The organism is Clostridium cibarium (genome assembly GCF_014836335.1).
Classification (GTDB): domain Bacteria; phylum Bacillota; class Clostridia; order Clostridiales; family Clostridiaceae; genus Clostridium; species Clostridium cibarium.
The window spans coordinates 1-57,671 of the sequence record NZ_JACSRA010000017.1 but is presented as its reverse complement, the minus strand read 5'-3'; the positions used below and the strand labels follow the sequence as shown (position 1 = coordinate 57,671).

The window sequence follows — 57,671 nt, the reverse complement described above, 5'->3', positions numbered from 1 at the left end:
ATAAATATGATATTTAAGCGAGGTGAATTATGAGTTTATATTTTCCAGAACCATATCATGATGAAATATTATATAGTATAATTTCTAGGTATCATTTTTACATGGGAAATACAAATTCTAAGAATACCTTGAAAGAACTTTTTGGAACGGAAAATATTATTCCAACAGTTGAATTACCATGCAATTTAAGTAAGGTTTGCAAATTTATAAATAATAATATATATAATGAAAGTTATTTTATAAAAAATCATACATGTCTCCCTTTTTACTTTCCTTTTTTAAATTCTAATAATCAAATATCTTTACCTGAAGCAATGGCAAAAAAAAACGGGCGAAGTATATATGCTAAAATAGGTATTACTGCTGGAGGGATTTGCACAAAAAAAGATTTTTATTACTGCCCTGAATGTGTGAAAGAAGATTTGGATAAACTTGGAGAAGCTTATTTTCACAGAGTACATCAAGTACCAGGAGTATTGGTTTGCCCAATTCATTCATGTTTAATTAATAGGTACATAATTACAAAGAATGATGTGGGTAGAATAAACTTAATAAGAATTAATTTGAAATATATAGATTTTACTACGAAATATGATACAAATAGTAATTTAATAAAGATTGCTAAAAGTGCAAGTTATATTTTGAATAGTGATTTATATGAGTTTAATCAAAGTATAATAACTGAAAAGTATAAGTATATGTTAGATAACTTAGGGTTACTTACACCAAAAAAGAGAGTTAGGCAAAATAGGCTTAAGGAAATGTTTAAAAGCCGTTATAGTGAAGAGTTTTTAGAAATGCTAGACTCCAAAATTGATGATAGAGAAAGTAATTGGTTAAGGGGAATAGTGAGAAAACCTGAAAAAATGGTACATCCTATAAGACATATTCTATTCATTTTATTCCTTTGTAATGATGTTGAAGAGTTTTTCAAAAGAAATAAATGTGAAAGATATAATTTCGAAAATACAGTTTGGGCTTGTTTGAATCCAGTAGCAAGTCATTATAAAAAGCTAGTTATTAATAAATGTATAATAACTAGTGATTATAAAACGAGACAACCTGTCGGAACATTTAAATGTGAAATATGTGGGTTCACATATTCACGAAAGCTTAATTATAAAGATAACATTTATAAAATTGGCAGAATAAAAGCCTATGGGAATGTGTGGGAAGCGAGGCTTTTAGAATTACTAGATAATGAAAAACATAGTCTTACTGGACTTGCTAAAACTATGAAATGTGATCCTAAAACTATTGTAAAATATGCTAGAAAACTTGGAAAAGGAGATATAATAAATTCTAAAATTAAAATTCCATCAAATAAACCTTTGAATAAAGTAGAAAACTATAGAGATATTTATGCTAAAGATATATTGAAATTAATTAATAGATATCCAGATTATACACGTAGTGAAATAAGAAAAGAATTAAAGAAACAATATGCATGGTTTTATAGAAATGATAGACAATGGCTCGATAAAAATTTACCAGCAAAGTTAATGCAAGTAGGTAAATGTTTTATAACAAATTCAAGAGTTGATTGGGCTAAAAGAGATTATCAAACCTATGTAAAAATAAAAAGTATATATATAACAATACTCAGGAAATCTAATAAAGTTAGGATTACAAAATCTGTTATTGGAAATAGGTGCGGTATTTCAGCATTGTTAGAATACCACTTAGATAAGTTACCAATAACAAAAGCATATTTAAGTAAAATTGTAGAGACAATTCAGGAATTCCAAATTAGGAGAATTAAAAAAGCATGTAGAGCATTAATAAAGAAAAATATTGAGATAAGAAAATGGAAAGTGATGAGGTTAGCAGGATTGAAACCAACTTGCTCGGAAAATATAATTAGAACTATACAGTTTTATGAACAGTTTTAAATAAATTCTTAATTATTACACATATTAATAATAACTTTATTAAATTGGAGTTGTTGTTAATATGTTGTATTTTTTTACAGATCCTTATGAAGATGAAGTTTTTTTTAATATTATTGCTAGATATAATATATATAGTGGGAATCTAAGTGAAAGAAAAACTAATGATGACCTTTTTGGAACAAGAACTAAAAATAATAACAATAATCTACCTTGTTTTTTGCAATATTTTTGCAATCAATTTAATAATCAAAGTATTTATACTCCAGAACATATTATAATGAATCATACAATTTTTCCGTTATATTTACCATTCGTAGTAGAGGAAAGAATTACACAATTAATTAATGATATGAAAGGTAGTAATTCAAGAGAAATTCAAATAAGAATCGGAGAAATGGCTGGAGGTATATGTAAGGGGTTTGGAATAAGAGTTTGTTTAAAATGTATCGATGAAGACAATAAGAAATATGGAGAAAGTTATATACATAGGGAACATCAAATTCCAGGGAATCAGATTTGTTATAAACATTCTGAGGTGTTAAGAAAAATTGTATTACCAAAGTATTTAGGTAGATGTAAGATTGTTGACTTTAATACGTGCAGCGTTGAACCAAGTAACAATATAGTAAATGAGTCGAATATTATTTATTTTAAAAATTTATGTAGTGACATAAATTCGATTCTTACAATCAAGAATAAAGATATAAGATTTCAAGAATTAATAAAAAAATATAAAGTAATGTTAGCGAAAAAAGGATTTGCTAGTATTGGTGGCATTATAAATTGGAGTAAGGTTGATAGTGAGTTTTTCGAGTTTTATCCTAGTAATTTTCTAAGCGTATTAGAATCAAGTATAAAAGAAGATGATAAAACCAATTGGACTAGGATGTTGATGAATAGAAAAATTATGGTACATCCGATTAGGCATTTACTATTTATTCGTTATCTCTTTGGAAGTGTAAGTAATTTAATAATGTTCAATGAGTTGGAGTATAGACCATTTGGCACGGGTCCTTGGCCATGTCTAAATCCAGTAGCTTCACACTATAAAGAAGATGTTATAACAGAAATGGAACTTTCAAAAAGAAGCACTACAATAAAACCATTAGGAATTTTTAAATGTGAGTGTGGATATTCATATACTAGATTAGGACCAGATAAGGATATAAGTGATAGGTATAATAAAAGAACTGTAAAATCATTTGGACAAGTGTGGATTAAAGGCTTAAAAGATAATATTGAGAAAAGAATATATAATATTTCAGATTTAATGAGAATAATGGAATGTGATAGCAAGACAATAGGAAGATATGCTAAAGATTTAGGTGTTTTTCACTTATTGAATTCGAGAATGAAAACTTACACAGTCAAAAAGGAAAAGGCACGTAGATATGATGAAAAATTAGAACCATTTTATAAAGCTGACATAGTTAGATATATAAAAGAAAATCCAAATGCAATTAGGGCAAACGTTGAAAAAAAACTTTCAAAACAATGTGCATGGATGCATAGGTACAGAAAAGAATGGTTGGATTCAGTAATGCCAAAGCAAGTTAATAGACATATAGACTGTAGAAAAGTAAATCAATATGTAGATTGGAGTGATAGAGATAATGATATAAGTGAAAAGGTTTTAAGCATTATTGATGAAATTAGAAAAAAAGATATGAATATTAAAATTACAGTGAGTCTTATTTCAAGAGAATTAAAATTACCAATTATGAAATATGTCTACAAGTTACCTAAAACAGAATTAGTGTTAAAGGACCATGGACTTATCTAATTTATAAATACAATTAAATTAGATTGTATTTATTATTAGTTATATATTAAGAAGAAAATTTATTAGGCAACTCTTCTATAACATTAGATGATTTATTAAAGAATTATTCCATAAAGGCTATAAGAATATAATAAGTAGGAAATCTTGCAATTTCAACGTTATGTAAATATGGAAGAAGAGATTAGTATAAACTTAATTCTCTTCTTTTTCAATTGTATAGTAATTAACTTTGCCAAGCTATTTATAAGATTTTAAGTCTTAAATTTTGATTTAACTTCATTATATTATAGATTATACAGTGTGTTATAATATGGTTTATAATGAAATTTATACATTTAATCTTAGGTATAGGGGGAGTATAAGTGTTAAGTATATTTAAGCAATATATTATAAAAATCTTTGAAAATAAAAAAAATAGAGTAAAGACGTACATAGAACTAAAGTTGAGTTATCTTAAAGCTTATGTTGAGGAGCATGATTTTAATAATTTACAATATGAAGATCTCGCACCAAAAGATGACGTTGATAAAAAAGGACATTATACACAAGCGTTGGATTGGTCTATTGATAATGAAAACATATACAATATAGCAATGACTGGTTCATATGGTTCTGGTAAAAGTAGTTTATTAAGAACATATCAGAAAAAGAGGCTTAATAACCACTACTTAAATATATCATTAGCTTCATTTTATGAACAAATAGAAACGGATGAAGATGATTCAAAAGTTGTTCAATTTACTGATAATGAAATAGAGAAAGGTATTTTACAACAATTATTTTATAAAATAGATGCAAGCCGTATTCCGTTCACAAGGTTTAGGAAAATTAAAAATATAAAAACGGTAAATATACTCATTACAATAGTAATCTTTTTTATAACATTAGCGTTAGGTAATATTATTGTATTTCCTAGTATTCTAGATGAATTAGAAGATAGGTCAATTGAATTGTATAGTTATTTTAATTCTGATTTGTTAGTAGCATTATTGTACATTTCTTTTGCAGTTGTAGCAATTTACAATGTGGTTAAATTAATAAAGTATTGTAATGGCAAATTAAAGCTAAGTAAACTCTCCTTTGAAAACACTAAAATAGAATTAGATAAAGAAAACAATGAATCAATATTTAATAAATATCTTGATGAGATATTATATTTTTTTGAGGTAACTAAGTATAATGTAGTTATAATTGAGGACTTAGATAGATTTGATAATACTAAGATATTTATAAAGTTGAGGGAATTAAATTCTTTAATTAATAATTATGAGAAAATTAAGAGAAAAATTGTGTTCGTATATGCTATAAAAGATGATATGTTTAAAAACAAGGAACGCACAAAATTTTTTGAATTTATTATACCAGTTATACCGGTTATAAGTTCAGTTAACTCAGGTGATAAGCTATTAAAAAAAATAGTGGATAGTAAATTAGATAACGTTATTAGTAGTGAATTTATTAATGGAGTATCTGTATATATTGATGATATGCGTATTTTAAATAATATTTTTAATGAGTTTATATTATATAAAAATCTTCTTACAGATATAACACTAAAAGTAGAGAAGGTATTGTCTTTAATAATATATAAGAATTTATATCCAAGTGATTTTGAAAAGCTCCAACATAATGCAGGACTTATTTATAATGTATTTAAAAATAAAAAAGATTTTATTCAAGAAAAGATAGCGCAAGTAAAGAAGGAAGGACAAGATATAGTAGACAAAATAGAAAAAGCTAACAATGAATGTATATCTAGTACTAAAGAGCTAAAGATATTATTATTGTATTGCTTATGTGGACATAATTATGATGTTTTTAGAATTGATGCAAAAGGGGTACAATACGAAATTGATACTTTCTTGAAAGATGATTTTAATTTATCTGTTTTAGAAGATGGAGGGCTGGACATTTATTACCAATCTAGATACGGTACTTCATATTTAAGCAGCAATATGAAAAATGCAAATGCAAATTTGGATTCAAATAGGACATTTGTTCAAAGATTTGAGGACATAAGATTAAAAAGTAGAGAAACACAAGAAAATTTAAAAGAGCAGATTGAAGAGTTAAAAGAGAAGGAAAGATCCTTAAAATCATGGAAACTAGAAAAATTAATTAAAAAGTTTGGTGCAGAATCTTTGTTATGTAGAGAAGTGTTTAATGAAAAACCTATTGTCTATCTTCTTAGACATGGTTATATAGATGAAACGTATATAAATTACTTAACCTATTTTTATGAAAATAATATTACAGTACAGGACATGAATTTTATTCTTTCGGTTAGAAATTATGAAGCAAAAGACTTTAATTATGAACTATTGAAAATAGAACAAATTATTTCAAAATTAAATATTTATGAATTTGAACAGAAGGAAATATTGAACTTTAATCTTTTGGATTATATTCTAGGTAATAAAAAGGAATATAATGCTCATTTAGCTCTTGTGATAAAGAAGTTATCGGATTATTCATTAGAATCAATAACATTCATAGATCAATTTAAGGACTGTACTAAATATAGAGAAGATTTTTGGAATTTGATTTGTAGCAAGTGTAATAATATGTGGAGTTATATAGTAGAAAAAACAGATTATTCTAAAAATAAAAAAGATACGTATTTAATGGATTTAATTAGATACTTAGATATAAACATCATAGAAGAAATTAATATTGATAATGTATTAGTAGAGTATATTGAGAATAGTAAAGAATTTCTTTGTATGGTGTACATCGTAGAAATAGACAAAATAAAAGAAATATTTTTAATGTTTAATTTAAAACTTAATTTTATAGGAATGGAGGGTGTAAGTGAAAAACTATTAGATTTTGTTTGGGATGGTAACTATTATAGAATAACCACTGAAATAATAGAAGATATTTTGATTAACAAATGTTCAGGAAAAATAGATGATATTAGAAAAGCAAATTATACTACAATATGTAAATCAGGATATAAGTCATTATGCCAGTATGTAGATCAAAATATTAAAGATTATATCATGAATGTGTATCTAAAACTTGAAGGGAATATGGAAGAAGATATTAATAATATAATAAAGTTATTAAATTGGGATAATAATATGCTACCTACTAATATTAAAGAAAGAATAATAGCAAAAGGCAATTTTGTTATATCAGATGTTTTGAAAGTTCATAGTGAAGTATGGGCTGAGTTATTTAATAATATTAGAGTAGAAATTAATTGGGCTAATTTAGTTGAATACTATAAGTACGTAGAAGAATTTGATGAAGTTTTAACTATCTTTTTAAATAAAGAAGAAGTATATAGGGTTTTATCTTCAAATAAGTATCAAATTGAAGGCCAAGAATTACTTATTGAGTTTACTATAAATTTAGTAAGTATGAAAATTTCAAATAGTTCATTTAAGGTATTAGTAAAATCTATTCCAATAAAATTTAGTAAATTAGATATTGGTGGACTTGATACAGAACGTGTTGATACATTAATTGATTATGGTATTCTTATGTTTAATGTAGGTGCTTATGATGATGTAAGGAGAAGCTGTGAAAATAACTTGCATATAAAATTTATTGAGAGAAACTTAAAAGATTATTTAGAAGATATATCTTCATATGAAGTTGATGAAGAAGATTTATGTAAAATCTTAAAATTACAAAAAATCACAACAGAAAATATACAAGAAATTATTAATCACATAAAAGTAGATTTGATTAATAGAGAGCTATCAAAAGTAATAGCAGAAGTGATTTTAAGTAATAATAAGAACATAATATTAGAAGATAATATTTACAAAAAAGTATTTGACCAAATTAACCCAGAAGATAAAATATCTCTTATAATTAAGAATTCAGGAATTATGGAAAAGGGAATTATAAAAGAATCACTTGATAATTTGGGATACCCATTTAATGAAATCAATTTATCTAAAAAAAGAGTGAAAATTGATTATGATGAAAAAATATTAAATTTAGCAATAGCATTAAAAGAAAGTAATTATATTTCTAGTTATACATTAAATGGAGATGATAACAAAAAGGTAGTGCAATTCAATACTAAAATGAAGGATTAAAATATCTATATCGATTTATTTGTATAAATATAGTATAACTAAAGTAAACTTATTAAAAGTGATTTGGACATACTTTATTGTATGAAAATATAGTATTTAGTTAAGTTGTACGCAATTTTGACCAAACTTTATTGCAATATTTTAAAAATCAAATATACTAAATTCAACGTTTGTTAAAAATATTTTGGACGTACTTTATTGTATATCACAATTATTGTAAATTTGAAACAAAGTTTGATCGTTTGAAAGAAAGATTGATCATTTGAAACAAAGTTTGATTTTTTGAAACAAAGTTGAATCAAAATTGTAAAGAGAGTAAATACTATAATTATGATGTTATAGTATTATCTAGTAAGTAAATAATTAGTCAGATAAGGCTAGACATTTTAAGTAAATTTTAAAATGTCTAGCCTTTTATTTTTTACAAAACAGTGATTTTTATTTATTAAACACATTATTATTTTGAATTTGTGGGCTTAAAATACAAGTCTTCTACTTTTTGATCCTCATAGATCTAATTGAGGATTTCTATAGAAGAAATATATAATTTTTAAAACTTCATCTCTATTCGTTTGAGCTAAAAGATTTTTTGAAGGTTGGTAAATTAGACAAAGCTATCCTTTTCTATTAAGATAGCTTTGTTAAATAAATATTATCTATTTTCTTGAACAAAATAATTTGTTGTCATATTAATTGTATCATCTAGCAATTTTCCACTATTACCATGTCCGCCGCCTCTTATAATATTTAAAGTGGCATGTGGGCAAACTTTTGTGTATTTTTGTGCATAGCTTAAAGGAACAACGTAATCATTATCTCCGTGAAGAATAAGAATATCTTTATTACATTTAGCTGCTCTTCCATAAAGATCAAATCCTATTGCATCTTTAAAGAATGCTTTACCATACATAACTCTTCCACCCAATACAGGTATTCTATCTGGAATGTTGTGTATATCTACTTTTGCGTCAAATAATATTCCTTTTTCGCAATTATCTACAAGTACTGCAGCTGGAGCCCAAAGACAGACTGATTTAATTTCCCTAGAACGATCACCAGCTACAACACTTGTTACAGCTCCGCCCATACTAAATCCAAATAGATTAATTTTACTTGAATCAACAAAACTTAAAGTTTTAACATAGTTTATTACAGCACTTAAATCATCCATTTCTGTTTTAATAGAATTATCGATTAAACTTCCACCGCTTCTTCCATTTCCATCGAAATCAAATCTTACTGTAGCAAATCCTCTGCTATTTAAACTTGAAGCAAGTTTTACAAAATCACCGCCAGAATCACGGTTTCCGAAGATTCCATGAGACATAATAACTACAGGAACTTTTTTGTTACCTATTCCTTGTGGCAATTCAACAGTACCTCTTATTGGTACTGATCTAGAGTTCCTACATTCAAATTCAAATTTACTAAATTGAGATTGGTTGGAACCTTGAACATTTTGATATGCTGTAGAATTAGTTCCTGAATTCATAGTTTTTGCGGAAACACTGAAGCTTGAAAATATCATAATTCCTAAAGCTGCACATAAAATTTTTGCTTTTTTCATTTAAATTCCCCCTTATATAGTATTTAATCATTATTTTACATATGTAGATAGAATTAGAACAGTTATTTCTCGTAAACTGCTGTTCTTAAGTCGTAATCTAAAGAACAATGCTCATATAAAGAAGAAATATATATTATGTGTTTCAAATCACAGATTAAAAGATTGCTATAGATATAATTAAGTTATAAAGAAAAAACAGTTGGGAGAGAAGTATATGGCAAATATAAAGAATTTAGAAAGACAACATTTAGAGATAAAGAAATTATTTTCAGAAATAAATGAGAAAATCAATTCAAAGGACGTAGCAGGAAATATAGATGATTTAGTAAAAGATATTAATATCCTTGCAGGTAAATTGAATATTCATATGAGTTCTGAAGATAAATTTTTATATCCAACATTGATTGAAAGTGATAATAAAGAATTAAGAGAAATTGCTAAAGAATATAGCTCAGAGATGGGAGATATTTTTGCTAAATTTAATGATTATAAAAGCAAGTTTAATACAAAAAATAAAATCTTAGGGGATGTATATGGATTTATAAAAGAAAGTAAACAAATAGTAGGCTTATTAGAGAGTAGAATTTCTAAAGAAGATAAGCATCTATATCCTAGAATTGCAGCTTTATAGGGAGGGATTATAATGATGGATAATTTTAAAAGCTCAGATAAAATAGGAGATATTGTTACAGTTTTTCCAGGAGCAAGTAATTTATTTCTTGAGTATAAAGTAGATTTTTGCTGTGGAGGAAATAGACCTTTAATAGAAGCTATAGAAGAACAAAATATAGATGAAAGTGAAATAATAACTATCCTAAATGAAAGGTATAGAGAATTTATGGATAGTAATGAGAAATTCACTGATTGGGCTAAGGAAAGTCCAAGCAAACTTGTTGACTATGTGGTGGGAAAACATCATTTCTATCTCAATAAGGAATTACCAATAATAAGTGAACTTACATTAAAGATATTAAAAGTGCATGGTGACAAACACACTGAACTTTTTGAAGTTCACAGGTTGTTTAATAATTTAAGAACAGAACTTGAAGGTCACTTAGTAAAAGAAGAAAAATTTATATTCCCAATGATAAAAGAATATGAAGAGAATAAAATTAATTCTGATAAGGAAAAACTATTAAATGATTTAAGAGAGCTAGAAGATGAGCATACAGGTGCTGGGGATATCATTAAAGAATTACGAAAAGTGACAGATCATTATAATACCCCAAAAGATACTTGTAGAACTTATGAATTAACTTATAGAAAGTTAAGAGAAATGGAAGAAGATATATTTCAGCACATTCATCTAGAAAATAATATATTATTTAAAAATTTATATAGGGAAGAAGAATAAAGCAGATGTTTTTAAATACATCTGCTTTATTGTTATATATTCAGATCTTTTTTATTATAAAAAGCGTAAGTGATGATTCCACATACTATAATTATAAAAATTGATAAGGTTATAAATATTATATCAAATTGCCCTCCATACATTAAATTCTTAGCTTCGAAATATTTAAATGGGGTTAGGTACTTTAGAAAATCAAGATTACTATCTATATCGATGACTACAGATAATATGAACATAATTAGGAGTATCCCAGTAGAGATTGATATTGATGTTCTTGGTTTTTTATTTATAGCAGATATTGCTGTACCAATAAATAAGAATAATAATTGTAAAATGAATAGTCCAATCATCAAATTCAAAATTCCTTCATTTAAATTTTCGCCATTATTAAAATAATTAACTATTAATATAGATGAAACAGAAATAAATATATTAAGGATAAGTATAATTATAAATGCTGCAATTAATTTTTCGGTGATAATTTTACTTCTTGAAACAGGTTTTACAAATATAAATTCTGCAGTTTTATCTCTTTCTTCTTTTGAAATAATATTTGCACCTATCATAGCTGAATGAATAGCAACCATTAAGACTAGATAAAAAAATAATACACTGTAGTATCCACTTGCTTTAGACAAATCAAAGGAGCCAATTCCCATAATGCTTAGCAAGGACTTAGGCATCTTTGATATAAGTTCATTCATAGACTCATTTGAAACTGATGTACCACTAAATTTGGCCATACCAGAGACAATTAAGAAAAATGAGGCAATGCACCATAAAATAAGAGATTTTATAAGAACTTTCATTTCTCTAATAAATATATTCATAACACATTCCTCCTTATACAGCATGAATATCTTTCTTAGAATAAATATAATAACTTATAGTTAAAGAAGTTATTATAAATATAATTTCAATAATTATAAAAGGCGATTCATATGAAGCATTTCTTGTTACATAGGATAAATCAAAATATTTAAATGGTGTTAGATACTTTAAGACATCGCTGTCTATAACTGAATCAAGCATACTAATTATAAAAAGGCCAAAAACAGTACTTAAAGAAACAGCTATTACTGATTTGATCTTAGAAACAATAGTAGAAATAAGAATTCCTAAGGTTAAAAATATAAGCTGTATAAAAAACATAGTTATAGAAATCATTATAAATATTTTAATATCAAAGGATGTATTTGAAACAAAATAAGCTATTATAATAGAAAATGATATAAAAATTATATTTGTAATAATAATAGACGTTAAAATGGCAAGTAATTTAGCTGTCATAATTTCTCTTCGAGTAACTGGTTTTGTTAAAAGAAAATCAGCTGTTTTATCACTTGTTTCTTTTGAAATAACAGAAAGCCCCAAATTCATTGCCTGGATACCACCACAAAGTGATATATATATAAATAAATATGAATAAAATCCTAAAATTGTTGAAAAGGACTCTAATGTTATTCCAAATGCTTTTCTTACTTGCTCAGGATAACTTTCAAGTAAGTTTTTTAATCCGTCTACATCTTTTGAGAATCCTGGGTACATAGATAAAAATACTATAACAATTGATAGCAAGGATAAAGTCCATATAATTGTAGATTTTCTATAGAATTTTAATTCGTGAAGAAACATATTCATAGACTTAGTCCTCCTTTTCGTAGTAATGCATAAATATTTCCTCGAGGTCTGGTTCCTCAATCCAAATATTTGACATATCTATTTGAGATAACCTTTGAATGATTAGGTTAATATTACCCTTGAATAAAAAGTTTGCCATAGTGTCATTAATTTTAAGATTACTTATACCATCTATATTAAGAAAATTATTATCTATAATAGAATTTGATTGGATTTTTATTTTTTTATAGTTATTTTCTTGTAATGTACTGATTTTTTCAACTTTAATTATTTCACCTTCTTTAATTATTGCAACTCTATTACACATTTTTTGAACTTCGCTAAGGATATGCGAAGAAAATAATATAGTTGTACCTTTTCGGTTCTCTTCTTCTAGAAGTTTGAAAAATTTTTGTTGCATAAGGGGATCAAGGCCACTTGTTGGTTCATCTAAAATAATTAGTTTAGGTTCATGAAGCAAGCCTTGAACAATTCCCACTTTCTTTTTATTCCCAAAGGATAGATCATCTATTTTTCTATTAAGATCAAGACTTAAGATTTCGGATAGTTCTTTGATTCTTTTACTACAATCTTTCTTGTAAAAACTTGCTGAATATTTCAAAAGGTCTATAACTTTCATGTTGTTGTAGTAAAAAACTTCAGAAGGTAAATAGCCTATTTCCTTTGCAATATCTGGAGCAGATTTAATACAATCTTTACCGAATATAGTGGCATTTCCGCTAGTTGGATGTATTAGTCCAAGGAGTGTTCTGATAGTGGTGGATTTACCAGCTCCATTAGGTCCAATAAATCCGAAAATTTCTCCTTCTTCAACGCAGAAGTTTACATTAGATATACCTCTTTGATTACCATATTTTTTTGTAAGGTTGTTAATTTCAATAATATTCATAATATACCTCCTAAGTATAGTAATAAATAACTTAATCAGATTAAAGTATATTTTTTATGTAAGCCATTCTTTATAAAAGTTATGTTTAAACATAAGATTTTATATTGTAATCACTAGGAAGATGGCTGGTATCATTTAGAGATACAATTTTAGGTGTCAAACTATCATCGAAGGATAACTTACATATGGAAGTATTACCGAGAATAATTTGATGGTACATAGTCATTTTCCAGTCAAAAAGGCCTATTAATCCTGCTTTAATGATTCCTCCATGTGCCACAATCATAATTTTTTTACCTTTATGTTTATTTACTATTTTTAAAATAGTTTCTTTAGCACGAATAGATGCCATTTTTATACTTAGGTCTCCACCACAAATTGGACCTGTAGATTCATCAGTTCTCCATATATTAAAGTTTTCAGGATAAAGTTCTTTTATCTCTTTTAAAGTAAGGGCTTCCCAGTCTCCAAAGTTAATTTCTCTTATTGCTGGTTCTATTTCTGGCTTTATATGTACATTTGAACAAATAATATTAGCAGTATCATTAGCACGTCTTAATGGGCTGCAATAAATAAAATCAAAAGAGTTTTCTACTCGATCTCGAAGTAGTTTAGCTTGATAAACACCTTCGTCAGATAGATCTATATCTGTGCATCCTTGAAATTTACCTAAGGCATTCCATTTAGTTTCACCATGTCTAACTAAAAATAATGTAGTTTTCATAGAATATCTCCTCGTTTAATATAATTAACTATATTTTACATGAAACGTATTAGATTTTCTAGGAGATAAGTATGTAAGTAAAAATATAGTGGAAATTTTAATATATATTGCAAAAAGTAAGTAATGTTTATATAATGTATATAGTTAACAAATAATTATTATTTATAGACAATTTAACTTTATTGAGAATAAAATTTGTTGGATGATAAAAAATATTACTAATTAATTTAAGGGGGATATTATAATGAAAGGTACTGTTGTGTCAACTTGGATGAAGACAAATAGAAAATTGTTTGGAGATTCCATTGTTGATGAAGGGATGAATTATGTTGGATGGGGAAGTTCGAAAATATTTTCCCCAATTGAAAATGTTGATGATGAAGAGGTTAAAAAGATAATTTCATATATAGCTGGAAAAGAAAATATGAAGGTTGGTGTTCTTTGGAGAAAAATAGGACAGGATAATATAAAGGCATTTAGTCAAGACTACCCAGCTTTTTTTAAGCATGAAAATGTGTATTCATTTTTAAAATCTATGTTTGATGTTCATGTGGTAATGACAAAAAAGTTTGCAGGAGCAAAGCCTCCTTTAGTTTTAATTGAACCAATTTCAAGTAGAGAGGCTTATTTTAGTTATAGCTCTAAGAGAGGTATGTTTGATTATTTTCTTGGAATGCTAGAAGGAACTTGTGAATATTTTAATGAAAAAGTAGAAATTCAAGAAGTTTCAAGAAGTGATTACGAATTGAAGTTAAAACTTATTTTTGATAAGGATATATATTATAAGAAAAAATATTCTATTAATAGATTATTGTCTTTTGGATTTATAAAAAGTTTTGGAGCTAAGGTGGGTGTGTTTTCTTTTATAATTTCACTCTTAGTTATGTTGCCTATATTAGGTATGGATAATATATTTAAGGTTTTAATAGGAAGTATCGTATCATTAATAGGAGCAGCTACTGGAGTAACATTAATGATGTCACCTGCAAATCATATTAAGGAGGAACTTGAGCGAATTAAGGCTAATAAATATAATGTTGATGGAAAAATAGAAACTAATGATTTCTTTGAGGATATATACAAACTAATTAATGAGCATAAAAAAGTTATTCAAGCTGACTTTGTTGGATTTAAAGGAGTTACTGATGAAATGAATACTTTTGTAAACTCAATAAGTAAAATATCTAACTCTATGAATTATACTTCTGGTGAGATAAGCGGAGTAGTTGAACAAGTTGCTGAAGGAGCTTCTATGCAAGCAGAAAATACGGATAAAGCGGTACAGGCACTTAATGAAAATGTTAGTTCTTTAAGGCAGATAGTTGAAAATGAAAATGCAAATAAGATGGAACTTGAAGAGGCTGTGAAAAAAATAAATAATAGTTATGAAAATGTTGATAATGCTAGTAAAAATATTTCCACATCTTTAGAAATGTTTAAAGAAGTTAAGATTAAAGGAACAAATTTAGAGGAAAGGGCTAATGATATTACAAGTATTGTTTCAATAGTTTCTGGAATTGCAGAACAAACTAATTTATTAGCTTTGAATGCATCTATTGAGGCTGCAAGGGCTGGGGAGCAAGGAAAAGGATTTGCAGTTGTTGCTGAGTCTATAAGAAAGTTAGCTGAACAGTCTAAAGGCGCAGTTCATGAGATTAACTCTAATTTAAAAGAATTTATTTATGAAATAGAATCTTTAGTTGAAAATATAGAAAGTCAATATGATATTTTGGACAAAGAAACTGGTAGCTTGGTAGTTGTTAGAAATATAAGTTTTGAAGCTAATAAGTCAGTACAAAATGTAGCGCTTTCAATGATAGAGACAATTAATAAGCTTAATATAGAAGCTAATGCTATATCAAAAGTTTATGATAGGATAGAATCTTTAGCAGCTATTGCAGAGGAGAACTCAGCTTCTTCTGAAGAGGTAAGTGCTAATGTATTAAGCTATACTAACGAAATTAAAAAACTTACAGAGGATATACAAGATTTTAAAGGGATTACTGAAGCATTTAAGAAAGATTTAAATAAGTATAAAATTTAATTGTAAGTATGAAAGTACATTTATGATAGGCTTTTTATATTAGTCTATCATTTCTTTTGTTATAATCTTTATAGGCCGTATTTTAAGGAGGTAATTAGTTATGGAGTATTTTCTGCTTTTTTTAGAAGGTGTTATAACATTTATTTCACCGTGTATCTTACCGTTATTACCTTTATATATATCATATTTCGCAGGTGGATATGAGAATAAGATAAAAAGTAAGTATAATGCTTTAATAAATTCTTTGGGATTTGTATTAGGCTTTACAATAATATTCACTTTACTTGGGATGTTAGCAGGAACCTTTGGAAACTTTGTAAAAGAGTACGGTAGAATTATTAATATTTTAGGTGGATTTATAGTAATTCTTTTTGGGGTTAATTACATTGGGATAATCAAGATACCCCTTTTAGAAAGAAGTTTTAAGTTGAATTGTAAAATAGAGGTTTTTAAATTCTTTTCTTCAATTTTATTTGGGATAATATTTGCAATTGGTTGGACCCCTTGTGTAGGAACATTTTTAGGAGTAGCATTAATGGTGGCGGTTAATTCTCAAAACATTTTAATAGGTACTACTATGTTATTAACTTATAGTGTAGGACTTGGGATACCGTTTGTTATGTGTGCTCTTTTGGTAGATAGCTTTAAAGAAACGTTCAATTTTGTGAAGAAGAATTATAGATTAATTAATATATTATCAGGAATTATTTTAATCATTATAGGAATTCTAATTATGACAGGATATATAAATAGAGTTCTCTACTATTTAACTTTTTAGGAGGCATTTATGAAAAATAAAAGAGTGATAACAATGGCATTAGGTTTTGTTATATTTTTAAGTTTTTCTTATGTAGGATATAACTATTTTAAAACAAAGTATAATGAAAGAAGTATAGTAAATGAATCTGATTTTAATGAAGAAAAAGTTCCTGGAGAATTAGAAAATAACGGAAAGACTTTAGCTAAGGATATTACTTTGTATGATGAAAATCTTAATAAAGTGAAGTTATCAGATTATAAGGGCAAGCCAGTTGTAATGAACTTTTGGGCTAGTTGGTGTCCTCCTTGTAAGGAAGAAATGCCTGGATTTAATGAAGTTGTAAAAAAGTATAAGGATGAAGAGGTAAGTATTTTAATGGTGAATCTAACTGATGGTCAAAGAGAAACTGTTGATATAGCTAAGAAGTATATAAAAGATAATGGATACAATATGAAAGTTTTATTTGATAGTGATATGAATGCTGCAATGAGTTATAATATTATATCTATACCAAGGACTATTTTCATAGATAAAGATGGATATATCGCTGAAGATCACAAAGGATTAATAACTAAGGAAGAGTTGGAAAAGCAAATTGATTTATTACGTAAGAGTTAATAGTTTATAATATAATAAAGAAAGTTATTTATAAACGTGCTCTTATATTTTTCGACAGTTATTTGAATTTAGTGAAAATTCATGATAATATTAATAGGATTTAATATAGAGAAGTATTGTGTTTATGAACTAAAGTTATATATATCAAAACTAGTTATTATATATAAATTAAAAAAGGGTTATAATTATAGATGGGTATATTGTGTATATAAAAAAAGATGAATAAATATAGAATGGAGTAACTATATTATAAAATTATGTATTTATTCACGTTTTTTTATAGCAATATAGAAAACTTGTGAAACGATATTAAGGTGCAGATATACTTAGTTTATTTTAAATCTTTGTATAGATAAAATTATTATATATTACATGGATAAAATAACTTTTAGAATAATTGTATAATCTGTTCTTCGGGAAAATTTGATTGGAAAATAAAAATTTAGTGGTAACTAAGTTCTAATTTTGTTGCACTTAGTTATTAGTTAGGAGATAATATGGCAAATAAAATTAAAAATAAGAGTAAGATAAAAGTTATACCTTTAGGTGGATTAGGTGAAATAGGTAAAAATATAACTGCTTTTGAATATGAAGATGAGATAGTAATTATAGATTGTGGATTAGCATTTCCAGATGAAGAGCTTTACGGAATAGATCTTATAGTTCCTGACATAACATATTTGAAAAGAAATGTTAATAAAGTCAAGGGGATTTTTATAACACATGGTCATGAAGATCATATAGGAGGATTACCATATTTTTTAAAACAAATTAATGCACCTATATATGGAACTAAACTAACTTTAGGGTTAATTGAAAGTAAGCTTATAGACCATAATATACTTAGTGATTGTACTTTAAATATGGTTAGTGCTGGAGATACAGTAGAATTGGGAAGTTTTAAGATGGAGTTTATTAGAACCAACCATAGCATAGCAGATAGTTGTGCTATTGCATTACATACACCAGTGGGAGTAATAGTGCATAGTGGTGACTTTAAAGTAGACTTTACTCCAATTGATGGAGAAACTATAGATTTGCAAAGGTATGCGCAATTGGGGAAAAGAGGAGTACTCTTATTCATGGCTGAAAGTACTAACGCTTATCATGAAGGTTATACAATGTCGGAAAGAACTGTGGGAGAAAAGTTGGAAAATCTTTTTGATAAAGCAAAAGGGAGAGTTATAGTAGCTACTTTTGCATCCAACATTCATAGAATTCAACAAATAGCTAATGCGTCTATAAAAAATGGAAGAAAGATTGCGTTTAGTGGAAGAAGTATGGAAAAAATAAGTGAAGTTGCTATAGATTTAGGATATTTATTTATACCAGAAGGAACTATAATAAATTTAAGTGAAATTAATAAGTATCCAAGTGGAAATATTACAATAATTACTACTGGAAGCCAAGGTGAGCCTATGGCTGCGCTTACAAGAATAGCATCGGGGACTCATAAAAGCATTCAAATTGAAAAAGGAGATACTGTAATTATTTCGGCAAGCCCAATACCAGGAAATCAAAGAGCTGTTTCAAATGTTATTAATGAGCTAACTGAAAGAGGTGCTGATGTAATTTATAAATCTATAGAAGAGATACATGTCTCTGGTCACGCTTGTGCAGAAGAACTTAGATTGATTCATGCTTTATTAAAGCCTAAATTCTTCATGCCGATACATGGGGAGTATAAGCATTTAATTAGTCATGCTAAAATTGCAGAAAGTATGGGTATGGATAAATCACATATATTCTTGTTAGAAACAGGAAATGTATTAGAATTATCAAGAAGTAAAGCGCAAATTAGTGGAAGCGTACCATCTGGAAGGGTTCTTATTGATGGTATAGGTGTTGGTGATGTAGGTAATGTGGTACTAAGAGATAGAAAGAGTCTTGCTGAAAATGGTATTATAACTGTAGTAATAGCTATAGATAAGGAAAATAGAAATGTAATATCTGGGCCAGATATTATTACAAGAGGATTTGTATATGTTAAAGAATCAGAGAAGCTGATTAGAGATATTAAGGTTATAGCTACTAAGTGTGTAGAGAGATGTCTTGCTAACAATATAATTCAATGGTCAGAAATAAAAAATAGTATTAGAAGAGAAATTGACAACTTTGTATATGGAAAAATGAAGAGAAAACCAATGGTTTTAACCGTAATTACTGAAATATAGACTAGTTTCAAATTTTAATAGAAAGTCTCAACTCTAAAGAAAATGCTTTAAAGTTGAGACTTTTTAATTTTATGTGGGGGTTGAAGTTTTATCTATAAATTTAAAGATTATAGCTCCCAATAAAGCAGCTAATATTGAAGTAATCATAATACTTATTTTAGCTGTGGATAATAAAGTCTCATCTGAAAATGATAGCGAAGAAATAAATAGAGACATTGTAAATCCAATACTTCCTAGAACACTTGCAGCATATAAATGTCTTTTAGTAACTTGTGAAGGAAGCTTAGCAACATTCAATTTAACTAAAATATATGAAACTCCAAAAATTCCTACTTGTTTACCTATAAGTAAACCGAAGATAATACCTAAGCTGATAGGCGAAGATAGGCTTTTTGTTATATTGCTAAAATCAATATGTATACCTGAATTTGCGAGAGCGAAAATAGGCATTATTAAAAACGTAGACCAAGGTGTTAACAGGTGTTCAAGTTTATATAGTAATGATGTTTTAAATTCATTTGTATTTTTACCACAAGGTAGTGTCATTCCAAGTAATACACCAGCAATTGTTGCATGTATTCCTGACTTAAGAAGACAAATCCATAATATTATTCCTCCAACAATGTAAAAAGAAGTAAACTTAACCTTGAGCTTATTTCCTAAAATAAGAGTTATAAGAGTAATTGCTCCTAATAAAAGAGCAATCAGAGAAATTTTCGTTGTATAGAATATGGCAATAACTACAATAGCCCCTAAGTCATCGATTATAGCTAAAGCTGTAAGGAATATTACTATACCTTTAGGAGCTTTCTTAGCTACTAATGAAAGTACTCCTAATGCGAAGGCAATGTCTGTTGCCATAGGAATTCCCCAACCTGAAATAGTTGAAGTATTATAATTTAGTAATACATAAATTATAGCTGGAGCTATCATTCCACCTATTGCAGCTGATATAGGTAATATAGTTTGTTTTATTGATTTAAGTTCGCCAATCACTAGTTCGCGCTTTATTTCCATGCCTACAACTAAAAAGAAGATAGCCATTAATCCATCGTTAATCCAGTGGAGAAGTGATAGAGAGATAGATGCATCTTTATATCCAATAGTTATATATGTGTGGAGTACATGGTTATAAGTCTCGGATAAATTAGAGTTTGCTATTATCATAGCCAAAATAGTACAGAATAGAAGTAATATTCCTCCAGTAGATTCGTTTTTTATAAAGTATGTGAATAGATCAGAAACCTTATTTCGAATTTTATTTTTCATTTCAATTAAATCCTTTCTTATATAATATTTTACGAAAAAAAGTGGGAAACTCAAAAAAATGAGTTCCCCACCCCAGAAACTAAAATTGCTTGAAAACAAATTATAAATTTGTCCAACCGATTATATATATAAACTTTTTTATAGAGTAATTATATTATATGTTAATAGTATATGCAAGTTAAGCAGGTTTTAAAAACTAAATTCAAATTTATAATTTACATTTAATATAAAATCAAATATAATAACCAATATAGTAATTAATTAAATTAATAGGTGATGGAGTTCGCCGTAAATCGCAATAAGCTAATGACTCCTGCTTTAAAAAGCAGGAGTTTTTTTATATTTTTATGGAGGTGATTGATTTGCAAAAGATTATTTTTGTTGGAGTTGGAGGATGTATTGGAGCTTCATTAAGGTATTTAATAACTATAGCTTCTTCAAAGTTAATTAATTCTAATTTCCCATTTGGAACATTAATAGTAAATGTTATCGGAGGATTTCTTATTGGTCTTATTATGGAGCTAAGTAATTCCACAGAACTCATATCTCCTAATCTTAAACTGTTTCTAACTACAGGAATTATGGGAGGTCTTACTACATTTTCAACATTTAGCTATGAAACAATAAATTTAATGAATGATGGAAGATACGTACTAGGAAGTGCAAATATATTACTTAATGTAATATTGAGCCTTGGTGGTGTTATTTTAGCAAAATTTTTATGTAAAGTTGTAGTTTAATAAAATCCTTTTTAGATTATTGATATTTTACCTTGAGTGATTAAGTTACAGAAGAAAGAAGATATATTGAATATTATAAGAGAGAAATAATTCAATAAGGTAAAAATAAATAATCTTCGGAGGGGTATATATGGAAAAGTTTTTAGTGTTATGGAAGAAGTATTCTTTTTTATTACTAGTAGCGTTTTTAACATTAGGATTAATTGATTTGAGATTTGCAATTGTAGCAGTAATTTGTATGATAGCGCCTATAGTGGTTTCTGTATTTAAGGGGAGATTTTGGTGTGGGAATTTATGCCCAAGGGGAAATTTTTATGATAATGTAGTTTCTAGATTTAGCAATAAAAAAAGAGTACCAAAGTTTTTGAAATCATACTATTTTAGAATTATAATAGTAGTATTTATGATGACTATGTTCACCATTGGGATTGTACAAAACTGGGGGAACCTTTATGGAATAGGGATGGTGTTTTATAGAATAATATTTGTGACTACTTTAATAGGTGTAATACTATCTTTGTTTTATAATCATAGGACTTGGTGCAATTTTTGTCCTATGGGAACATTAGCATCAGTTGTAGCTAAGTTTAGAAAGAGTAAGAGTGTGTTGAATGTATCATCGAGTTGTCTTTCTTGTAAGTTATGTGAGAAAAAATGCTCGATGGGGATAGTGCCTTATGATTACAAAGATGATATTTTAAGTCACCCAGATTGCATACAGTGTGGTAAATGTGTTATAGCATGTCCTAAGAAAGCTATAGGATATGATAAAGAATAGGTGAATTTTATGATTAAGAAACCTTGGCTTTTTTATTAAACAGCCAAGGTTTTTATTTATACAGTAAATTTTGATATTGAATTTTGTAAATGGCTAGATAAATCTGTTAGGTAGTTCATAGAAGCAGCGATTTCTTGGATAGATGCAGTATGTTCTTCTGTTGAAGCAGCAATTTCTTCTGTACTTGCAGCATTTTTTTCAATTATAGATATTATATTTTGGATAGATTTTTCCACATATATAGCATTAGTGTTAACCATTGCAGTTTCAGTAGCAACTTCTTCTATTTTGTTAGTAACATCAAAAACAGATTTTTGAATAAGTATAAGAGAATCTGTTGCTTTGTTAAGAGATGATGCTTGTTCATTTATAGAAGAATTTGTAGCATTAACCTCGGTAACAGCTTTACTTATATCTGATTGAACATCTATTATAAGATTACTTATTTTTTGGGTAGATTCTTTTGATAATTCTGCTAGATTACTAACTTCGCTAGCAACTACAGCAAATCCCTTGCCAGCTTCGCCAGCTCTTGCTGCCTCTATATTAGCATTTAATGCTAGCAAATTAATTTGGTCTGTAATTCCATTAATAAATTCTACAACATTTCCGATTTCATTTGATTTTATAGATAAATCAGAAATTACATTACTAACATTGTAAGAGGCATCCTTGGTGTTGTTCATTAATTGGACTTGTTGATTTAAGTTGTTAACACCTTCAGTTACAGTTTCTATTGCATTGTTTGCGAGTTTGTTCATATATACTGTATTTTCTGTTATACGCTTTACTTCTTGTACAACGTCTTGCACAGAAGTATTACTTTCATCAGCCAATTGAGATTCTCTTGAAGCGCTTTCTGCTATGTTGGAAATTGTATATGCAACTTCTTCGAAAGTCTTACTTACATCATCTGAAGTTTTCATAATATTAGATGAAGAAGAGGCTACAGATATGGCTGCATTATTTGCTTCAGAAATTAATGATCTAATTGTACTAATGAATTTATTGAAGCATTCGGTAACCTCACCCAATTCGTCATTTTTGTGTATTTTACCTACAATTGTAAGATCTCCTTTTTCTGCTTGTGACATTAAGGATTTAAACTGTTCTATAAAAATAGTAATATTTTTATATGTGGCAATAATTAATATTGAAAAAATAACTATTAAAATAACACCAAAGACTGCAATAATGGCTAAGTTTCTATTGAAGTTGCTAATATCTATATCAGAATCTTTGATCATTTTTTCAGTTTCATTACTTGATATGTCTTCTATACTTTTTACTAGGGAATCCATATCATCTGTGGGTTTTCTGTCGATTCCTTTTACTAATCCATCTACTATACGATAACTTTCAGGATTATTTGAATTATAACTTTTTATAGCTGTATTGTACTTTTGACATAAATCATTATGTTCAGTTATTAGTGAATCAACAGAAGAAGTATCTATATTTTTTGAGTTCATTTTTTCTTTTAAGTTTAATAATTTACTTTGAACATTATCTTTCTCTTTAGTAAATTGAGAGAAATATTTTTTAAAGGATTCATTATCATAGCCTCTAAGCAAAGTATCTTTCCATTCTTGGACTTGTTTTTTAAATTCAACTTGAGCTTGTCTTGCATCATCAACTATAACTATGTAATCTGAAGTGTTTTGTAATCTAGATTTATTCTTTTCATTATAATTTTCAATTGTAATCCATGAAAAACTAGTGACTCCTAGTATAAAAATCATAATAAAGCCTATTAGTAAATATAATCTTGTTCCTATTCCTTTGCTTTTTTTCATTTTTATTTATAGCCTCCCCTTGTGTTTGAGATGATAATATTTTTTATATATACCATGTTACAACATAATGTGATAAAAAATGCGAATTTAACATACATTTTACAAATCATAAATACATAATGATGTAAGAAAAAGTTAGGTTGTAGAGAGAATATTAGGTGACTAAGTCACACAAAATTATATAGATTTAATTTATAATAAAGTCATGGAGGGAATGAAATGGATAAAATTAATGGAAATTTAGACAATAGAAAAAGGAAAATAGAATCTTTGTTTAGCACATATCCAATTCTAAAAGCCATAGATTTAAAGAATAATGAATTATTAAGAGAGCAAGTGATATTTAAGACACTGTATTCAGATGAATATGTAGGACCCGGTGCCTGTTCTGGAATTTTATTTGTAATAAAAGGATCAATAAAGGTACAAAAGATTAACAAAGAAGGAGAGGAAACCAATCTTTATAATATAAAAGAAGGTGAACTTTGCCATGAGGCGCTAAGTTGTATAGCTAATTTCGAGTCATTAAATATTGCAGGAAGGGCTATTCAAGATTCTGAGGTGGGTGTAATTCCAATAGACATAGTTAGAAAATACTTTATTCAAGATGAAGAGTTTTTGTTATATATGTATAGAGATTTGTATAAAAAGTTTAGTACAGTTATAGAAAATAAGGAAGAGAGAATGCATGAACCATTAGAAATAAGACTTGTAAAATTGCTTATTAATAAAAAGAGCAAAATAATTTATGCAACACATGGAGAGCTGGCTTTTGAGGTCGATTCAGTTAGAGAAGTTGTAAGTAGAAAACTTAAGAGTATTGAAAAAAGAGGATATATAAAACTAGAAAGAGGCAAAATAGTAATAATAAATGATTTAGGAGAATTACTGAAATAAACTTTTGGAGGAGAAGACTATGTTTGGATTTTTAAAAAATAATGAAAAAGTGATAAATGTTAATGATATGGATAATTTATTGGGAAAGGTTGAATTAATTGATATTAGAGAACCTTATGAATATAAGAGTGGAAGTTTAAAAACCTCCAAGAATATACCTATGGGAGAACTTTTAGATAATCCAGAAAAATATTTAGAAAAGCATAAAGAATATTATATTATGTGCCAATCAGGGGGAAGAAGTTCAAAGACTTGTAGCAGTTTAAAGAAAAAAGGTTTTGATGTTATAAATGTTGCAGGTGGAATGGGTTCATATGTAGGAACTATGAAAAAGTAAGGGGGAAGGAATTGTGAAGAGAAAGATATTAATAGTAGGAGGAGTTGCAGGTGGAGCATCAGCAGCTGCTAGACTTAGAAGAAATAGTGAAGATGATGAAATAATAATGTTTGAAAAGGGTCCTCATGTATCTTTTTCAAATTGCTCGCTTCCGTATCATTTAAGTGGAATAATTAATGAAGCTAGTAGATTAGTACTTATGAGTCCAGAAAAATTCATGGCTCAATATAGAATAGAAGCGAGAGTAAATAATGAAGTTTTATCAATAGATAGAGTAAACAAGTTCGTAACTGTAAGAAACAATGAAACAGGAGAAGTTTATAAAGAGACTTATGATAAGCTTATACTATCTCCAGGAGCAAGACCTATAGTTCCTAATATTCCTGGAATAGATAAGGTTAATTTATTTACTATAAGAAATGTAGTGGATATAGATAGACTTAATAGATTTGTAAAAGAGATTGATACAAAGGATGTAGTTGTAATAGGTGGAGGTTATATTGGAGTAGAAGCAGCTGAAAATTTAAAAAAAGCTGGGTATAATGTATCACTTGTAGAAGCTACTAATCAAGTTTTGAAACCATTTGATTATGATATGGTCCAAATTCTCCATAAAGAAATTTATGATAATGGTATTAATTTAATTGTTGGAGATAAGGTTCAAAACTTTGAAGAAAATAAAGTTATTCTAGCTTCAGGGAAGAAGATTGAAGCAAAGGCTGTGATTATGGCTATAGGTGTCTCTCCGGAAACGGATTTAGCTAAGGAATCTAATTTAGAAATTGGAGAAACAGGAGCTATAAAAGTAGATAGAAATTATAAGACAAATGATAATGATATATATGCAGTTGGAGATGCAATAGAAGTTTATAATTCACTAACTCATTCTAAAACTAAATTATCATTAGCAGGACCAGCTCAAAAACAGGCTAGGTCAGTTGCAGATCATATAAATGGAAAGAATTCGTTAAATAAAGGATATATAGGATCGTCTGGTATAAGAGTATTTGATTACAATGGAGCTTCTACAGGGTTAAATGAAGGGATAATAAAGTCTCTCAATATGAATATAAACTACGATATAGTTAGAGTCATACTTACAGATAAGGTTGGGATTATGCCAAATTCATCCCCAGTTCATTTGAAGTTATTATATGAAATTCCTACAGGAAAGATTTTAGGTGCTCAAGCAATAGGTAAAGGGGATGTAACAAAGAGGATAGACATAATTGCAACAGCTATAAAATTTGGAGGAACAGTAGAAGATTTAAAAGATTTAGAGTTATGTTATGCACCTCCATTCGCAACAGCAAAGGATGTTGTAAATTATGCTGGATACGTTGGGTCAAACCTATTAAGTGGGGAATTTAAGCAAGTTAATGTGGATAAAGTGAGAGAGCTTGTGGATAATAATGCAACTATAATAGATGTTAGGGAAAAAAATGAATATGAAAATGGTCATATTAATAACTCGAAAAATATACCTTTAAGTGAGTTGAGAGATAGAATAGATGAAGTGCCAAAGGATAGACCTGTATATCTTCATTGCAGAACAGGGCAAAGGAGTTATAATGCTGTGTTAGCTCTTCAAAATTTAGGGTTTGATAATGTTTATAACATAACAGGAAGTTTTTTAGCATTATCATTTTATGAGTATTTTAATGATAGAACTATGGAAAGAGCCAGTATACTAACTGAATATAATTTTAGATAAAGTATAAATGTCCTAAAATCACCTGAACGTGATTTTAGGACATTTTCTATTTTGTAGAATAATTTTACATAAATACAATTTTGGATATAAAAAAAGAAAAAAATTCATTATATTCATAATTATATTAAAGTTTCCTATAAAGGTATTTCGATTTGAGGCGATACATAATAAGTAAAAGAAAAAAATGGGAGGAATATGGTGAAAAATATGTTTAAATGATGAAATTATAGTTAGCATATTTAAAGTATACCTCAAGAAAAGGAGAATCGAGATGAAGTTATATGAGAAAAAGTTAAGTAAGAGTGGAGTGGATAAGGAGAATTTAGAGAAAAAAAGTACTGGCAGATTAAACAGCATAAGAAATAAGTTAGTTGTTAGTTTGGTAGCAATTTGTGTAATCCCTTTAATTATTTTAGGATGTAGTTCTTATTCAAAATCAAAATCAATACTTAATGAAAAGTTAAGAGTTACAAGTGAGCAAACTCTTTCGGAAGTAAATAGTGGGATAGATGATTATTTCAATGGACTAATAAGTTTAATTACTATTACATCTAATAATTATGATATAGCTAATTGTGATAACAGTGCAAATGATCCATATATATCAGATATACTAAAATCTTTACAAGAAAGTAATAGTGATATAGTGAGTGCATCTCTTGCAAGAGATAACGGGAAATGTGATGTGTATCCTAATGAAAATATGCCAGACGGATTTGAAGCCAGTAAAACATCTTGGTATAAACAAGCAATAGATAATAAACCGAAGGTAATAGTAACATTACCTTTTAAGGATAAACAAAAGAATGTTAATGTTGTTTCAGTTGCTAAAGCATTGATAAAGGATAACAAGGTTATTGGTGTAATATCAATAAATATTTCGTTGAGCACATTTTCAGATAAAATTGCAGAAAAATCAATAGGAAGTTCTGGATATGTGTATATAACAGATATAGATGGTAAGAATATGATAGCTCATCCTAGTAAAGAATTAATAGGAACAGATGAAGCTTCCAAACTACCAATTTGGAATGATATAAAGACATCTAAAAATGGGTTTGTTGATTATACTTTTAATGGAAGTGAGAAGTTTGGTGCTTATGATACAAACGATATTACTGGGTGGAAATTAATGGCTCCAATGGAAGAGGAAGAACTAACTAAGGATACTAATCCTATACTATATAACACTTTATTTATGGTGATAGGTATTGGGGCAATAGCAGTAGGGCTATCTTTAGTGTTAAGTAAAAGTATAGCTCAAAATATTAAAAATTTAAAACAGGTATTTGCAAAGGCTGCAGAAGGCGACTTGACTGTAGTTATAAAACCTACAACTAAAGATGAGTTTATGGATTTAGCTAATTCATTTAATAATATGATAAGTAATATATCAAACCTTATGGATAATGTTACAAAATCATCTAAAGAAGTTTTAGAAACTTCATCTAATCTTGCAAGTATGTCAGAAGAGGTTACTGCTTCTGTTGAAGAAGTCGCAAAGGCTATAGAAGAGGTAGCAGAAGGGGCAACAAATCAATCTCAAAATGCTCAAAATAGTGCAGAAGAAATGAATGAGTTATCGGATAAATTAGATAATATGACTTTGAGTTCAAATGAAGTTGATAGACTTTCAACAAATACAAAGAATTTAGGCGCTAAAGGGCTATCTATGATAGATACATTGATAGAAAAGTCTAATAAAACTAAGGTGGTAACTAACGAAGTTAATGATATAGTTAATGATATGAATGAAAGCACTAAGCAGATAAATACTATATCTGAAACAATTTCTCAAATAACTGAGCAAACAAACCTTCTTTCTTTAAATGCAAGTATAGAGTCAGCTCGTGCAGGAGAAGCAGGTAAGGGATTTGCTGTTGTAGCAGAGGAAATAAGGAAACTTGCTGAACAATCTAAGGATTCAACCGAAGAAATAAAGATAATTATAGCTAATATACAAGAGAAATCAGATACTGCTGTAAATTCTATAAAATCTACTGAAGAAGTAGTAAATGAGCAAAATGTGGCAGTTAACGAAACTAAAGAAATATTTAATGAAATTCTTCATTCAATAGAAATAATGATAGATAAGGTCGAAGAAATAAAAGAATCTATAATAGAAATCGATAGAAAGAAGGATAGAGTGGTAGGGGAAATAGAAGAGATATCGTCTATTTCACAAGAAACAGCATCAGCAACAGAAGAAGTTACAGCATCTACAGAAGAGATATCTTCTGCTATGAGCAACTTTACAAGTTATGCTGAAAATCTTCAAGTGCTGGCAGAACAGTTAGAGGTTGAAATAAGTAAATTTATAATAAAGTAATATAATATGTTTATATTAACCCCTTTTGCAAAGTAATGCAGAGGGGGTTCTTTTTTTATTAAGTTAGCAATATATAAGACGTTTTGGTAATTGTATAATTAAATTGAAATTTTTATATAAAGGTATTTCTAATTAATCCGATATATAATAAGTTGGCAAAAAATATGGGGAATAATGCTGGAGACGACTTTAAGATATCCATTTATATATCTGTAAAAATACTAGGAAAAAGGAGAATCAACATGAGATTAGACAGGATTAAGTTAATTAAGACAAAATCAACTAGTGAAAAGGTAAATAATAAAAATGCCGAGAAATTTAAGTTGAACAGTATTAGAACTAAGTTAGTAGTAAGTTTAGTTGCGATTTGTGTAATTCCATTAATTATATCAGGATATAATTCTTATTCGAAATCAAAATCAATACTTAATGAAAAACTTAAGGTTACAAGTGTGCAAACTCTTTCGGAAGTAAACAATGGGATAACTGATTATTTTAATGGGTTCATTAATATGATTTCAGCAACAGCAAATAATTATAATATTATTAATAGTGATAATATTAATAATGATAAATATATAGATGATATATTAAAGAATGTTAAAGAAAGTAATGTAGATATAAATAGTGTGTTTTTAGCAAATGAGGATGGGAAATATAAAATATATCCAAATGAAAATTTACCAGATGATTTTGTGGCTACTGAAAGGCCTTGGTATAAAGAAGCTTCAGCACGTAAGGGACAAACAGTAGTGACGTTACCGTTTAAAGATGCGCAAAAAAATATATACGTAGTATCTGTGGCGAGAGCTGTTATAAGAGATAATAAAGTTGTTGGTGTTTTATCTATGAGTATTTCATTAACTTCATTTTCGGATAAAATAGCTGCAAAAGCGGTAGGATCTACAGGGTATATTTACATAAGTGATATAGATGGGAAAAGTATGATAGCACATCCTAATAAAGAGCTCATAGGGACTGAGGAAGCATCAAAATTAACAATTTGGAATACTGTAAAATCAAATAAAAATGGGTTTTTAGAGTATAATTTTAACGGTGCAAAGAAGTTTGGCGCTTATGAAACAAATAATATTACTGGTTGGAAGTTAGTAGCTTCTATGAATGAGAAAGAATTAACAAATGATACCAATCCGATTTTATATAATACATTAATGATATCATTAGTTATGGGTGTTATAGCACTAATTTTATCTTTTATCTTAAGTAAGGGAATAGCTCATAATATCAAAAATTTAAAAGAAGTATTTGCGAAGGCTTCTGAAGGAGATTTAACTGTATCTATAAAGGCAACAACAAAAGATGAATTTAAAGATCTAGCGGATTCGTTTAATTATATGATAAATAATATATCAAGTCTTATGAAGAGTGTAACAGAATCTTCTAAAGAGGTGTTAGAGACATCATCAAATCTTGCAAGTATGTCAGAAGAAGTGAATGCTTCAGTAGAAGAAGTTGCAAAAGCTATTGAAGAAGTTTCGGCAGGAGCAACAAATCAATCTCAAAGTGCTCAAAATGGAGCAGAAAAAATGAATGAATTATCTTATGGATTAGATAAAGTGTCTGTAGGTTCAAATGAAGTTGATAGACTTTCGACAAATACTAAAGAACTAAGCGCTAAAGGATTATCTATGATAGACACGTTAATAGATAAATCAAATAAAACAAAGGTAGCAACCAAGGAAGTTAATGATATAGTTCAAGATATGAATGAAAGTACTAAGAAAATAAATACAATATCAGAAACTATTTCGCAAATAACAGAACAAACAAATCTTTTATCCTTAAATGCGAGTATAGAATCTGCACGTGCAGGGGAAGCAGGTAAAGGGTTTGCAGTAGTTGCAGAGGAAATAAGAAAACTTGCTGAACAGTCAAAAAGTTCAACTGAAGAAATAAAGTTAATTATAGCAAATATACAACAAAAATCTGATACAGCTGTTAATGCTATAAGATCTACTGAAGAAGTGGTTAATGAGCAAGATGCAGCAGTTGGTGAAACAAAGTTAATATTTAGTGATATCCTTAGCTCTATAGGAACAATGATAAACAAAGTAGAAGAAATAAAATCATCTATTAGTGAAATTGATACTAAGAAGAAAGTGGTGCTAGAAGAAATAGAAGACATTTCATCTGTTTCACAAGAAACAGCGTCAGCTTCAGAAGAAGTTACGGCATCAACAGAAGAGATATCTTCTGCTATGAATAACTTTACAAGTTATGCAGAAGAGCTTAGAGATTTAGCAGAAAATTTAGAAAATATGATATTGAAGTTTAAAATAGATTAATATAGGAAATGGGTAAGTGGCAGGTAACTTAAGTAGATAAGTTACCTGCTATTTTTTTAATGATCTTCACAATATCTTCAAATATGATATATATAATTAAAGTTTAAGAAGGAATTTTATAGTATGTATATTTAAATAATAAATATAGAGGTGAATAGGCAATGAATAGTATTTTGATAATTGAAGATGAAGAAAAGGTGTTAGAAGTATTAAAGGCTTATCTACAAAGAGAAGGGTACAATGTATATAGTACAACTAGAGGACTTGAAGGAATAGAATTATTTAAAAGAAATAACATTAAGCTTATTATACTTGATTTAATGTTGCCAGATATAAGTGGAGAAGATGTTTGTAAAACAATAAGGCAGAATTCAGATGTATATATATTTATGATTACAGCTAAAGGAGAGTTAACTGAAAAGATAGAAGGGTTGAATATAGGTGCAGATGAATATTTGGTAAAACCTCTTAGTCCTAGAGAATTAACTGCAAGGGTAAATGCGTTATTTAGAAGAATAGGTTCTGACGAAGATGATGTAAGTTATTGTTATAATGATGGAAATTTAGTAGTTGATTATGAAAAAAGAAGTGTTACATTAAAAAATGAAGAAATTCCACTTACTCCAAATGAATTCAATATATTATATTCATTAGTTATCAACAAAGGGAAGGTTTTATCAAGAGAGCAACTTATAGAAAAGATAGGTGGTATAGATTTTGATGGATATGATAGAACCATAGATGTACATATCAAAAATATACGAAAAAAAATAGAAAAAGATACTAGAAAGCCTAAATATATTATAACTGTGATGAAGGTAGGGTATAAGTTTGGTGGTGAGAGTTAGATGCAATCCATAAGGAGAAAGTTTAGTATTTTATTTGTTATATGTTCTATGGTAGCCGTTTCTTTAATTATAATTTTTGTAAATATAACTATTAATAATAAGTTCGATGATTATATGGCTGATATTCAGGAAAAACGTTATGAGAGAATTGTCTCTTACTTTGAAGAAGTTTATAAAAGAGAAGGAAATTGGAATAAGGAATCTGGAATCGAGTTAATGCATGAAGCCTATATGGGAAATTATTGTTTAGCACTTCTTGATAAAAAAGAAAAACCAATATGGGCAATGGATGCTGATGAACTTAAATCTAATATACATCTAAGTCCTATGGAAGTTAAGGATAGTGGAGTTTATAATTCAAAAAGGTTTGAGATAAAGGCTGATGATGAAATAGTGGGATATGTTGATATTGGACAATATTCGTCTATTTTGTTGTCAGAAGAAGATGTTAACTTTAAAGCATCTATAAATAAAAGCATAATTTTAAGTGGAGTTATAACCCTTGCGATTATAATTGGAGTAAGTTTATATTTTTCTAAGCAGTTATCAAATCCAATTAAAGAAGTGGCTAGTATGTCTGTTAATTTAGCCAAAGGAAATTTTGATAAAAGATCAGCAACAAAAAGTAATATAAAAGAATTAGAAAATTTAAGGGAAAGTATTAATGTATTAGCTGAAAAATTAAAATATCAGGATATTTTAAGGCGAAGATTAATATCGGATATATCTCATGAAATAAGAACTCCGTTAAATGTTTTGCAGAATAATGTTGAGGCTATGATTGATGGGATATTTCCGATAACGAAAGAAAGACTAAATTATCTTAACGATGAAGTGGTGAGATTCGGAAAGTTATTAAATAACTTAAATGTGTTAAAAGAATTTGAGCGAGAAAGTATTAAGTTGGATTTTGAAATATTAGACTTAAGTGAAATATTAAAGATAATGCATGAGGACTTTATTTTAATGGGGAAAGACAAAAATATAGAGGTAAAATATAATTCGCAATCCAATAAGAATTATAATGTAGTTTGTGACAAAGATAAAATAAAGCAGGTATTTATTAACATAGTATCAAATGCAATTAAGTTCACTAAAGAAAATGGAGAAGTAACTATCAGTTTGTTTGAGAAAAGTGGAAGAATTATAGTTGAAATAAAGGATAATGGTATGGGGATAGAAGAAGAGGATTTACCTTTCGTTTTTGAAAGGCTTTATAGAGGAGATAGAAGTAGACATGTAATTGAAGGTAGTGGTATAGGATTAACTATTGTAAAAAATATATTAGATCTTCATTCTGCGAGCATAGATGTAAAAAGCAAAGAAGGGAAAGGAACTAAGGTAAGTATTACCTTTAACAAAATTAAGAACAACTAATAATTATTTTATTTTTTATATTAGAATACCTATAGATTAAATAAGTGACATTTTAATCTATAGGTATTATTTAGTTAATTATTACATGCCAGACATATTAGACATGTTTCCTATAATTTCGGGATTTACCATACCAAAAATCATTGCAATATGAGCAACGACTAAGAAGCCTCCTACTAGAATAAAATGAATTTTCATCTTTTCTTCTACTGTTTTTCTTTTGAATATTATGCCTAACTCCATCAGCGCAATTGGTAAAAGGAAAAATACTCCGCTTAAGTAGAAAAATACAGCTAAAACATCTACCCAAGTATGCCATCCGTTAGATGTGGTAAGGGGGATAACAGCTGTGATTAATAAATAAATAAAAATACCTGTAAAATAGAATCCGTCAAATATGCCTACAATTTTGTTAAGAGTTCTTAAACCTCCTGTTTTTGCTCTGTTGAAAATAATAAAGAACTCTGTAATAGTTAGAGTTTCTGCGCATATTACAGGGATTGCCATGAATATAATGAGATTCCATGGTTGATTCTCTGCTAGAAGAGACATGTAATGTGTCATACTCATAAATAAAACCTCCTAAAATTTATATTTATACATTACAAAAATAATATGTAGATTTTATGAAGGTTTTTATAAAAAAGCACCATGCATAACATGTTTATGCATGGCGTTCAAAGAAATATTAAATCATTATAATAATGCTGTTGCTAAATAGTTTAATACAAATAATAAAGTAACTATGTACATTATTGGATGAACTTCCTTAGCTTTACCCTTAACAACTTTTGTAATACAGAAGAAGAAGAATCCAGCTGATATACCGTTTGAAATTCCATAAGATAAAGGCATTAAAGCTATTATAAAGAATGCTGGAACAGCAATTTCTAAGTCATCCCAATGTATTTTACTAACAGATTCCATCATAAGTATTCCCACAACTATTAATGCTGGTGCAGTAGCTGCAGTTGGAATTATACCGATAAATGGTGAAAGAAATACTGAAAGTAGAAATAGCACTGCAACTGTAAGGGATGTAAGACCTGTCCTTCCGCCAGCACCTATACCAGTTGCACTTTCAACAAAAGTTGTAGTGTTACTAGTACCAAGTAATGCTCCTATAGATGTTGCTGTAGCATCTGCAAATAGAGCTTTTTCTAATTTTGAATCAAAATAAACTCCGTTTTCAAATTTTTCTTCATCTTTAGCATCGAATATTCCTGATTTTCTACCTGTTCCTAGAAAAGTACCTATTGAGTCAAAAGTATCAGATAAAGAAAATGCAAATATAGTTGCTATAACTATGAAAATCTTTGAAGGATCACCAAATAATCCAGAAAAGTCAAGCTTTAAGAAAGTTGGAGCTAAACTTGGTATTGATAAAGAAATAGTGCTTAAATCAGGTAAGTGGGTAATACCAAATGGTAGAGCCACTAAAGTTGTAGCTAAAATTCCGATAAGTATGGCTCCTTTAACATGTCTTACCATTAATATTAGAGTAATTACTAAACCAATAAGAGCGACTAAAGTAACTGGATCCTTGAAATTAGCTAGTGAAGGATTAATATCACTAAATATAGTAGAAGTTCCTGAGGAAATTCCATTTTCCCCTGAAAAACTTAAAAAATGTCCTTGCTTAAATCCAAGATATGCTATAAATAAACCTATACCAGCTGAAATTGCATATTGAAGAGATTCGGGTATAGCTTTTATTATCATTTGTCTAATTTTTGTTACGGTAATAAGAATATTTACTAAACCGCAAAGAAAGACTATAGCTAAAGCTTGACTCCAAGTAAATCCTAAGCCAAGAACTACAGTAAAAGTAAAAAATGCATTTAATCCCATTCCAGGAGCTTGTGCGAAAGGTACGTTGGCAATTAACGCCATAACAGATGTACCTATAGCTGCAGCTAAAATTGTAGCTATGAAAACAGCACCTTTGTCCATACCTGCTTGTGATAATATTACAGGATTTACAAAAAGTATGTATGCCATAGTTAAGAAAGTGGTTATACCAGCAGAAATCTCCGTTTTTATAGTAGTACCATTTTCTTTAAGTTTAAAAAATTTTTCCATTAAATTATGCCTCCTACGAAAGTTATATTAGAATTATAAAACAATATTCGTATTAGTACAAATTAAATACAAAAAATTAATTTATTATTAACAAAATATGAAATAAGTTGACATTTCTAAGTGATTTGAATGGTGTTTTATAAGTGTTTATAGTATATTATGTGAAAGTAAATATATAATTATTTAGTTATAAGTAGTATATTTATATAAATAGATATTGAGGATGATAAAATGAAGAGTGGATACATAACTTGTAGTGATGCAAAAATATATTATGAAGTGCATGGAGATGGAGAGCCGTTAGTCTTTTTACATGGAAATGGGGAAGAGATGGGATATTTCTCTCCTCAAATTAAAGCTTTTTCCAAAGAGTATAAAGTTGTGCTAATAGATAGCAGGGGACATGGGAAATCTTCATATGGGAAAAGAAAGTTATCTTTAGATTTGATGAGTAACGATGTTGTTAAAGTATTAAATGAATTAGAGCTAGATAATGTGAATTTAGTTGGTTTTAGTGATGGTGGGAATATTGCATTAAATATTGCATTGATTGTTCCTGAAATATTAAAGACAATTACTATTATTGGTGCTAATTTGAAACCGAAAGATTTGATAATAAAAGAGCGGATAGCGATATTTTTTGAGCACATGCTTACTTTTAATAAAAAGAAAAGAGAGATATTAGATCTTATGATACATGAACCTAATATGAGCACGGAAAGTTTGAAGAAGATTAATATTCCAGCTCTAGTAGTTGCAGGAGAAAGAGATGCAATTAAAGAGAAAAGTACAAGACTTATAGCAAATTCTATTAGAGGTAGTGAACTACAAATAGTTAAAAATAGTGATCATTTTTTAACTAGTAATAATTCTGAGGTTTTTAATACCATATTAATAGAATTTATTAGATCATACCAATAATTTTAGGAGGATCTGTGTATATAAAGGGAGATTTTCATATTCATTCAAGTGAATCAGATGGTGCGTTGAAACCTGGGGAGATAGTACTTTTAGCAAAAGAAAGAAATATAGATATAATTTCATTAACCGATCACAATACGGTTAAAGGGAATAAGCAAGCAATAGTAGTTGGAAATATACATGGAGTAAAGGTGATACCAGGAATAGAGCTATCTACCAGGTATCATAGAAATCAGGTGCATATACTTGGATAGTTTTATAATGATTTTTATAAGAGTAAAGAATTTAATGAAACTTTAGAACTTATTAATTGTGGTAAGTTTAAAATGTGTAGAACAAAATATAAGAGATATATTTTGGAATTTAAATCAGAAGAAAATAAGCTCACAACTATGGCAGGAGTTGAGTTTTTAAAGTATAGTGGAGCTAAGGTTGTATTAGCTCATCCAACATTGCTGAAAAGAGACGTTTTTGAAAGCTTGATAAAGTTAAATTTTGATGGAATAGAAGCAAAATACTACAGAAATAAAGAAAATGAAACTGAGTATTTTATTGAAGTAGCTAAGAAAAAAGGGATCGTATATACAGCTGGATCAGATTTTCATTCTTTGAAAAAGAATGATTTAAAACATGGAACTTTGGGGCAGATTTATCTTGAAGAAGAAGAGATAAAAGAATTTTTAAAGATGTTTTAATGTTCAATTAGTTTAAATAAAAAGGTACTATCTAGAATTCGCATCTAGGTAGTACCTTCTTTGCTTATTTATTTTTGAATCCAAACAACTCTTTTTTTTGGTTTAAGAATATACCCATTAGTGTAGGTAAAAATAATACTGAAATTATAGATGTAATGCTAAATCCGTATAAAATGGTATTTATCAAGTTTGCAATTGCAGCTATGTAATAAAGTATTATTCCTATTTTTGTTTTATTAAGAATAAGTATACATCCTACGGAAAGTGTAATTGATATAATTGCGCTTATTACAAATGTGGATGTAGTTGCTCCGAGTTGAGCTAGTTGGTCTTTCATTAAGAAGCTACCTACTAAAGTAAGTAAAGTAAGAGCCAATCCTATAAAATGCAAAACACAAATAGTTATAATTCCTCCGCCTAATTTTTCATCTTCATTATTGTATTCCATAAGTAAATCCTCCTTGTTAGTAAATGGGTGATATTATAAATTATAATACAATTTGTCTAGATATAACATAAGATAACCTTAAAATTACTATTTTCATCTAAAGGATGGAACTTATCTTAGATGTGGAACTGGTACCGCAAGAAAAATACATAATGATAGTTAGTTTAATTAAAGTAAGTGAATAACTATAAAACGTTAATATAACTACTCTCAACAGGCTTGAAAAAAGTTTTAAAAGTATGCTTGACAGAACATATATGGAACTGGTATTATGAGTTTGTAAACAATTTAAGTAAACGTTATAAACAGGAGGAGATGTAGATGAGCAAAGAACAAAATGTCGCAAGAGAAATATTGAAAAATATTGGTGGAAAAGAAAATATAAAATCCATGGAACATTGTGCTACAAGATTAAGGCTTATTTTAAAGGATAAAGAACAGATTAATGAAAAAGCTATAGAAAATATTGACGGGGTTAAAGGACAATATTTTGCAGCTGCTCAGTATCAAATTATTTTAGGGACAGGTTTTGTAAATAAAGTATTTGCAGAAATGAGCAAGGAAGGTGTAGAAGCTGGAGATGCAAAAGAAGATGCATATAAAAATATGACTACATTGCAAAAAATTTCTCGTACATTAGGAGATATTTTTGTACCAATAATTCCTGTATTAGTTGCAACGGGTCTATTCATGGGGGTACGTGGATTAATAACTAGCTTAGGTGTAGAGTTAAATCCAACATTTCTTGCATTAACACAAGTTTTAACTGATACAGCATTTGCGTTTTTACCAGCTTTAGTTGCATGGTCAACAGTTAAAAAGTTTGGAGGAACACCTGTTATAGGAATGGTACTAGGACTTATGCTAGTTGCACCGCAATTACCAAATGCATATAGTGTAGCAGGTGGAACAGCAGAACCAATGTATATTGGTTTATTAGGATTAAGTATTCCGATAGTAGGTTATCAAGGATCAGTTTTACCAGCTTTAATTTTAGGAATTATTGCTGCAAATCTTGAAAAGAGATTTAGAAAATTTATACCAGATGTTATTGATTTAATCGTTACACCGTTTTTAACATTAACTATTTCAATGATATTAGGATTATTAATTGTTGGACCAATTATGCATTCTTTAGAACAAGTTATACTTGGTGGGTGTAAATCATTCATTGGATTGCCATTTGGAATTGGTGGAGCTATTATTGGGGGATTACATCAAGTAATAGTTGTATCTGGAATACACCATGTATTTAATGCATTGGAAGTTGAATTATTGTCTTCTACAGGGCTTAATCCATTTAATGCAATAATTACAGGAGGAATTGTAGCTCAAGGTGCAGCTGCTTTAGCAGTAGCTTTTAAAACAAAAGATAAAAAGAAACGTTCATTATATATTTCATCAGCAGTTCCAGCATTTTTAGGAATTACTGAGCCAGCTATATTTGGGGTGAACTTAAGATTTATTAAACCATTTATATTTGGTTGTGTAGGTGGATTCACAGCTGGATTGTTTTCAGGAATTATGAATTTAGCAGGAACAGGAATGGGAGTAACTGCTCTTCCAGGTATATTATTATACTTAAATACTAATATAGTAGGCTATTTGGTAGCTTGTTTAATTGCTATAGTAGTTGCATTTACATTAACTTTTATATTCTTCAAAACTGAAGAATAATAAAAATAGAGAGTTCTAATAATAGCTATAGAACTCTCTATTTAGGTATCTGCATGTATTTTTGATCTTCACTTATGATATAATATCTTTACGTAAATAAGGGTAAATTCCTTTGTTGTTTAGGAGGATTATTATGAAAGTTACTATTCAAGATATTGCAAACATGGTTGGAGTATCAAAGAGCACTGTATCTAGATATTTAAATGGTGGATATGTAAGTGATGAAAATATAAAGAAGATTAGTGAAGCAGTAGAGAAGACCGGATTTAAATCTAATTTTTTTGCAAAGAGATTGAAGGCAAAGAATAGTGGGTTAGTAGGAGTTGTCATTCCTAGAATAGATTCTTTTACAGCGGGTAAAATTTTAAAGAGTATTAACATGCAGTTAGAAGAAAAGGGATATCAGATAATAATTTTATCTAGTGAGTTGGACAAAGCCAAAGAGATTAGATCTATTGAAAAACTACATGAACAAGGGGTAGATGGAATAATAGTAATGGCATTTGATATTACTAAAGAAAATATTGCATTGGCAAATAAAATAACAATTCCTATTATTTTTACTGGTCAAGAAAATAGCTTAGTTAGATGTATTAAGATAGATGATAGAAAAGCAGGAAAAATGTTGGGAGAGTATATAAGAGATAAAGGTCATAGGGAAATAGTATTTTTAGGAGTTACTGAGGATGATAAAGCTGTTGGAATAGAAAGAAAAGAAGGTTTTTATGAAGCTTTCAATAATGTTGAAAGTAATATAAATTTTGTTCAAGCAGATTTTTCTTTCAATAAAGCTTATGAAATGGCAGAGAAGGTTATTTCGTACAACCCAACAGCAGTAATAGGTGCTACTGATAATATAGTTCTCGGATTTATAAGGTATGCCTTTGAAAAAGGATATGAAATACCTAAAGATTTTTCGGTAGCTGGTTTTGGTGGATATGATATAGGATTAGCAGTTCACCCTACTATAACGACTGTAGATATAGATTATGAAGCGCTAGGTAAAAAAGCAGCTAATTCTATAGTAGCATCTATAGAATTAGAAGAAATAGAAGATGAGACTAATATTAATTTAGAGTTAATTGAAAGAGAAAGTGTAAGAAAAGTAGAATAGTGAGGTAAGAGATGGGAGAGTTTAAATCTTTAGAAGATATAAATTTAGATGTTGTAAATAGTTATAAGAATAGCAGTAATAATGATCTTTGGAAATTAAACTACCATATTGAAGCTCCATTTGGATTAGTTAATGATCCAAATGGATTATGTTATTATGATGGAGAATATTATATATTTTTTCAGTGGAACCCTTATGGATGTGAACATAAGTTTAAGCATTGGGCATTAGTTAAAACTAAGGATTTTGTAAACTTTACTATGCCGAAGGCAGTGCTTGCTCCAAATGATTGGTATGATAAGAACGGTTGTTATTCTGGGAGTGGTATAGTAGTAGATGGTAAATTAGAGCTTCTTTATACAGGAAATGTTAAGGATGATAAGGGAAATAGAGAATCATATCAGTGTAGAGCAACTTGTGACAAAGAAGGAAATATCACTAAGTTAGGACCTGTTATACCGGAAATTCCAAAAGGATACACTGCGCATTTTAGAGATCCTAAGGTATATAAAAAAGGTGATGTATTTTATTGTGTTATAGGAGCTCAAAACGAGGAGCTTAAAGGTAGAGTAATTTTATATTCTTCTGAAGACTTCAAGTCTTGGAAATTAGAAGGTGAAATAGGCACTAAATATAAAGAGTTTGGATATATGTGGGAGTGTCCAAGTGCTTTTGAATTAGATGGTAATGATATATTGGTATTTTCACCTCAAGGACTTGAAAAGGAAGAGTTTAAGAATCAAAATATATATCAATCAGGTTATATAATCGGAAACCTTAATTATGACACACTTAACTTTGATCATTGTGAGTTTAAAGAACTGGATATGGGATTTGATTTTTATGCACCTCAATGTTTTAAAGATGATAATGGAAGAAATTTAATGATAGGATGGATGGGGCTTCCTGAGGAAGAGGATGGACATCCAACTAGAAAGTTTGGAAGAATTCATTGTTTAACAATGGTGAGAGAGTTATCTATAAGAGAGGGAGTTTTATATCAAAGACCTATAGAAGAATTTAAAAACCTGAGAAAAGAACTTATAGTTGATCTTCAAAATGTTCAATGCAATGAGTATAAATTTGATAGCATAAGAAGCAATAGTTATGAATTATTGTTAGATCTAAATAGAATAGATTCAAGTAAGGTAGAATTAAAATTTGCATTAGGAAAAGATGAGCATATGTCTTTTAAGTATGATTTTGAGTCTGGAATTGCTATAATAGATAGAAGTAATATGCTGGAAGGTGATAAAGGCATAAGAAAGTTTAAACTTTTACCTAAGGATAACATAAAAATACAAATGTTTATGGATACTTCTGCTTGTGAAATATATTTACAAGATGGATTAGAAGTTGCTTCAAGTAGAATCTATCCTAAAGAAGATAGTTTTGAAGTTAAATTAATATCAGAAGGTGGAAGTGTAGAAATTCATAAAGCAAAAGTTTGGAATTTAGAAGGAGTAAAATATAATGAATAAAGTATTTTGCATTGGTGAGTTATTAATTGATTTTATAGGTAAAGATATTAATAAGGGATTAAAGAATGGATTTAATTTTGAAAAGAAAGCAGGAGGAGCACCAGCTAACGTTGCGGCGGCAGTTTGTAAGCTTGGTGGAGAATCAGCTTTTTTAGGTCAAGTTGGAAATGATTCTTTTGGGAAGTTCTTAGTCGAAATGTTAGAGTCGGTAAATATAGATTCTGAAATGACGAAAATGGAAGGTTGTACAACATTAGCTTTTGTTGCTATTGATGAAAATGGAGAAAGGGATTTTGAATTTAATAGAGGTAGCGACGGAGATTATTCTTTTGATAGTATAGATTTAAGTAAGATACATAAGGAAGATATAATTCATTTTGGATCAGCTACAGGATTTTTAGAAGGGGAATTAAAGAATACTTATTTCAAGTTGCTAGAATATGCAAAGAGAGATGATATGTTTATTTCTTTTGATCCTAACTATAGAGATGCATTAATTACTAGTTGTAAATTAGAAGGATTTATAAATGATTCTAAAACTTTTGTTAAAGATGCGGATTTTGTTAAATTAAGTGATGAAGAAATTAAGCTTATAACTAAGGAAGAAGATTTAAAAAGTGGTGTGAAGATTCTTCATGAAATAGGTGCTAAGGTGGTAGCTATTACTTTAGGGGCAGAAGGGACGCTAATTAGTGATGGAGAAGATATGGCTATAGTACCTTCTATAAAAATAAAACAAGTTGATTCTACTGGGGCTGGGGATTCTTTCGTTGGAGCGGTGTTAAAGCAGGTAGCAGATCGTAAAGATAAAAAGGATATTACTTTTGAAGATTGGAAGAAGATAATTAGTTATGCTAATAAAGTTGGAGCTATAACTTGTACAAATTATGGAGCTATAGATTCTATGCCATATGCTAAAGATATAGAATAGTGGCAAAAACTCTTTGCAGAAGAAATTTTGCAAGGAGTTTTTTTATTTTGGTATAGTATAATTATATATAGTTAAAAGCGATGGAACTTATATATTTATAGACGTTTCAGTTTAAAGCAAACTTGGGATAAACTAGATATTTTGGGAGGATAGAGTGTGGATAAGAAGGAAATTAGAAAAGAAATTATTTTAAAAAGAGATAAAATTGAAGAAAAAGACAAGAAAGAATTTGATAGGAAAATAAAAGATATTCTTAAGTCTAGTGACTATTATAGAAAAGCTAAAAATATATTTATTTATATTGGATTTGGTAGTGAAATTAATACAGCTGAATATATTAATGAGTTCTTAGAGGAAGGAAAAAATATATTTCTTCCTAGGATAGACTTAAGTAAAAAAGTCATGGATGCAGTTGAGATTCATTCACTAGAAGATTTAAAGAAAAATAAATTTGGAATTCTAGAACCAGGTAAGGACGAAGCGGTAATAGATAAAAATCTATTAGATTTAATAATAGTACCTGGTGTTGCTTTTGATCTTTGGGGCGGCAGAGTAGGATATGGTGGTGGATATTACGATAAGTATATGTCAGATATAGATGAATCTATTCATAGATTAGCATTGTGCTATCAATTTCAAGTGTTAAAGGAATTACCAAAAGAGAAACATGATATAAAGATTAATGAGATAATTACTGAAAATGGGTTAATAATTGTATAAAAGTAATAGGCTGTGCAAACCATGGAATTAGTAGAATATTTGTATTATAATTATTCTATTAATCATAAATAAGGAGGGCTATAAAAATGAATATTGAAACAAAATGCTTACATGCAGGATATGAACCTAAGAATGGAGAGACAAATGTACTTCCAATTTATCAGAGCACTACATATAGATATGACTCATCTGAGCATATAGGAAAGTTATTTGATTTATCAGTTGATGGACATATGTATTCGCGTATTTCAAATCCTACAGTTGGGGCTGTGGAAGAAAAAATCGCTGCTTTAGAAGGTGGGGTAGGAGCTCTTTGCACTACATCAGGGCAAGCGGCTGTTATGATAGGGATATTAAATATACTCCATGCAGGAGATCATATTGTAAGTGCAGCGACTATTTATGGAGGAAGCATAAATCTTTTTGCTGTAACATTAAAGAAGTTAGGAATTGAATGCACATTTGTAGATCAAGAAGCTTCAGAAGAAGAAATTCAAAAAGCATTTAAAGATAATACTAAGGCTGTATTTGGAGAAACTATTGCAAATCCTGCCATATCAGTTTTTGACATAGAGAAATTTGCTAGAATAGCGCATAAAAATGATGTACCGCTTATAGTTGATAATACTTTTGCAACTCCAATTCTTTGTAGACCATTTGAATTTGGGGCAGATATAGTTATACATTCTACTACAAAATATATGGATGGACATGCAGTGCAACTAGGAGGGGTAATTGTAGATAGTGGTAATTTTGATTGGACTAGTGGAAAGTTCCCAGAATTTACTGAACCAGACGAGTCTTATCATGGGTTAGTATATACAGAATCATTTGGAAAAGCTGCATATATAACTAAGGCTAGAGTTCAACTTATGAGGGACATAGGAGCATATCCATCGGCTAATTCGGCATTTTTGCTTAATTTAGGATTAGAAACTCTTGCAGTTAGAGTAGAAAAACATTGTAGGAATGCAGAAATAGTTGCAGAATATCTAAGTAAATCTGAGAAGGTTGAATTCGTTAATTATCCAACGCTTAAAGATAATAGATACAATGAACTTGCAAAGAAGTATTTGCCAAAGGGTTGCAGTGGGGTAATATCTTTTTCTATAAAAGGTAGTCGTGAAAATGCAGCTAAATTTATTGATAGTTTAAAATTGGCTTCTAATGTAGTACATGTAGCAGATATACGTACTTGTGTCCTTCATCCAGCAAGCTCAACTCATAGGCAATTATCAGATGATCAATTAGTAGCAGCAGGAATAACTCCAGGATTGGTTAGATTGTCAGTTGGGCTTGAGAATATTGAAGATATTATAAAAGATGTTGAACAAGCATTATATGCAATTTAATTAATGAAAAAATGCCTCAAAATATTGAGGCATTTTTTTTATCTTTCTTTATTAGCTATTTCTGTTAAGATTCTAGCTTCAAATTCAACTAAGTCTATACTTCCTTCATCATCATTTTTTCTGCTTCTTACAGATACAGTATTAGATTCAGCCTCTTTTTCGCCTACAACTAGGATATAAGGCACTCTTTCTAATCTAGCTTCTCTAATCTTATAACCAATTTTTTCAGCTCTATAATCTGCTTCAATTCTTACACCCTTGTTTTTTAATGATTTAGCAACAGATTCTGCATAATCATTGTATTTATCTGAGATAGGTAAAACTTTTGCTTGAACAGGTGATAACCAAGTTGGAAAAGCACCTGAATATTTTTCAATAAGCATAGCTAAAGTTCTTTCGTAACATCCAATTGAAGATCTATGAATTATATATGGACGTTTCTTTTCTCCATCCTTGTCTATATATGACATATCAAATCTTTCAGCTAAGGCAAAATCTATTTGTATAGTAAATAGAGTATCTTCCTTACCATGAACATTTCTGCATTGTAAATCAAGTTTTGGTCCATAGAAAGCAGCTTCATCATCAGCTTCAACATAATCTATTTTTAAGTGATCTAGTATTTGTTTCATTGTATTTTGAGTGTGGTTCCATGCTTCAGGATCATTGATGTATTTTTCAGTATTATTAGGATCCCACTTAGAGAATCTGTAAGTTATATCTTCAGCGATACCTAAAGTACTCATTAGATAATCGATTAATTCAAGAACTCCTTTGAATTCTTCTTCAAGTTGCTCAGGTGTAACTATAAGATGTCCATCAGCAAGAGTAAATTGTCTAACTCTTATAAGACCATGCATTTCTCCTGAATTTTCATTTCTAAATAAAGTAGAAGTTTCAGCATATCTTATAGGAAGATCTCTATAGCTATGTTGTTCAGTATTGTATATAGTATATTGGAAAGGACAAGTCATTGGTCTTAATGCCATAACTTCATCATCTTTATCTTCATCACCTAATACAAACATTCCATCTTTATAATGATCCCAGTGACCAGAAATCTTATATAAATCGCTTTTAGCCATTAATGGAGTTTTTGTTAAAACATATCCTCTTTTTTCTTCTTCGTCTTCAACCCATCTTTGAAGCAATTGAACTATTTTAGCTCCTTTAGGCATCATAAGAGGAAGGCCTTGACCTATGTTTTCATCAGTAGTGAATAATTTTAATTCTCTTCCTAATTTATTGTGATCTCTTTTTTTAGCTTCTTCTAAAGCTTCAAGATGAGCATTTAAGTCACTCTTCTTTAAGAAAGCAGTACCATAGATTCTTGATAGCATCTTATTTTTTTCGCTACCCTTCCAGTATGCACCAGCAGTTCTTATAAGCTTAATTGCCTTTACTGCTTTTATTGACATTAAATGAGGACCGGCACATAAATCAGTAAAATCGCCCATCTTATAGAATGAAATAATTTCACCTTCAGGAAGATCATTTATTAATTCAACCTTATATGGCTCATCTTTCATTAACTCTAAAGCTTCATTTCTTGGAAGTTCAAATCTTTCTATTGAAGGATCTTCTTTTATTATCTTTTTCATTTCAGATTCCAATTTAGTTAAGTCTTCTGCAGTAAAAGCTACATCTCTATCAAAATCATAGTAGAAACCAGTTTGTATTGATGGACCTATAGCAAGTTTTGTTTCTGGGAATAATCTTTTTACAGCATAAGCTAAAACATGAGAGATACTATGGCGTACTGCACTCTTGCCTTCTTCTGAATCAAATGTACATATGCTAAGTTCTACATCTTCATTTACTGTATGACGAAGGTCAACAACCTCACCATTTACAATACCACAGCAAGCATTTCTTGCTAGACCTTCACTAATTCCTTTAGCTATATCTAACACTGAAACGCCAGCTTCAAATTCTTTAATTGAACCGTCTTTTAAAGTTACTTTAATCATTTTAAAACTCCTTCCGTATATGTAATAAATATAATTTTGTAAATAAAAAAACTCCATCTCTAAAATATATAGAGACGAAGTAATATCCGTGGTTCCACTCTAATTACCTAAAAATAGGTCGCTTAAGGTTATCGTAACGTGATAAATACGGACTTTATTAAAGTCACTCAGAGGTGGTCTTCAGTTAAATTCACTTAAAAATACTTCCAGCTAATGTATTTTCTCTCTGAAAATGAAGTATTAACTTACTCTTCTCTTCATCGTTTTTCATATTTGTTAGTATTAATTATAATTATCTAGATTTAGGATGTCAACAGTAAATATAATTTACATATTTTTAACCTAGAACAAATAGGTTTCTTTAAAGGAACTTTTAAAATTAGGAATATAGGTGGAGGTGAAGTTATGTTTAAAAGTATTAAAAGTAAATTATTATTTATACTAGTTCCTATTTTTATTGTTGGCTGCATTTTTCTTTCGAACTCTGCATATAGGTTAGCTGTTAAGAGTTTAACTGAAAGTAATTTGAGTATTATGAGGGAAATGGCCAAGGTAGCAGCAAGTAATATTAATGATGAAGTTAGTAAAGAATTTAAAATTTTAGATATACTAGTTGAAAATACAACAATAAAGAACAGTAACGTGCCTTTAGAAGAAAGAATAAAGGAAATTAAGCCATTAGTAAATCTATAGATGCTGCAATTACTGATAAAGATGGAAAAGCTGTTTTTATTAGCGGAAAAATTGAAAATATAAAGAATACAAAATATTTTTTGTCAGCTATGGCTGGTAAAAGTCAGGTCATAACTCCGTATTATGATAATGCACTAAAAAAGAAAATAATAGCGTATTCTAGGGCCATTAAGGGTGAAAATAATGAGAATATTGGTATATTGGTGGCATTTAAAGATAGTAGTAAGCTAGGTGAAATAAATAAATCTATTAAATTTATGAATACAGGTAGTGGTTTTATAATAGATAGTTTTGGTAATTATATAGCTCATGAAGATGATAGTTTTGTTAATGAAAATAAAAATATAATATCTTTAACTGAAGATGGGCAAGATTTTTCAGATTTAAATAATATAGGTAAAGATATGACAAGTGGATTTACTGAATCAAAAGAATATGTGTATAAAGGAATTCGAAAATATGTTACATATACTCCCGTGGGGGAAAGTGGGCTTTCTATAGCATTAACTGTAGATAAGAATGATCTGCTAGGAAAATTATTTGATTTGAAGATGGCCAGTATTTTTGTAACAGTAGTTGTTGTCTTGGTTTTAGCTGGAGTAATAGTATTATTAAGCATTAATATAGGACATCCTCTTAAGAAGACAAAAGAATATGTTCATATAATGGCTGATGGCGATTTTACTAAGGAGGTCAATAGTAAATATCTTAAGAGAAAAGATGAAGTTGCAGATATATGCAAATCTATAAATAGAGCAAAGGAATCGATAAGAGGAATGATATATTCTGTAAAGGATACATCAGGAGAAGTTAAAATTAATGCTAATGTATTGTCAAGCATCTCAACAGAACTTAGAGATCTAACCCAAGATATAACTATAGCGATAGAAGGAGTAGCAGATAGAACTGGGAATTAATCATTTAAACTTTTAAATATAGTAGAAAAACTAAATTACTTTAGTAAAAAAGTTAACGATATAAATGAACATGTAAATCATATTAATTTGAAGGCTGAAGAAGTTAAAATTAAAGCTATATATGGAAATAAAGATATGGAGAATTTTGATAAGGAAATAGATAATTTTAATTTAAAGTTTCAAGACTTGCTACGAGAAATAGAAAGTATTAATGAATATATAATGAAGGTGAATAAAATTACGGATTTGATTAATGAAATATCAGAGCAAACAAACCTTTTGGCATTAAATGCAGCTATTGAAGCTGCTAGGGCTGGTGAAATGGGCAAGGGGTTTGCTGTTAGTTGCTGAAGAAATTAGGGCTCTTGCTGAGGAAAGTAGCTTATCTTCAAGGAATATATATAAGATTTTAGGTGAACTTAGAAATAGAATCAGTGGAGTAGTAGAAACAAGTGAAATTATGAATCTTGAATTTAAGTCTCAGAGGAGAAGTGTTAATAATGTATTACAAACATTTAATGGAATATCAGATTCAGTTAAGGATATAGCTCCGGAGATACAAGATATTAAATTTGATTTTGATAAGTTAGCAAATAGTAAGGATGCTATTGTCAAAATATTGGATGATGTAGCTATATCTTCAGAAGAGACTTCATCATCTACAGGAGATGTAATGGATGCTATTGCATCACTAAATAAGAGTAGTAATGATTTAGAACGAAGTTCAGATATTCTTTTAAATAAGTCTAACAAATTAAATGATATGGTTGAAAAATTTATTGTTAATTAGATGTAAAGTATTGATTTTTATGATAAATAATGGTAAAATTCTTTTTGTTGAAACCATTGTTAGCGGAAGTGACTCAATGGTAGAGTGTCACCTTCCCAAGGTGAAAGCTGCGGGTTCGAGTCCCGTCTTCCGCTCCAAAATAGGGAAGGAGTAACTTTTTTATAGAGTTTCTCTTTTTTTATTTATATATAGGAGAAGTTAAACTAAATACAAAAAGAGTGGCTATTGCAAAGTAAAAATTTTAAAATAACCACTCTTTTTAAAATCATTAGTATATATTTTCTAAAATACGCTGAATCTTGAGGTTTTCAAGAGTTTCTTCAGAGTACAATTTATTTCCCATAAGTCTTAAGATGATATCATCTTTTTTATAGCCTTCTTTATATAATTTAATATCTTTAGTTATTTTCTTTAATGAGTTTACAGAGACTTGAAGTATTTTGCCTAAATCTTTATAGTTATAAAATTCTTTAGGAAGTAAGTTATAAAGTTTATTTTGTAATTCAATTTTATATTTTATATCAGTTTCTAGAGATCTGTGAGGACCATCCTTTCCTCTATGATGCTCTGGGCAGAGATATTTATAATTTATTTCTATATCTAAACCGCCTTCACTTCTATGAATTATATGATGAATATCAGCTTTTTTATTGCAAATTTCACAGAAAAACAATAATAAACCTCCTTTGTTTTTATACTATATATTATACAATAAAATACAATTACATTCAATTTGTGAAAAATAAAAGTTAATTTTCTGTTGTAAAGTTTGTAAAAATTTAATAAATACTCTTTCTTTTTGAATAGAATTAATATAAATAAGTATAATAATTATAGAGGGCAAAATATAAACAAATATTATTGGAATATATAATTTGTTATTTGGAAAGAAAGGTGATAATTAGGTGAGGCAAAATTACAACTCCTTTAAGTATTGGGAAAATATCATAAGTGAAAACAAAACCATTAGAGGACATATGTTTATGCAAAAGCCACCAAAGGAAAAGTCACTATACATTCATACATTAATTTTTAGCAAAAGCAATGGAATAGATAATATTTATGCGTATTTTCCAGATTCCAAAATATTGTTAGGGTATATACAATATTCTTTTTTACAGGAAGCATTCTATAAATGGATATATGGCAAGGATAGAATGGTTACTAAGATTCCGCCTGAACCTGTAGAGATTATTATAAAAAAAGGATTAGATGATGGATTAATAAATAAAGAAATAGCAAAGCTTATGCTAAGTCATTATAGTAGAGTTGAAAGAATGTGGGATTTACCAAAGGAGAGAGTAGTGCCAGAATTGATTAAATTCTCTAGAGAGTTTAATAGAACTTGGTTTGGAAATCATAGAAATTTTATATATATGAAGATATTCAAGGATTCTATTGAATTTGGAGAATTTGTTATTGAATCTATATTAATAACAAATAGTGAGAAGGATTTTGAGCATAAAATAGGTGTGCCTATAGGTGAATGGAAAGAAATATGCAAAAGTGCCACTAGTAGCAAGATAATGGGAGAAAGATTTCAGCAAATAATTCAAAAGAATTTATCAGAGATAATATAAATTATTATAGTATTTGTTAAGCAATTTTAAAAATGTACCCCCAATTTTTAATATAAGCATCAGCTTTTGCTGGTGCTTTATATATTTCTATAAGAAAAAAATATAGAATCTTGACTTAGAAAAATCAAGGTGCTATAATACTCAATGTAATATGCGCTATTAGCTCAGTTGGTAGAGCACCTGACTCTTAATCAGGGTGTCCCCGGTTCGAACCCGTGATAGCGCACCAAAGTAGAACTTTAATAGATACTAATATGAATGAAACCCTGGCAAGTAGACAGATGAAAAAATATGAAGTCTAAATTGCTAGGGTTTTACTTGCATAAAATTCAATATATTTGAAAATTTTTTTGAGCTTGTTTGGGTGTCTCGTAGTGGTCGCCTTGAATGGGCTCTTTTTATGATTCTATAAAATTTTAAAATTAGTCTTATTGTATTCATTGATGCTAATTTAGACAATCTATTATTTTTATATAATTCTCTATATAGAAAAATAAAAAAAGTACTTGAATTTCTGTATTTTATTGAAAAAATAAGAGATAATTATATTGCTAATTATAGAAAAAAATATATATAATATATAATATGTAAATAAATTGTTTGTTTGGTTAAATTGTAGGATAGGAGGCAAAGTAATGGGAGATTTAAATAATGATAATAATGTAGAAGATAAGCTTAGCAAGAATAATAAAAATAAAGGGTCAAAAACTAGAAAAGGACTTTTTTTTGAATGGATAGTTCCAATTTTATTAGCAGTTATAATCGCTTTATTAATAAAACAATTTATTATATTTAAGGCATATATTCCTTCGGAGTCAATGGTGCCAACATTAAATGTAGGGGATCATCTTTTAGTTACAAAAGTATATAATTTAAACAACTTAAAAAGAGGAAATATAATTGTATTTAATTCTAAGGAATTAGATGATATTTTAATAAAAAGACTTATAGGACTTCCTGGAGATGATATAAAGATAGTTAATGGTAAAGTATCGGTAAATGGAGAAGAACTAGAGGAAAGTTATATTATAAATCATGATAATTATAATGGAGAGTTTCATGTTCCAGAGGGAAGATATTTTTTCTTGGGAGATAATAGACCAAACTCTTTTGATTCTAGGAAATGGGTTAATCCATATATTGATGGAAAGGATATAATGGGAAAAGCTCAAGTGAAAGTTTATCCATTTAAAGATTTTGGAACGATTAAATAGTTAAAAATAAAATTCAACATAGATATATGTTGAATTTTTTATCTATTGAACATAAGTAAAAATGTATAGGGAGAATTAACATGAGTAAGTTGGTTGAAATAACAAATATGACAAAGAGTTTTGGCAAAAAAGTAATATTAAAAGATGTTGATATAGAAATTAACGAAAGAGACTCGATTGCACTAGTAGGGCATAATGGCTGTGGGAAAAGTACTTTGCTAAAAATAATTTGTGGTTTAACATCAGTAAGTAGAGGAAATATAAAATACTACAAAAATGTAAAATTTAATTACGTGCCAGAAAGATTTCCTAAAATATCAATTACGCCACAACAATATATTCTTAGAACTGCTTTGATCGAAGGCTTAGCTAAAGATGAAATTAACAAGAAAAGTTATGAACTATTTAGGGAATTTTTTATGGAAAATATAATTAGTACACCAATAAAATATCTTTCAAAAGGATCTATTCAGAAAGTAAATGTTATTCAAGCATTGATAACAAAACCAGATATTTTGCTATTAGATGAACCTTTATCAGGACAAGATGTTGATTCACAAAAGGTATTTATAGAATTAGTACATAAGTTAATAAATGATGGTGTTGCCATTGTGATGTCTTGCCATGAAGAAATATTAATTAATGCTTTATCAAATGTAGTTTATGAAGTTAAAGAGAAAAACATTCAAAGAAGAAGTGCTTTAGAAAAAGTAAATAGAAATTATGATGTTTTAGTTTTTAAGGAAAATGCAAGTTTAAATGAAAAATATAAAAATATAAATGAAAGCATTCGTAAGGTAGACAATAATGGGAATGAAATTAAGTTATTTGTTTCTGAAGATAATAGCAATACAGTGCTGAAGGAAATGATAAATTATGGGTATAAGCTTAGGAGGATGTATAATGAAAACTTTTAATGCACTTTTTAAATATCATTTTATAACTTATTTAAAGACAAATAAATTTGTAATTCCCATGATTGTATGGGTGACAATTATGTGTATTTCATATTCAGTAAAACCAGTGGGAGTTGTATCAAGTTTTGTAATTACAGCAATGTGTTTATTTTTTATAATGTTATGGATTACTTTTTCATATATGGATGGTATAGATGAGGTAGCAGAACAATTAATTATACTAAAGACTAGAAAGCAATCAATATATTACTTAAGTAAAAATATTTTTTTAATGCTTATAGGATTATTTATGAGCATTATGGGAGTTTTGCTTCCTATCGTTGGAAATTTCGTGAACATGTTCAGTTTATTCAATAGAGAATTAGTTATGTGGGATATTTTTTCGGCATTAATAATACATGTGGTTTTTGCTATATTAGGATGTTCATTAGGTACTTTATTTCAGCCAAGATGTATAAAAAATAGAAAGATAGCAATAGAATTGGCTATATTTATTGCAGTAATTTCTTTAGTGAAAGTTGGGATAATGCAAAAGGTTCCAGAAGTTAAATATATTGATTGGATTTTACCACCTACAGGTGAAATTCAAGATTGTTTTAATAATAAAGATATTTTCTATCTGAGTGATATTGTTAAATCTATGTTATATGGTATTATATATAGTTTTGTTTTAAATATTATAAATATTGAAATGTTGAAAAGAAAGCTATTTTAAATATTTTGGGGTAAGAAAACTATTTTTTATGAAGTTAGAGTTAATTTTTTAAAGTAACAGCCTCCTATGATAAAACAAACATATCATAGGAGGCTGTTACTTTCTAATTTATAGGCTTTGTTTGGATTTGTACAAAAAGTATTGAAGGAACATATAAGTAGATGAATAGCTTATATCTCACTAAATCTTCCTTACTTCTAAAAGGCAAATGCTTTGTGAAGAAATTCCTTTCCCTTCACCAGTAAATCCAAGTCCTTCTTCAGTAGTTGCTTTTATGTTTATTTTATCAAGAGATATATTTAATGCATTAGCGATATTATTTCTCATAAGATCAATGTGTGGAGCCATTTTAGGCTTTTGAGCAATTATAGTTGCATCTATATTACATATTTTAAAATTGTTTTTATAAATTAAATTACCAACTTCAGTTAATAATTTTATACTTGAAATTCCTTTGTATTTATCATCGTTATCAGGAAAATGCTTTCCTATATCGCCAAGAGTAGCAGCGCCTAGTAAAGAATCCATTATAGCATGTAGTAAAACATCTGCATCTGAATGACCTAAAAGGCCAAGTTCATGGGGAATATTTACACCACCTAGGATAAGCTTTCTATCAGGTACTAAACGATGTACATCGTATCCCATACCAATTCTCATTCTATCACCTACCTGTTTTTCTTAATATTTTATCATAGTTTAGTAAATTAATGTACTTATTAGAATTTTTGTTTTTTGGTATATGGTGATTTTTTTTATTATGAGTTTCAATTAAAAATTTAATGTCTATAAGTATAGAAGAAAAAGCAAAGGTTATATAGTAATTAAAATGAGTAATTCTCTTGTGTCTAAAGATAAAGTCTACATAGATAACATTTTTCCCCATAATGTACCTCGCTTATCAAATTAATTATATTAAAATATATTTAGATTACTTTTAATGTATACGAAACTGGCAGAGCTTTTATATGCTATAATACATTATATGAAGAATAAAAATAATTGATAGTAAATGTCGCATTGATGTTATTTATATATACAAATAAGGGCGGGTGTTTTAGATGGGAGAGTTTAGTAGAAATAAGTATATTTTTTCTGGTGAATCAGCTGTGTTAGATATAGGAGAAAAAGTAATTAATTTAAGAGAAAAGCAAATATCTCTTATGATTAAAGAATTGTTTTTATTCAAGGTTTTTATGAAGGATTTGGTTAGTCATTTTCCTAGTTATAAGGATAGAAATTTAATTTTAAATATAGCATATTATATAATTGAGGATGTGGAACTATTTGAAAAGTTTATGGAAAGAAGAGAATTGTCATTTAGTAAATTGGCGAAGGCAACCCAGGTTTCAAGGGGATTTATAGAGATATGGCAAGACTATATAATAGCTTACGTTATTATTTTTTCAAATCCTAATTATAAATATATTCAAGAGGCTTTGAAAGTGGAAGTCTCAAGTGAATTTGATAGAGCTATACCGTTAGATAATAAAAAGAATGATATACGTAGAGGCATAGTAATAAAGATTCAAAAAAGAAGTAAAATTATTATGACTGGATCAGGTCAATTTGTTAAAATTAAAAATCTTGAGAGCGTAAGAGTTGGAGGAAAAGCTGAAGGGCGAGAAAAGAAAGGGGTAGCACATTTTAAGTTCCATCTTGCTTTAGCTGGTGTGCTTTTAATGTTATTAGCCTTTGCAATATATAAAGATTATAATCATGTAAGCAGTACTATTGTAGTTACGGGGACTTCTCAGGTAAAGCTAGAGATTAATAAAGGAAATAAAGTTATATATACTCACTCGGAAGCTGATAAGGGAAAGGATTTGATTGATTCTGTAAATCCTATGGATAAGAAAATTGATATAGTTTTACGAGATTGTATAGAATATGCAAAAAATAATGATATGATACCCAAGGATGGAATACTAGTAACTATAACTGGGAGGCCTTTAAAGTATGGAGAGTTAGAGGAAACTGGGGAATATGTTTTAGATAAGAAGATATCAATAAAGGTAAATAATGTGGGGAATTTTCAAAATATAAATGAAATTACTGCTTTAAAGAGAAAAGAAGAAGATAAAAAATAAAGAAGTGGATGACACTTCTTTATTTTTTAGTATTTATAAGTCTTGACTTAAATGTATCTAATGAATATTCGGAATTCACGTATATTCTGTCCAAAGCAACCCGATTATCAGTTTTGTTAGCAAGTCCCAAGTTAGTAGTAAATGCTAAAGAATATCCTGCATCTATAGATGCCTTTTTACTATTTTCATTAAAATCTCCAAAAGGATATGCAATAGATAGTACAGGTTTGTTAGTTACACTTTCTATTTTAGCTTTAGAGTCTTTTAATTCTTTTAATTGTTGTTCATAAGTCAAGGTATTCAAATGAACATGATTAACTGTATGACTTTCAATATCAATCCCGTAGTCAGACATTTCTTTAAGTTGAGCGGTTGACATATAGTAACCACTATCTATTCCAGAAGATATTACAAATACTGTTGCTTTCATATTAAGCTCTTTAAGGATTGGGAAAGCATGAGCGTAATTATCGGTATATCCATCGTCAAATGTAATAAGAATACTTTTTTGTGGAATTTCTTTATTGTTCAAAATATAGTCATTTACTTCGGACATTGTTAGTGTGGTATATCCTAAACTTTTTACCAATTGTAATTCTTCTTTTAGTTTTTCAGGAGAAATTGTTACTTCATTTTTTTGCTTGACTTCTGAGTCTGGAAGTACAGAATGATAGTAAAGCACAGGAATACCTATATCTTCACTAGTTAGAGGAAGTCCTTCAAATCTATTTTCAACCTTAGGAGTTGTTTCAGATTCTTTTGGGATATCATTTTCTTCAACATTTGAATTTGATGTAACTTCTGGTTCTTTGTCAGAGGTTTTATTATTAGTTATAAAAAATATAGATAGGGCTATAATTAATATACCTAAGATAATTGAAAAAATAAATATGGGTTTCTTATTTCTTTGAGAATGTTTCATTATTTACCTCCTAAAATTTGTTTTATTACAAAATAAATACTAACACAATACAGGGAGAATGAAAACAAATTATAATGAGAAAATATAGTAAAAAACTGGATGTAATCCACATAGTCCACAAGTGCCTGTGGATAACTTGTTAGAAAGTTGTTAATTTTTATGTTAATTAGTGTGAATTAATGTTGAAAAGAATAAAAATTTTAGATATGCATTTTAATGAGTTGTGGATAACTTGGAAGTAAAAAAAGAAGTTATATGATAGAAACGTTGCTATACCTAGAATTTAGGAATATTAGTGAAAAGATAAATAATTCACAGTGGTTGTTGATTATTTTTTTAAATAAATTTGCCTGTGGATAAAAAAAGCAGATATATGTGTTTCATATACCTGCTTTTTAATATGTGTTCCCAGCATGGGCACGTACTAGTCGGTGAAAGTCCGATATGGGGGTTGATAGTGCCAACCATTAGCTTTAAGACAAGGGTGTCCATTGTGAGGTGGAATCTGAAGGAAGTCGGCGGCAAAGCCTTGGTCTGAGGTACACGAATC

General features: G+C 28.6%; 50 protein-coding genes, 2 tRNA genes, 1 pseudogene, 1 riboswitch and 2 other annotated features (1 of these 56 running past the window's edge). Of the genes and pseudogenes, 39 read left to right on the top strand and 14 right to left on the bottom strand.

All coding sequences use genetic code 11. From position 1 onward, the window contains the following. The 4 genes from H9661_RS11415 to H9661_RS11400 all read left to right on the top strand — a co-directional run. A protein-coding gene (locus tag H9661_RS11415; RefSeq protein WP_341480424.1) for an ATP-binding protein crosses the window boundary here: on the top strand, window positions 1-17 show its 3' portion. It extends 1,741 nt beyond the left edge of the window; the window shows 17 of its 1,758 coding nt (coding positions 1,742-1,758); its start codon lies off the left edge, out of view; its stop codon occupies window positions 15-17. 12 nt (window positions 18-29) lie between these two features. After that, on the top strand, window positions 30-1,892 hold the full coding sequence (locus H9661_RS11410; protein ID WP_191768851.1) for a TnsD family Tn7-like transposition protein: 1,863 nt from the start codon (window positions 30-32) through the stop codon (window positions 1,890-1,892). 61 nt (window positions 1,893-1,953) lie between these two features. After that, window positions 1,954-3,675 (top strand): TnsD family Tn7-like transposition protein, encoded by a 1,722-nt coding sequence (locus tag H9661_RS11405; RefSeq protein ID WP_191768849.1) that lies wholly within the window; start codon window positions 1,954-1,956, stop codon window positions 3,673-3,675. A gap of 362 nt (window positions 3,676-4,037) precedes the next feature. After that, a complete protein-coding gene (locus tag H9661_RS11400) occupies window positions 4,038-7,730 on the top strand; it encodes a YobI family P-loop NTPase (protein ID WP_191768847.1) in 3,693 nt (1,230 codons plus the stop codon). A gap of 652 nt (window positions 7,731-8,382) precedes the next feature. Here the strand turns inward: H9661_RS11400 and H9661_RS11395 are convergent. After that, window positions 8,383-9,297: an alpha/beta hydrolase family protein gene (locus H9661_RS11395; protein WP_191768845.1), complete on the bottom strand. Its 915-nt coding sequence runs from the start codon at window positions 9,295-9,297 to the stop codon at window positions 8,383-8,385. 214 nt (window positions 9,298-9,511) lie between these two features. Between H9661_RS11395 and H9661_RS11390 the strand changes: the two genes are divergently transcribed. Together H9661_RS11390 and ric are read left to right on the top strand one after the other, a co-directional pair. Further along, window positions 9,512-9,928 carry a hemerythrin domain-containing protein gene (locus H9661_RS11390; protein ID WP_191768843.1) on the top strand — a complete coding sequence of 139 codons (417 nt, stop codon included), beginning with the start codon at window positions 9,512-9,514 and terminating at the stop codon, window positions 9,926-9,928. Between the two features lie 12 nt (window positions 9,929-9,940). After that, entirely contained in the window at window positions 9,941-10,651 is a 711-nt protein-coding gene (gene ric / locus H9661_RS11385; RefSeq protein WP_143317051.1) for an iron-sulfur cluster repair di-iron protein, read from the top strand. 32 nt (window positions 10,652-10,683) lie between these two features. Here ric and H9661_RS11380 read toward each other — a convergent pair whose 3' ends face one another. From H9661_RS11380 to H9661_RS11365, 4 genes are all read right to left on the bottom strand, one after another. Beyond that, window positions 10,684-11,481, bottom strand: a complete 798-nt coding sequence (locus H9661_RS11380) for an ABC transporter permease subunit (RefSeq protein ID WP_191768841.1) — start codon at window positions 11,479-11,481, stop codon at window positions 10,684-10,686. Between the two features lie 13 nt (window positions 11,482-11,494). Then, window positions 11,495-12,292 carry an ABC transporter permease subunit gene (locus H9661_RS11375; RefSeq protein WP_191768839.1) on the bottom strand — a complete coding sequence of 266 codons (798 nt, stop codon included), beginning with the start codon at window positions 12,290-12,292 and terminating at the stop codon, window positions 11,495-11,497. A gap of 4 nt (window positions 12,293-12,296) precedes the next feature. Continuing rightward, window positions 12,297-13,181 carry an ABC transporter ATP-binding protein gene (locus tag H9661_RS11370; RefSeq protein WP_143317057.1) on the bottom strand — a complete coding sequence of 295 codons (885 nt, stop codon included), beginning with the start codon at window positions 13,179-13,181 and terminating at the stop codon, window positions 12,297-12,299. Between the two features lie 85 nt (window positions 13,182-13,266). Beyond that, window positions 13,267-13,905, bottom strand: a complete 639-nt coding sequence (locus tag H9661_RS11365; protein WP_191768838.1) for a histidine phosphatase family protein — start codon at window positions 13,903-13,905, stop codon at window positions 13,267-13,269. 244 nt (window positions 13,906-14,149) lie between these two features. On the opposite strand from H9661_RS11365, the gene H9661_RS11360 reads away from it, so the two are divergent. The 4 genes from H9661_RS11360 to H9661_RS11345 all read left to right on the top strand — a co-directional run bounded on the left by H9661_RS11360 (window position 14,150) and on the right by H9661_RS11345 (window position 19,501). Beyond that, window positions 14,150-15,949, top strand: coding sequence for a heme NO-binding domain-containing protein (locus tag H9661_RS11360; RefSeq protein WP_143317061.1), 1,800 nt, complete (start codon window positions 14,150-14,152; stop codon window positions 15,947-15,949). Between the two features lie 100 nt (window positions 15,950-16,049). Beyond that, window positions 16,050-16,727, top strand: a complete 678-nt coding sequence (locus H9661_RS11355; protein WP_143317063.1) for a cytochrome c biogenesis CcdA family protein — start codon at window positions 16,050-16,052, stop codon at window positions 16,725-16,727. Between the two features lie 9 nt (window positions 16,728-16,736). Continuing rightward, window positions 16,737-17,327: a TlpA disulfide reductase family protein gene (locus H9661_RS11350; RefSeq protein ID WP_191768835.1), complete on the top strand. Its 591-nt coding sequence runs from the start codon at window positions 16,737-16,739 to the stop codon at window positions 17,325-17,327. Between the two features lie 497 nt (window positions 17,328-17,824). Next, on the top strand, window positions 17,825-19,501 hold the full coding sequence (locus H9661_RS11345; RefSeq protein ID WP_143317067.1) for a ribonuclease J: 1,677 nt from the start codon (window positions 17,825-17,827) through the stop codon (window positions 19,499-19,501). 69 nt (window positions 19,502-19,570) lie between these two features. Here H9661_RS11345 and nhaA read toward each other — a convergent pair whose 3' ends face one another. After that, the gene (gene nhaA / locus H9661_RS11340) at window positions 19,571-20,770 is read right to left on the bottom strand and encodes a Na+/H+ antiporter NhaA (protein WP_143317069.1); all 1,200 of its coding nucleotides are present in this window, start codon (window positions 20,768-20,770) and stop codon (window positions 19,571-19,573) included. Between the two features lie 61 nt (window positions 20,771-20,831). After that, window positions 20,832-20,888: a sequence feature (sodium ion sensor (DUF1646 type); this cis-regulatory element may regulate processes involved in with the transportation of sodium ions), on the bottom strand. Window positions 20,889-21,033: 145 nt separating this feature from the next. Continuing rightward, window positions 21,034-21,093, top strand: a riboswitch (Fluoride riboswitch). 24 nt (window positions 21,094-21,117) lie between these two features. On the opposite strand from nhaA, the gene crcB reads away from it, so the two are divergent. Both crcB and H9661_RS11330 read left to right on the top strand, forming a co-directional pair. Further along, window positions 21,118-21,510, top strand: a complete 393-nt coding sequence (gene crcB, locus H9661_RS11335; RefSeq protein ID WP_341480423.1) for a fluoride efflux transporter CrcB — start codon at window positions 21,118-21,120, stop codon at window positions 21,508-21,510. A gap of 130 nt (window positions 21,511-21,640) precedes the next feature. Then, window positions 21,641-22,288, top strand: a complete 648-nt coding sequence (locus H9661_RS11330; protein ID WP_191768833.1) for a 4Fe-4S binding protein — start codon at window positions 21,641-21,643, stop codon at window positions 22,286-22,288. 56 nt (window positions 22,289-22,344) lie between these two features. Here H9661_RS11330 and H9661_RS11325 read toward each other — a convergent pair whose 3' ends face one another. Continuing rightward, window positions 22,345-24,084 (bottom strand): methyl-accepting chemotaxis protein, encoded by a 1,740-nt coding sequence (locus H9661_RS11325; protein ID WP_191768831.1) that lies wholly within the window; start codon window positions 24,082-24,084, stop codon window positions 22,345-22,347. Window positions 24,085-24,303: 219 nt separating this feature from the next. Here H9661_RS11325 and H9661_RS11320 point away from each other — a divergent pair, with 219 nt between their 5' ends. The 7 genes from H9661_RS11320 (at window position 24,304) to H9661_RS11290 (ending at window position 33,892) form a co-directional block, all read left to right on the top strand. Next, window positions 24,304-24,981, top strand: a complete 678-nt coding sequence (locus tag H9661_RS11320) for a Crp/Fnr family transcriptional regulator (RefSeq protein WP_143317077.1) — start codon at window positions 24,304-24,306, stop codon at window positions 24,979-24,981. A gap of 19 nt (window positions 24,982-25,000) precedes the next feature. Further along, window positions 25,001-25,318 carry a rhodanese-like domain-containing protein gene (locus H9661_RS11315; RefSeq protein ID WP_191768829.1) on the top strand — a complete coding sequence of 106 codons (318 nt, stop codon included), beginning with the start codon at window positions 25,001-25,003 and terminating at the stop codon, window positions 25,316-25,318. A 13-nt stretch (window positions 25,319-25,331) separates the two neighbouring features. Beyond that, entirely contained in the window at window positions 25,332-27,032 is a 1,701-nt protein-coding gene (locus tag H9661_RS11310) for an FAD-dependent oxidoreductase (protein ID WP_191768827.1), read from the top strand. 271 nt (window positions 27,033-27,303) lie between these two features. Beyond that, a complete protein-coding gene (locus tag H9661_RS11305) occupies window positions 27,304-29,361 on the top strand; it encodes a methyl-accepting chemotaxis protein (RefSeq protein WP_191768825.1) in 2,058 nt (685 codons plus the stop codon). Window positions 29,362-29,603: 242 nt separating this feature from the next. After that, on the top strand, window positions 29,604-31,667 hold the full coding sequence (locus tag H9661_RS11300) for a methyl-accepting chemotaxis protein (RefSeq protein WP_191768823.1): 2,064 nt from the start codon (window positions 29,604-29,606) through the stop codon (window positions 31,665-31,667). A 161-nt stretch (window positions 31,668-31,828) separates the two neighbouring features. After that, window positions 31,829-32,515: a response regulator transcription factor gene (locus tag H9661_RS11295; RefSeq protein ID WP_191768822.1), complete on the top strand. Its 687-nt coding sequence runs from the start codon at window positions 31,829-31,831 to the stop codon at window positions 32,513-32,515. Next, window positions 32,516-33,892, top strand: coding sequence for a sensor histidine kinase (locus H9661_RS11290; RefSeq protein ID WP_143317089.1), 1,377 nt, complete (start codon window positions 32,516-32,518; stop codon window positions 33,890-33,892). Window positions 33,893-33,973: 81 nt separating this feature from the next. Here the strand turns inward: H9661_RS11290 and H9661_RS11285 are convergent, their stop codons facing one another. Both H9661_RS11285 and H9661_RS11280 read right to left on the bottom strand, forming a co-directional pair. After that, window positions 33,974-34,462 carry a DUF6803 family protein gene (locus tag H9661_RS11285; RefSeq protein WP_143317091.1) on the bottom strand — a complete coding sequence of 163 codons (489 nt, stop codon included), beginning with the start codon at window positions 34,460-34,462 and terminating at the stop codon, window positions 33,974-33,976. A 126-nt stretch (window positions 34,463-34,588) separates the two neighbouring features. Continuing rightward, a complete protein-coding gene (locus tag H9661_RS11280; RefSeq protein ID WP_191768820.1) occupies window positions 34,589-35,974 on the bottom strand; it encodes an NCS2 family permease in 1,386 nt (461 codons plus the stop codon). 231 nt (window positions 35,975-36,205) lie between these two features. Between H9661_RS11280 and H9661_RS11275 the strand changes: the two genes are divergently transcribed. From H9661_RS11275 to H9661_RS19625, 3 genes are all read left to right on the top strand, one after another. Then, the gene (locus H9661_RS11275; RefSeq protein WP_143317095.1) at window positions 36,206-36,895 is read left to right on the top strand and encodes an alpha/beta fold hydrolase; all 690 of its coding nucleotides are present in this window, start codon (window positions 36,206-36,208) and stop codon (window positions 36,893-36,895) included. A 14-nt stretch (window positions 36,896-36,909) separates the two neighbouring features. Next, window positions 36,910-37,149 (top strand): PHP domain-containing protein, encoded by a 240-nt coding sequence (locus tag H9661_RS19630; RefSeq protein WP_341480422.1) that lies wholly within the window; start codon window positions 36,910-36,912, stop codon window positions 37,147-37,149. Between the two features lie 102 nt (window positions 37,150-37,251). Then, the gene (locus tag H9661_RS19625) at window positions 37,252-37,590 is read left to right on the top strand and encodes a PHP domain-containing protein (RefSeq protein WP_243240404.1); all 339 of its coding nucleotides are present in this window, start codon (window positions 37,252-37,254) and stop codon (window positions 37,588-37,590) included. A gap of 64 nt (window positions 37,591-37,654) precedes the next feature. Here H9661_RS19625 and H9661_RS11265 read toward each other — a convergent pair whose 3' ends face one another. Beyond that, window positions 37,655-38,038 (bottom strand): hypothetical protein, encoded by a 384-nt coding sequence (locus tag H9661_RS11265; RefSeq protein WP_143317098.1) that lies wholly within the window; start codon window positions 38,036-38,038, stop codon window positions 37,655-37,657. Window positions 38,039-38,359: 321 nt separating this feature from the next. Here H9661_RS11265 and H9661_RS11260 point away from each other — a divergent pair, with 321 nt between their 5' ends. The 6 genes from H9661_RS11260 to H9661_RS11235 all read left to right on the top strand — a co-directional run bounded on the left by H9661_RS11260 (window position 38,360) and on the right by H9661_RS11235 (window position 45,313). Continuing rightward, on the top strand, window positions 38,360-39,715 hold the full coding sequence (locus H9661_RS11260; RefSeq protein WP_191768818.1) for a sucrose-specific PTS transporter subunit IIBC: 1,356 nt from the start codon (window positions 38,360-38,362) through the stop codon (window positions 39,713-39,715). 133 nt (window positions 39,716-39,848) lie between these two features. Continuing rightward, on the top strand, window positions 39,849-40,829 hold the full coding sequence (locus tag H9661_RS11255) for a LacI family DNA-binding transcriptional regulator (RefSeq protein ID WP_185966820.1): 981 nt from the start codon (window positions 39,849-39,851) through the stop codon (window positions 40,827-40,829). 11 nt (window positions 40,830-40,840) lie between these two features. Beyond that, window positions 40,841-42,310: a glycoside hydrolase family 32 protein gene (locus H9661_RS11250; RefSeq protein WP_143317102.1), complete on the top strand. Its 1,470-nt coding sequence runs from the start codon at window positions 40,841-40,843 to the stop codon at window positions 42,308-42,310. Then, on the top strand, window positions 42,303-43,241 hold the full coding sequence (locus H9661_RS11245; protein ID WP_143317104.1) for a carbohydrate kinase family protein: 939 nt from the start codon (window positions 42,303-42,305) through the stop codon (window positions 43,239-43,241). The genes H9661_RS11250 and H9661_RS11245 overlap by 8 nt, the downstream gene beginning before the upstream one ends. Window positions 43,242-43,397: 156 nt before the next feature. Next, window positions 43,398-43,961: a 5-formyltetrahydrofolate cyclo-ligase gene (locus tag H9661_RS11240; protein ID WP_143317106.1), complete on the top strand. Its 564-nt coding sequence runs from the start codon at window positions 43,398-43,400 to the stop codon at window positions 43,959-43,961. 86 nt (window positions 43,962-44,047) lie between these two features. Continuing rightward, window positions 44,048-45,313, top strand: coding sequence for an O-acetylhomoserine aminocarboxypropyltransferase/cysteine synthase family protein (locus H9661_RS11235; protein WP_191768815.1), 1,266 nt, complete (start codon window positions 44,048-44,050; stop codon window positions 45,311-45,313). A gap of 38 nt (window positions 45,314-45,351) precedes the next feature. Here H9661_RS11235 and thrS read toward each other — a convergent pair whose 3' ends face one another. Further along, complete coding sequence (gene thrS, locus H9661_RS11230) at window positions 45,352-47,283, bottom strand: threonine--tRNA ligase (protein ID WP_191768813.1); 1,932 nt, start codon at window positions 47,281-47,283, stop codon at window positions 45,352-45,354. 67 nt (window positions 47,284-47,350) lie between these two features. After that, window positions 47,351-47,553, bottom strand: a binding site (T-box leader). A 135-nt stretch (window positions 47,554-47,688) separates the two neighbouring features. On the opposite strand from thrS, the gene H9661_RS11225 reads away from it, so the two are divergent. From H9661_RS11225 to H9661_RS11210, 5 genes and pseudogenes are all read left to right on the top strand, one after another. Beyond that, window positions 47,689-47,976, top strand: coding sequence for a hypothetical protein (locus tag H9661_RS11225; RefSeq protein WP_191768811.1), 288 nt, complete (start codon window positions 47,689-47,691; stop codon window positions 47,974-47,976). Continuing rightward, the gene (locus H9661_RS11220; RefSeq protein ID WP_191768874.1) at window positions 47,961-48,893 is read left to right on the top strand and encodes a cache domain-containing protein; all 933 of its coding nucleotides are present in this window, start codon (window positions 47,961-47,963) and stop codon (window positions 48,891-48,893) included. The genes H9661_RS11225 and H9661_RS11220 overlap by 16 nt, the downstream gene beginning before the upstream one ends. 135 nt (window positions 48,894-49,028) lie before the next feature. Further along, window positions 49,029-49,282: pseudogene (locus H9661_RS19620) on the top strand (methyl-accepting chemotaxis protein); the annotation flags it as partial. A gap of 8 nt (window positions 49,283-49,290) precedes the next feature. Next, the gene (locus H9661_RS11215; protein ID WP_423738984.1) at window positions 49,291-49,683 is read left to right on the top strand and encodes a methyl-accepting chemotaxis protein; all 393 of its coding nucleotides are present in this window, start codon (window positions 49,291-49,293) and stop codon (window positions 49,681-49,683) included. Window positions 49,684-49,745: 62 nt separating this feature from the next. After that, window positions 49,746-49,820 (top strand) — tRNA-Gly (locus tag H9661_RS11210). Between the two features lie 131 nt (window positions 49,821-49,951). Here the strand turns inward: H9661_RS11210 and H9661_RS11205 are convergent. Next, complete coding sequence (locus tag H9661_RS11205) at window positions 49,952-50,356, bottom strand: HNH endonuclease signature motif containing protein (protein ID WP_143317115.1); 405 nt, start codon at window positions 50,354-50,356, stop codon at window positions 49,952-49,954. Window positions 50,357-50,588: 232 nt separating this feature from the next. On the opposite strand from H9661_RS11205, the gene H9661_RS11200 reads away from it, so the two are divergent. The 5 genes from H9661_RS11200 (at window position 50,589) to H9661_RS11180 (ending at window position 54,109) form a co-directional block, all read left to right on the top strand. After that, complete coding sequence (locus tag H9661_RS11200) at window positions 50,589-51,263, top strand: hypothetical protein (RefSeq protein WP_143317117.1); 675 nt, start codon at window positions 50,589-50,591, stop codon at window positions 51,261-51,263. Window positions 51,264-51,416: 153 nt separating this feature from the next. Further along, a tRNA-Lys gene (locus H9661_RS11195) sits at window positions 51,417-51,492 on the top strand. Window positions 51,493-51,898: 406 nt separating this feature from the next. Beyond that, complete coding sequence (gene lepB / locus H9661_RS11190) at window positions 51,899-52,477, top strand: signal peptidase I (protein ID WP_143317119.1); 579 nt, start codon at window positions 51,899-51,901, stop codon at window positions 52,475-52,477. A gap of 80 nt (window positions 52,478-52,557) precedes the next feature. Further along, complete coding sequence (locus H9661_RS11185) at window positions 52,558-53,394, top strand: ATP-binding cassette domain-containing protein (RefSeq protein ID WP_143317120.1); 837 nt, start codon at window positions 52,558-52,560, stop codon at window positions 53,392-53,394. Then, window positions 53,381-54,109 (top strand): hypothetical protein, encoded by a 729-nt coding sequence (locus H9661_RS11180; RefSeq protein WP_143317121.1) that lies wholly within the window; start codon window positions 53,381-53,383, stop codon window positions 54,107-54,109. The genes H9661_RS11185 and H9661_RS11180 overlap by 14 nt, the downstream gene beginning before the upstream one ends. Before the next feature lie 180 nt (window positions 54,110-54,289). Here H9661_RS11180 and ispF read toward each other — a convergent pair whose 3' ends face one another. Continuing rightward, complete coding sequence (gene ispF / locus H9661_RS11175; protein WP_143317122.1) at window positions 54,290-54,769, bottom strand: 2-C-methyl-D-erythritol 2,4-cyclodiphosphate synthase; 480 nt, start codon at window positions 54,767-54,769, stop codon at window positions 54,290-54,292. Window positions 54,770-55,170: 401 nt separating this feature from the next. Between ispF and H9661_RS11170 the strand changes: the two genes are divergently transcribed. Beyond that, a complete protein-coding gene (locus tag H9661_RS11170; protein WP_143317123.1) occupies window positions 55,171-56,199 on the top strand; it encodes an anti-sigma factor domain-containing protein in 1,029 nt (342 codons plus the stop codon). A 19-nt stretch (window positions 56,200-56,218) separates the two neighbouring features. Here the strand turns inward: H9661_RS11170 and H9661_RS11165 are convergent, their stop codons facing one another. Beyond that, on the bottom strand, window positions 56,219-57,121 hold the full coding sequence (locus H9661_RS11165; RefSeq protein ID WP_143317125.1) for a polysaccharide deacetylase family protein: 903 nt from the start codon (window positions 57,119-57,121) through the stop codon (window positions 56,219-56,221). Window positions 57,122-57,671 lie beyond the last annotated feature (550 nt).

Excerpts from the sequence above, each read along its gene's own strand:
- H9661_RS11410 (WP_191768851.1), top strand. The coding sequence starts at position 30 with ATGAGTTTATATTTTCCAGAACCATATCATGATGAAATATTATATAGT.
- H9661_RS11405 (WP_191768849.1), top strand. The coding sequence starts at position 1,954 with ATGTTGTATTTTTTTACAGATCCTTATGAAGATGAAGTTTTTTTTAAT.
- H9661_RS11395 (WP_191768845.1), bottom strand. The coding sequence starts at position 9,297 with ATGAAAAAAGCAAAAATTTTATGTGCAGCTTTAGGAATTATGATATTT.
- H9661_RS11390 (WP_191768843.1), top strand. The coding sequence starts at position 9,512 with ATGGCAAATATAAAGAATTTAGAAAGACAACATTTAGAGATAAAGAAA.
- ric (WP_143317051.1), top strand. The coding sequence starts at position 9,941 with ATGATGGATAATTTTAAAAGCTCAGATAAAATAGGAGATATTGTTACA.
- H9661_RS11380 (WP_191768841.1), bottom strand. The coding sequence starts at position 11,481 with ATGAATATATTTATTAGAGAAATGAAAGTTCTTATAAAATCTCTTATT.
- H9661_RS11375 (WP_191768839.1), bottom strand. The coding sequence starts at position 12,292 with ATGAATATGTTTCTTCACGAATTAAAATTCTATAGAAAATCTACAATT.
- H9661_RS11370 (WP_143317057.1), bottom strand. The coding sequence starts at position 13,181 with ATGAATATTATTGAAATTAACAACCTTACAAAAAAATATGGTAATCAA.
- H9661_RS11365 (WP_191768838.1), bottom strand. The coding sequence starts at position 13,905 with ATGAAAACTACATTATTTTTAGTTAGACATGGTGAAACTAAATGGAAT.
- H9661_RS11360 (WP_143317061.1), top strand. The coding sequence starts at position 14,150 with ATGAAAGGTACTGTTGTGTCAACTTGGATGAAGACAAATAGAAAATTG.
- H9661_RS11355 (WP_143317063.1), top strand. The coding sequence starts at position 16,050 with ATGGAGTATTTTCTGCTTTTTTTAGAAGGTGTTATAACATTTATTTCA.
- H9661_RS11350 (WP_191768835.1), top strand. The coding sequence starts at position 16,737 with ATGAAAAATAAAAGAGTGATAACAATGGCATTAGGTTTTGTTATATTT.
- H9661_RS11345 (WP_143317067.1), top strand. The coding sequence starts at position 17,825 with ATGGCAAATAAAATTAAAAATAAGAGTAAGATAAAAGTTATACCTTTA.
- nhaA (WP_143317069.1), bottom strand. The coding sequence starts at position 20,770 with ATGAAAAATAAAATTCGAAATAAGGTTTCTGATCTATTCACATACTTT.
- crcB (WP_341480423.1), top strand. The coding sequence starts at position 21,118 with ATGGAGGTGATTGATTTGCAAAAGATTATTTTTGTTGGAGTTGGAGGA.
- H9661_RS11330 (WP_191768833.1), top strand. The coding sequence starts at position 21,641 with ATGGAAAAGTTTTTAGTGTTATGGAAGAAGTATTCTTTTTTATTACTA.
- H9661_RS11325 (WP_191768831.1), bottom strand. The coding sequence starts at position 24,084 with ATGAAAAAAAGCAAAGGAATAGGAACAAGATTATATTTACTAATAGGC.
- H9661_RS11320 (WP_143317077.1), top strand. The coding sequence starts at position 24,304 with ATGGATAAAATTAATGGAAATTTAGACAATAGAAAAAGGAAAATAGAA.
- H9661_RS11315 (WP_191768829.1), top strand. The coding sequence starts at position 25,001 with ATGTTTGGATTTTTAAAAAATAATGAAAAAGTGATAAATGTTAATGAT.
- H9661_RS11305 (WP_191768825.1), top strand. The coding sequence starts at position 27,304 with ATGAAGTTATATGAGAAAAAGTTAAGTAAGAGTGGAGTGGATAAGGAG.
- H9661_RS11300 (WP_191768823.1), top strand. The coding sequence starts at position 29,604 with ATGAGATTAGACAGGATTAAGTTAATTAAGACAAAATCAACTAGTGAA.
- H9661_RS11295 (WP_191768822.1), top strand. The coding sequence starts at position 31,829 with ATGAATAGTATTTTGATAATTGAAGATGAAGAAAAGGTGTTAGAAGTA.
- H9661_RS11290 (WP_143317089.1), top strand. The coding sequence starts at position 32,516 with ATGCAATCCATAAGGAGAAAGTTTAGTATTTTATTTGTTATATGTTCT.
- H9661_RS11285 (WP_143317091.1), bottom strand. The coding sequence starts at position 34,462 with ATGAGTATGACACATTACATGTCTCTTCTAGCAGAGAATCAACCATGG.
- H9661_RS11280 (WP_191768820.1), bottom strand. The coding sequence starts at position 35,974 with ATGGAAAAATTTTTTAAACTTAAAGAAAATGGTACTACTATAAAAACG.
- H9661_RS11275 (WP_143317095.1), top strand. The coding sequence starts at position 36,206 with ATGAAGAGTGGATACATAACTTGTAGTGATGCAAAAATATATTATGAA.
- H9661_RS11265 (WP_143317098.1), bottom strand. The coding sequence starts at position 38,038 with ATGGAATACAATAATGAAGATGAAAAATTAGGCGGAGGAATTATAACT.
- H9661_RS11260 (WP_191768818.1), top strand. The coding sequence starts at position 38,360 with ATGAGCAAAGAACAAAATGTCGCAAGAGAAATATTGAAAAATATTGGT.
- H9661_RS11255 (WP_185966820.1), top strand. The coding sequence starts at position 39,849 with ATGAAAGTTACTATTCAAGATATTGCAAACATGGTTGGAGTATCAAAG.
- H9661_RS11250 (WP_143317102.1), top strand. The coding sequence starts at position 40,841 with ATGGGAGAGTTTAAATCTTTAGAAGATATAAATTTAGATGTTGTAAAT.
- H9661_RS11245 (WP_143317104.1), top strand. The coding sequence starts at position 42,303 with ATGAATAAAGTATTTTGCATTGGTGAGTTATTAATTGATTTTATAGGT.
- H9661_RS11235 (WP_191768815.1), top strand. The coding sequence starts at position 44,048 with ATGAATATTGAAACAAAATGCTTACATGCAGGATATGAACCTAAGAAT.
- thrS (WP_191768813.1), bottom strand. The coding sequence starts at position 47,283 with ATGATTAAAGTAACTTTAAAAGACGGTTCAATTAAAGAATTTGAAGCT.
- H9661_RS11225 (WP_191768811.1), top strand. The coding sequence starts at position 47,689 with ATGTTTAAAAGTATTAAAAGTAAATTATTATTTATACTAGTTCCTATT.
- lepB (WP_143317119.1), top strand. The coding sequence starts at position 51,899 with ATGGGAGATTTAAATAATGATAATAATGTAGAAGATAAGCTTAGCAAG.
- H9661_RS11185 (WP_143317120.1), top strand. The coding sequence starts at position 52,558 with ATGAGTAAGTTGGTTGAAATAACAAATATGACAAAGAGTTTTGGCAAA.
- H9661_RS11180 (WP_143317121.1), top strand. The coding sequence starts at position 53,381 with ATGAAAACTTTTAATGCACTTTTTAAATATCATTTTATAACTTATTTA.
- ispF (WP_143317122.1), bottom strand. The coding sequence starts at position 54,769 with ATGAGAATTGGTATGGGATACGATGTACATCGTTTAGTACCTGATAGA.
- H9661_RS11170 (WP_143317123.1), top strand. The coding sequence starts at position 55,171 with ATGGGAGAGTTTAGTAGAAATAAGTATATTTTTTCTGGTGAATCAGCT.
- H9661_RS11165 (WP_143317125.1), bottom strand. The coding sequence starts at position 57,121 with ATGAAACATTCTCAAAGAAATAAGAAACCCATATTTATTTTTTCAATT.